Origin of the sequence: Variovorax sp. J31P207, assembly GCF_030316965.1 — a bacterium.
Classification (GTDB): Bacteria; Pseudomonadota; Gammaproteobacteria; order Burkholderiales; family Burkholderiaceae_C; genus Variovorax; species Variovorax ginsengisoli_B.
Genome location: NZ_JASZYN010000002.1, coordinates 614,156 through 669,811, shown reverse-complemented (window position 1 = coordinate 669,811; position 55,656 = coordinate 614,156). Strand labels below are relative to the sequence as shown.

Sequence of the window (55,656 nt, the reverse complement as noted above, 5' to 3'; positions counted from 1 at the left end):
ACCAGACGATGAAGAGCGGCGCCAGCGCCAGCTTGGGGACCACTTGGCTGACCACGATGTAGGGCTTCAGCAACCGTTGCAGCAGCGTCGACTCGGCCAGGACCACGCCGCTCGCGAAACCGATCAGGCAGCCGAGGGTCAGGCCGAGCAGCAACTCGAGGCCGGTCGCGCGGATGTGGGGCCACAGGTAGCCGGTGGACAGCCCCCTCCAGAGCGACTTCATCACCGCCGAGGGCGGCGGCAGGACCAGCGTCGACACGCCGGAGGCGCGCGATGCCAGTTCCCATAGGGCGAGCAGGGCCAGCAGCAGCGCCCAGGCGCCCAGCCGCGCGCGAACCGAGGCCTTCTTCATGCCGCCTCCAGGTCCATCGCATCGCGCACCTGCGCGCAATGCCGGTTGAAGGCTTCGCCGTAGCGCATGGCCGGCGCGCGTGGCCTCTCGACCTCGACCCGGATGGCGCTGACGATCCGGCCGCGGTTCATCACCGCGACCTGGTCGCCCAGGTACACCGCTTCGGCGATGTCATGCGTGACGAACAGGACGGTGGTGCGGCGCAGCCGGCACATCTGCAACAGGTCGTCCTGCAGTTCGCCACGGGTGATCGCGTCGAGCGCTGCAAAGGGCTCGTCCAGCAGCAGCAGCGACGGCTCGAGGATCAGGGCGCGGGCCAGAGCCACGCGGCTCTGCTGGCCGCCCGACAACTGGCGCGGGTAATGCTGCGCGTGGCCGGCCAGGCCCAGCAGTGCCAGCAGCTGTTGCGCCTTGTCGATCTCGTCGGCGGTTGGCTTGTGCTGCAGCGACACCGGCAGCAGCACGTTGTCGATCACGCGGTGCCATTCGAGCAGCGTGGGCGATTGGAAGACGAAGCCCAGCTGCGGGCCGGGCGCCAGCACGGGCCTGCCTTGCAGGCGGATGCTGCCGGCCTGCGGATGCAGCAGGCCCGCGGCCAGCTTGAGCAAGGTCGTCTTGCCGCAGCCGCTGCGTCCGACCAGGCAATGGAACTCCCCTTGCGCGATGCGCCAGTCGACGCTGTGCACCACCGGCGGCCAGCCGGGAAAGGTGAAGCTCACCTGGTCGATGTCGAGGAAGCTCACATCGATCCTTAATCGGCGTAGGGCGCCAGCTTGTCGGCCGCGACCTCTGCCGACTGCTCGATCTCGACCATTCGAACCAGATCCAGCAGGTTGAACCGTCCGTCGTGGTGCCAGCCCGCCTCCGGCGAACTCATGGCGCCGACGGCGCTGATGCGTGTCACGCCGGCAGCGCCCAGCAGGTCGGCCAGCCGGAACAGTTCGGCCGGCGCCGCGGCCACGCCCGCGGTCTGCAGGAAGGGCCGGTGCGCCTCGATCTGCGCGACCACCTGGTCCAGCGCATCGAGCGCGACGACCTGGATGCTGCGATTCGACGCCGTCGGTGCCAGGTCCTTCACCTCGTCGGTGTAGGCGATGCCGAAGGGCGCGCCGTCCTCGCCGAACAGCACGTCGCCGACGCCGCCGCCCGCGGCCATCGCCTGCAGCTCGATGCCCTGGCGCCAGCCGGCCACCGCGGCCGAATCCTCCAGCGAGAGGGCCCGACGCGGGAAGCGGTGCTGCAGGTTGGCGAGTTCGCTCGCCAGGTACTGCGCGAACTCGCGCGGCGACACCCGGCCGCCGCGTTCGACGTAGAAGACATGCGGGGAGTAGCAGCCTTGCTGGTCATAGCGCATCACGTCCCAGGCGGCCAAGCGCGCCGTCGCCGGGGCTTTCAGGACGTCGAGGGCCGAGGCGCTGACCAGGCCGAAGCCCAGCTTGTGGCCGTAGGCCAGGAAGCGTGTCGTGACCGGCAGCCGGCGCCGGATCTGGTCCAGCGCATCGTTGCCGCCATAGGCCAGCACCGTGTCCGCCTCGGCATACAGCGCCGTCGCCTGTTCCTCGTCGCCGCCCTTCCACCACACCACGGCCAGGCAATCGGCCAGGGGCGGGTGGACTTCGGCCAGCAGCCGCGCGAACAGGCCCGCGAACAGCGGCTCCGCGCTCGGCAGCTTGCCGATGTTTCCGGCCTTCACGAGCAGCCCGCAGACCAGGCTCCAGAGCGCAATGGCCGGCACGTTGCCGGCCCAGACGTGGACCAGCAGTTCCGGCCCGAAGGCCTTCGCCGCGCCGCCCTTGGGACGCGGCTGGAATTCGTCCAGCAGCTTGGGATTGGCGAAATCCTCGGCGACGAAGCGATGCAGCTGCGGTGCACGAAAGGTCTTGAAGAAGGCCGTGAGGCCGAGGCGGACCATCTCGGCGTCGTAGCCGGTGACGATCGGCAGCAGGTGGTCGAGCTCCCTGCGGTACGGGTCGGCCGGGTCCAGCAGCCGAGCCATCGCGCGATCGACGACGTCCACGATCCCGGACACGGTCATGGTCTTCAGATGGCGGCGGCTGGCCTGCCCGACACGCACGGCGAGGGTGCGCATCTGATCCGGACGCAGCACCGGAACGGCGACCTCGAGCCGGGTGGGGCCCGATTCGAAGCGCAGGGCCTGCCACTGCACGTCCGCCGGCGCCAGGCCCGGCAGGTAGCCGGCGGTCGCATGCAGCGTCGTCATGCGGCGGCCCGGATGAACTCCTCCACCGCCAGCGAGCAGCCCTTGGCCTGCGCGCCCTCGGCGCGACCGAGCAGCAGGAAGCCACCGTCCGCCGCCAGGCCCACGTCCTCGGTCAGGATGGTGGTCACCGAATTGAAATTGGCCAGATCGCAGTGGACCAGGATCCCGCGCTCGGCAGGCCCGACTTCACGGCCCGTGAGCGGGTCGACCAGGCGCGAGCGGATCCAGTGCGGCCCGGACTTGACCGACGGCACCGACACATTGCCCGCATCGTAGAACTGCGTGCTCAGCTCGGTCATGCCATACATGTTGATACAGTGCGATCGCTCGATGCCGAGCAGCGCGGACAGCTCCGCATAGAAGGTGTCGAGCGGCAGGTCGCGCGACTGTCCCTTGTAGCCGCCGGTGTCCAGCACCCGGCTGCCCGCCGGCAGGCGGAACGACTGGCCGCGCCGCTTGAGCTCGTCGATCAGGTGCACGAAGCTGTAGCTGGCGCCGAGCAGGGCGAAAGGCTCGCCGCGCTGCTGTGCATCCGACAGGGCCTCGCAGAGGCCCGGCAGGTCTACCCCCTGCGGGCTCATGAAGTAACGGCTCTCCGCGGTGCCGAACGCCTCCACGGCCAGCGCCAGATAGTGGGCCAGCGAGGAATTGGCCAGCACGGTCTCGGTGGGGAACAGGATGCCCATGCGCATCGGGCCGTGCTCCTGCATGAAGCGCTGCGCGAAGTTGCGGGTCATCGAGCGGTCGTAGACCGCCAGCGTCGGATGGAAGTGGCGGCCCTTGACCTCGCTGCGGGTGGTGCCGCTGGTCATGAAGACCCGGTCGGTGGCGGCCGGCGGCTCGCAGCGCAGCGGCAGTTCCTTGAAGGCGTCGATCGGTACTGCCGGGATGTCGCTCCAGCGCTTCACGCTTCGCGGGGTCGCGCCGCGCCGCTGGCAGAAGCGCTTGTAGGGCTGGTTGTTGGCGTACTGGTAGGCGAACAGGCGCAACGCCAGGCCATCGAAGGCGGCGTCGGTGCAACCGTCTTGCGCGATGAAAGCGAGGACGGCAGCGACCACTTCGCCGGCTGCCGCCGTGGACGCAGGTGGATTCGCAGAGGAGTTGTGCATGAGGCCTTCTCGGTGACCGTGAAACGGGTGCTCCGAAGGCCGCTTCGGGGTCGGCAGGATGCGCCGATGACCCAAGCAACTGCTCTTCTTCCGCCGGTGCTAACCGGTTCAAGTTCGCGGGTTTGAATCTCAGCACTGTGGCGTGCACCCCGGAGCATTGCGGATTTTAGGCGCATTCGCGCCTGCCGCGGCGGCGGCGGCGCTTCTCCATGCGAGGCCCGCTCGAACGGGAATGCACGGCCGCCGTAGCTGTGAACGGCAGCTGCCCGGCAGCTCGGCTCCCTCGATTTGCACCAAGCGAATGACAGGACTACCATGTTGCTGACCGCCCGGGGGTGTCAGCCGTTGCGCTCGGCAGGCTGTTTCACTTGACCCGGTGTGGTCTCGATGAGGGTTGAGAGCGGCCAAGCGCTGGAGAACCGTGATTGCTCAACGCAACTTTTCCGTCGGACTGCCATTGGGGTTCGCTCCGCGGTCGCTCACGCGAGTGCGGCCACGCCCAAAGGTCATCGCTTGGCTCGATCCATGCCTCAGAGCCAACGATGCGTCCGGTGCGGAGCAGTTCCATGGCGCAAGGCTCACATCATGAGTAACCGGCGCATCCTCATCGTGGCGCACCGGACCGCGGCCTCGCCCAAGCTGCTCGCTGCGGTCGCCGAGCGGGCCGCACGCGAGCCGTGCGAGTTCACGCTCTTGGTTCCTCGGCCGTATTGGGACCCGGACACCGAGGAGGCGGCCATCACGCTCGAGCTCGCGATTCCGCTGCTCGACACGGCCGCGGGCTCACATGTGCAAGGGATCGTCGGGGCCACCGACCCGTACGAGGCCGTGCGCCAGACACTCGAGCGCGAGAAATACGACGAGGTCATCATCTCGACGCTGCCAGAGCGGATCTCACGGTGGTTGCACCTCGACCTTGCCCACCGCATCGAGCGGTTCGGCGTGCCCGTGAGCGTCGTCACTGCGGACCAGGCGGAGCGCACCCTCTCGCCAGGAGCCGGGTCGAGCTGATCGGATGCCGAGGGCAAACTCAACGCGCATCGCCGTCCGCGCGAACCAGCCCCACGCCGGCCTTGCGCAATGGCTCGATCAGTTTTCTCGACGCCTGCGTCGAATGCACGATGCGTCCTGCGCGCTTGAGCGGATGAACCTGCCAGGCCGAAACAGCGCCGAGCTTTTCGGAAGAAGCCAGCACCACGGTCTCGGCTGACGCATCCATCAGCGCGCGCTTGACCTGCGCCTCCTCCATGTCGCCCGTGGTGAGCCCAGCCTCTGCCTGCACGCCGGTGACGCCCATGAAGTAGGTGTCGGCGCGAATGCGGGATATGGCCTCCATCGTGGCCGCCCCCACCGTGACGACCGAATGCTTGAACAGGCGACCGCCCAGCAGGACGACCTCGACGTCTGCGTGGGAGACCAGTTCGACCGCCACCGACGGGCTGTGGGTGACGACCGTCGCGCGCAGGTTCAGGGGCAGGTGCCGCACCAGTTGCACGGCGGTCGTGCCGCCATCGATGAAAACCACTTGCCCGCCAAGGACGAGCCCCGCCGCGGCGCGTCCTATCGCCACCTTTTCCTCCGGCACGAGCTGCATGCGCCGCGCGAAATCGCCTTCGGCCGCTGCCACGGGCAAGGCACCGCCGTGCACGCGCTTGAGCAGTCCTTGCGCCGCCAACTCGCGCAGATCGCGCCGAATCGAATCCTCCGACAAGCCCAGTTGGGCGCCGAGATCCTTCGCGACGATGCTGCCTTCGCGACGAAGCAATGAAAGGATGTGTTGCTTGCGCTGGCTTGTCAGCATTTCATGTCCTTCGATCGAGGGTTTTCGCACCGCACGGAAACTCGCTTGCACGATATTTCTTGGTTTTACACGATTCTACCCATATGATCGGCGCCATGAATCTGCGAGACCGCGTGCGGGTGCGCGAAGTCACCCTGCTCTCCGACAACTGGTACACCCTGAAGACGACGAGCTTCGACTGGCTGCGCAGTGACGGCCAGTGGCAGCGCATGAACCGGGAAACCTATGACCGCGGCAATGGCGCCACGCTGCTGCCCTATGACCTCGCGCGCCGCACGGTGCTGCTGACGCGGCAGTTCCGCTACCCGGCGTTCGTGAACGGTTGCGGCGACCTGTTGATCGAGGCGGCCGCGGGTCTGCTGGACGACGCCGAACCCGAGCAACGCATCCGGGCGGAGGTCGAGGAAGAACTGGGCTACCGGCTCGGGCCGGTGCGCAAGATCTTCGAATGCTTCATGAGCCCGGGTTCCGTCACAGAGCGCCTGCACTTCTTCGTCGCGCCCTATGACAGTTCGATGCGCATCGGCGCTGGTGGTGGACTGGCCGAGGAAGGGGAAGACATCGAGGTGCTGGAACTGAGCATCGACGATGCGTTGGCCAGGGTGGCCGATGGGCGTATTGCGGATGCCAAGACCGTCATGCTTCTGCTGCACGCCCAACTGCATGTGTTTGCGCCGAAATGCGCCACAGCAGACATATCTCGCTAACTGGTAACCCCGATGCTCCGAGCTGCGTGGAGATACCGATGACCGCAGCGTGCGGATAGGTCTCACGCACAGCCTGTACGGCACGGGCCGTCTCGTCGCCGCGCGAGCGCGGATCCGGCAGATCCAGGATGACCAGATCCACGGTGTTGTCGGACGCGAGCTCGCGCGAGTTGAGCGTTGATTGCAGGACGATCAACGATTCATTGCAGATGAAACGGGGAGGCTTGCGATATGCAATCCGACGGCAACCTGCCCCACCGACAGTAGAGACACCCAAGCAGACGCGAGTCGCAGGGTTGCTCCGTGAGAGTGCCGGTTGCGCGTCTGCCGGTGCTGTCTCTACCCATTCATCCAGACGCGTGAAGGAAATCATCATGAAGAAGTTCAATGCAACGATGGGCCTGCTGGCCGTCAGCCTCGCCCTCACGGCCACCGCGGCGTCGGCCCAGGTGTCCCGCGCTGAAGTCCAGGCGCAACTGAAGGCCGCGCAGGCCAGCGGCCAGCTCGCTGCCCTCACCGGCGAGGACAGCGGCTCGGCCTACCTCGCGGCGCACTTCCACTCCACCGAGTCCCGCGGCGAAGTGAAGGACGAAGTCAAGGAAGCCCGCGCCGAAGGCACGCTGAATGCGCTGGACGGCAGCGACAGCGGTTCGTTCTACCTTGCGAAGCATCAGGTCCTGACCACGCCGCGCGCTGAAGTCAAATCTGAACTCGCGCAAGCCGCAAAGAACGGCACGCTCGATCAGCTCTATGGCGAAGACAGCGGCTCCTTCGAGCTCGCCGCCCTGCATGCGGCCGGTTCGCGTCCGGCCGTCGCGATGAAGTGACCAGTGCGCCGTCAGGCGCATTCGGTCTACAGCACGCCCACGGGCGTGCTTTTTCATGCTCGCGGCATGGCTTTGCATTCAAGTGCATGGAAGCCGTGATTCGCCACGGCCTCCCCACTCAGCGATTGAACTCTCCTGCGACGCGTTCGGCATTGCCGGTATCCCGAAGCCATCCGCCGCCCAGCGACCGGTACAAGTCGACCAGGCTCTCCAGACGGTTCATCCGCACCAGCACCAACGCGAGCTGGGCGTTGTACAGGTCGGTCTGCGCGGAGAGCACGTTCAGATAGTCGTCCACGCCGCTCTCGTATCGCAACTGGGCAAGCCGCGTCCGCCGGTCCTGCGCGTCGGTGAATCGCAGTGCGGCAACGAGCTTGTCCTGATAGTTCGAGCGGGCGGCGAGGTTGTCCGATACCTCCCGGAATGCGACCTGGATCGCCTTCTCGTACTGCGCGATGCCGATGTCCTTTCGCACTTTGGCGACGTCGAGGTTGGCCTGGTTGGCGCCGGCATCGAAGATCGGCGCCGTCAGCGCCGGAACGAACGACCAGACACTGGCGCCGGCCCCGAACAGTCCCCCCAGCGTCGAACTCGCCGTGCCGAAGGTGCCGGTCAGCGCAATGCGCGGAAAGAAGGCCGCGCGTGCCGCGCCGATGTTCGCGTTCTCCGAGCGCAGAAGGGCTTCGGCCTGCAAGATGTCAGGGCGGCGCATGAGCAGGTCGGAAGGCAGCCCTGCGGGCACGTCGTCGCGAAGGGTCTGCTCGCTGAGCTGGACCGGCTTTGGCAGGTCCGGCGGCAACGGTTGCCCCACGAGCAGCACCAGGCCGTTCTCTGCCTGTGCCCGCAGGCGCAACTGGTCCGCTTCATTCATGCGGGCGTTCTCGACGAGTGTCTGCGCTTGGGCCACGTCCAGTTCCGAAGCCGTGCCGACGTCGAACCTGCGCTGCACGATCGCGAGTGAGCTCGTGGCCGCCTCGAACGTCTTGCGCGTGACGGCGAGCTGGTCGTCGTACGCCAGCACGGTGAAGTATTGGTCGGCGACCTGCGACACCAGCAGGATCTGAACCGACTGCCGCGCTTGCGCACTCGCCAGGTACTGTTCGAAAGCCGCGTCGCTGAGGCTCTTCACACGTCCGAAGAAATCGATCTCCCACGCCGCGGAAAGCCCCACCGTCGCCGATCGCGCGTCGAGTGGGTTGCCGGATTGGGTGAGGCTGCCGGGCGTGCGCGAACGCTCACCCTGGACCCCGACCCCGATTTGCGGGTACAAGGCCGCGCGCTGGACGCGGTACTCGGCCTGCACCTGCGTCACATTGAGCGCCGCGGCGCGCAGGTCGCGGTTGTTATGCAGCGCGATCTCGATCAGCCGCTGCAGACGCTCATCCGGCAGGAAGTCGCGCCAACCGATATCGGCAGCGGGCGGCAGATCCGCGTCGGCGCTCGCAGCTGCGCCGTAACCTTCGCCCTGCGGATAGGCAGCGGCAACCGGCGCCGTGGGCCGCTGGTAGACCGGTTGCAACGAACAGCCTGCCATCAGGATCGCCGCGGCCGTTGCGACCGCACCGCGCTGGAGGAAGTGCATGTCAGACTCCTTCGAGGGTTGAGTTGGCGACCGGCGGCGGATGCGTCGGCTCCGAAGCGTGCTTCGGCCGCGCCAGCCTGCCTGCGATCACGACATAGAACATCGGGATCAAGAAGATGGCGAGGAACGTCGCCGTGGCCATTCCGCCGATCACGCCAACGCCGATCGCGTTCTGGCTCGCCGAACCCGCGCCCTTGGCCAAGGCCAACGGGAGCACGCCGAGGCCGAAGGCCAGCGAGGTCATGACGATCGGCCGCAGTCGCATGTGCGCAGCCTCTATCGCGGCATCGAATGCACTGCGGCCCGTGGCCTGAAGTTCGCGTGCGAACTCCACGATCAAGATGGCATTCTTCGCCGACAGGCCGATCGTGGTCAGCAAGCCGACCTGGAAGTAGACGTCGTTGGTCAGGCCTGACAACGTGGTCGCACCGAGCGCGCCCAGCACGCCCAGCGGAATGACCAGGATCACGGACAACGGAATCGCCCAGCTTTCGTAGAGCGCCGCCAGGCAGAGAAACACCACCAGGATCGACAGCGCGTAGAAGTACGGCGCCTGCGAGCCGGACTGTTGCTGCTGCAGCGAAACACCGGTCCACTCGTAGCCAATGCCTTCCGGCATCTGCTTCATCAGGCGCTCCATCGCTGCGATGGCCTGACCGGTGCTGCGCCCCGGCGCGGCCTGGCCCTGGATCTCGATCGCAGGCACTCCGTTGTAGCGCTGCAGCTGCGGCGGGCCGAAGGTCCACGAACTTTTCGAGAACGAAGAGAACGGCGCCATCCCGCCCTGCGCGTTGCGAACGTAGAGCTGGTCCAGATCCTCGGGATTCATGCGAAACGGTGCATCGGCCTGCACGTACACCTTCTTGATCCGGCCGTCGGTATCGAGGAAGTTGTTGACGTATTTCGAACCCCACGCGATCGAGAAGGCCTGGTCGGCGTCCGTAATCGCCACGCCCAGAGCGCTCGCCTTTTCGCGATCCACGTCCACCCGGAAGGTCGGGTTGTCGGCGAGTCCGTTGCGCCGCACCAGCGCGAGGTCCGGGTCGTGCGATGCGAGGGCCAGCAGCTTGTCGAATGCCTGCGTGAGCTTTTCCTGACCCACGCCGCCGCGATCTTCCAGCTCGAAGTCGAAGCCGGAGGCAGTCCCCAGCCCCTGAATGGCTGGCGGCGTGATCGGGATGATGAGCGCGTCCTTGTACGAGGCGAAGTGCCGGGCCAGGCGGGCGGACAAGGCAGCCGCACCAAGGTCGCGATGCTGCCTCTGGTGCCAGTCCTTGAGCTGGACGTACACCAGTCCCTGGCTCTGTCCACGGCCCGCGAAGTTGAACCCGTTGACCACGAGGCTGCCTTCGACAGTGGCCTTTTCTTCATTGGCCAGGTAGTTCCCGATGTCCGCGAGTACGCCACCCGTGCGCTCCATCGTCGCACCCGGGGGCGTCTGCACCTGGATGTACATGAAGCCCTGGTCCTCCGTCGGCAGGAAGGAAGTCGGCAGGTGCACGAACAGCCACCCCACCGCGGCGACGAGCACCGCGTAGATCGCGAGCCAGCGGCCCGAGCGCAGGATCACATGGCGGACGCCGCTCGCGTAGCGCTCTCGCGAGCGCTCGAAGCGGCGGTTGAACCAGCCGAAGAAGCCAGTCTTCTTCTCGGCACCCTCCGGGGAGCGCTTCAGGAGCATCGCGCACAGAGCCGGTGTGAGCGTGAGCGCCACAAGCACCGACAGCAGCATCGCCGCGACGATCGTGAGCGAGAACTGCCGGTAGATCGCTCCCACCGTCCCGCCGGAAAACGCGACCGGCACGAACACTGCGCACAGCACCGTCACCACGCCGACGAGTGCGCCGGAGATCTGACCCATGGCCTTGCGGGTCGCCTCGGCGGCGGACAGGCCCTCTTCCTCCATCACGCGCTGCACGTTCTCGACCACGACGATCGCATCGTCCACCAGCAGGCCGATCGCCAGCACGAGTCCGAACATGGAAAGGGTGTTGACGGTGAACCCGAGCGCTGCCATCACGCCGAAAGTCCCAAGCAACACCACCGGCACCGCGATCGTCGGGATGATCGTCGCGCGGATGTTCTGCAGGAAGAGGAGCATGACCAGGAAGACCAGCGCGATGCCCTCGAGCAAGGTCTTCACGACTTCCTTGATCGACTCCTTGATGAAGGGCGTCGAGTCATTGGGATAGACCACCTTCAGGCCCGGCGGAAAGTATCTCGACAACTCATCGATGCGCGCCCGCACCGCATCGGCCGTTTGCAGGGCGTTCGCGCCGGTGCCCAGCTGCACCGCGATCGCCGCAGCCGGCTTGCTGTTGTACCGGGTGTCTACCGCGAAGTTCTCGGCACCCAGTTCGATGCGCGCAACGTCGCGCAGGCGCACCTGTGAGCCATCCGGCTGCACCTTGAGCAGGATCGCGCCGAAGTCCTCCGGCGTGCGAAGCAACGTGGCGGCGGTGATCGTCGCGGTCAACTGCTGGTCTCCCACGGCCGGTGCGCCCCCCAACTGGCCACCGGACACCTGGACGTTCTGGCCCGACACCGCGCTGGTCACGTCGACCGGCGTGAGGGAGTAACCGTAGAGCTTCTGAAGGTCGAGCCAGATGCGCATCGCGTACTGCGTGCCGAACACGTTCAGGTTGCCGACGCCTTCGAGACGGCTCAGCGGATCCTGGACATGGGACGCCACGTAGTTGGCGATGTCGAACTTGTTCATGCTGCCATCCGTCGATACGAAGGCCGCCACGAGCAGCGACGCGCTGCTGGACTTGGTGATCCGCACGCCGGTCTGTTGCACCTGTGCCGGCAGCAGTGGCGTGGCGAGCTGGAGCTTGTTCTGTACCTGCACCTCCGCGATGTCCGGATTGGTCCCGGGCGCAAACGTCAGGGTCGTGGTCGATTGACCGGTGTCGTCGCTGACCGAAGACAGGTACAGCAAGTGGTCGAGGCCGCTCATCGACTGTTCGATCACCTGCACCACCGTGTCCTGCACGGTCGTGGCTGACGCGCCGGGATAGCTGGTGGCGACTTGCACCGTGGGCGGCGCGATCTGCGGGTACTGCTCGACGGGCAGCGTGAAGATCGACAGCGCTCCCGCGAGCATCACGAGGATTGCGAGAACGATCGCGAAGATCGGGCGCCCGATGAAGAACCTGGCCATGGTCCGCTCCTCGCCTACTTTGCGGCCGATGCCACGACACGATCAGACTGTGCGCCCGGCAACCCGGCGGAAGCGACCGGCGGCAGCTTCTCCACCGTTCGCACCAGCGCACCGTCTTTCACCTTCTGGAGCCCGGCAACGATCACCTTCTCGCCGTCCTCGAGGCCGCCGTCGACCACCCATTGGTCTCCGGAGGTTCGCGTCGCCTGGATGGTGCGCAGCGCGACCTTGTCGTCGTCGCCGACGACGAGTACCGTGGCCTGGCCCTTCGGATCGTGCGTCACGCCCACCTGCGGCACCAGCAACGCATGCTCGTCCACGCCCTGCTCTATGCTGGCGCGCACAAACATCCCGGGCAGCAGCACATGGTCGGGATTCGGAAACACCGCACGTACCGTGACCGAGCCCGTGCCCGAGTCGACCGTGACGTCGGTGAACTCCAGCTTTCCGGCCAACGGATACTGGCTTCCGTCCTCGAGTGTCAACTGGACCTTTGCCGCGTCCGGACCGCCGACCCTGAGCGTTCCGGACACGATGTCACGGCGCCACTGCAGGCCCGCGAGGCTGGAGCGATTGAGATCGACATAGATAGGATCCAGCTGCTGCACGGTGGACAGCAGCGTCGCCACGCCTCCCTGCACGTACGCGCCCTGCGTGACCTGCGAAATCCCGACGCGACCGCTGATGGGCGACACCACGTCGGTGTAGGCCAGGTTGATGCGCGCGGTCGCCACCGCCGCTTTTCCGGAGGCGACCATTGCTTCCGCCTCCCCTTGCGCTGCCACGGCGTTGTCCAGGTCCTGCTTGCTCACCGCGTTCGCGGCGATGAGCTGCCTGTCGCGCTGCGCCAGCGCGGTCGCAGACACCAGACGGGCCTGCGCGTTCTGCAGCGAGGCCTGCGCGCTGTCCAGTGCTGCGCGATACGGGGCAGGATCGATCCTGTAGAGCAATTGGTTGGCCTTGACGTCCGAACCCTCCTCGAACTCGCGCTTGAGCACGATTCCATCGACGCGTGCGCGCACTTGCGCGACGAGATGGGCCACGGTGCGCCCTGGAAGCTCCGTGCGGACCGGCACAGCCTGGCGGTGAACGGTGACAACCTCGACTTCCGGAGCCTGTGCCACAGTCCCCTGGGGCTTCGAATCGCCACAGCCGGCCAATGACAGGCAGAGAAAGGCACCGATGACGGCGGCGACGCCGGTAGGTGAAGCCGCTCGGTGATGCGTGCAAATGCTGTCGTTCTTCATCGTGAGTCCTTGTCGTCTGGCGCCTCAGTCGCGGCATGCAAAGCGGAACGAGCGCGCCGCGTCATGCACACGTTCGAAGTCCGTTGGCATCACCTGCAGCGGTACGCGTTCTCCCAGCCACGCATTGGTCGTCACGAACCATTGCGCCAATTCGCCGTCATCCAGCGCGGCGGCGAGTTCCGCAATCAGGAGGGCCGCATCCGCAGCCACTGTGAGTCCTTCGCCCTCGAACTGAAAGCGCGGCAGCCAGTACTCGCCGCGCCATTCGAAACTGATCACCTCTCGCGCAACGATGCCTCGGGCCAGCCGCGAAATGCCTGCCCCCGGCAAGCGCCCGGCCATTTCGGCGCTGGCCGCGATGCCGCCGAACGCGCGGTAGCCTTCTGCCAGAGCAAGAAAGTCCAGGTCTCTTGCGCCCGCTTCTACAGGGCGACCCCAGTTCGGGCGCAGATAGAACAAGGCCGGCGCTGCGGCTTCGCGAATGTCGATCGTCGATACATGCATATTCCGGTCCTTGTCTGAAGGCTGTGTTGGAGGGCGAGCTAGCGGGCAATCAGCTCGGTCGAACCCGCGGTGTATCCAGGTCGATACCCACGAGTGCACGCGCGAAGAGGTAGTTGATGCGCGCACGTTCGCTCAAGGCGTCCATGTCGACGTGGCCTTCGGCATCGCAAGGAAAGGCCCAGCCCCGCCCCTGGCGGAGAAGCGACTGGAAGCGCAGTTCGTAGCTCGCGACCGGCTTCGAATAGCTTGGGTGGTTCATCGCTCGCTCCTTGACGTTTCATCTCGTGGTTCGATGGTCAAGTTGTGCGGTTGCGCACGGATTGCGGAGGCGCAGCGATTCGCGACATCTGTAGCGAGTGCAATGTCAGTTGAAACAAGACCGTCACGAGGTCAGCCTCGTTGCGAATTGCAAATGAAACGATCTCCACTTCGCCTGTAGCAGAAATGGGGGACCACGCAACGGGCGCGCAACCGCAGCGCATCACAGTCAGCACCACCCAACAACACCAGGAGCCATGAAATGATGAATCGTCGCAACTTCGCAGGTTCGCTTGCCGCCTTGTCCGTGGCCGCGCTCGGAGCCAACAAGGTCTTCGCCCAGAACACGCCCGCCGCGCGAAACGTGGTGCTGGTGCACGGCCTTTTTGCCGACGGCTCCAGTTGGGGCAAGGTCATTCCGCTGCTCCAGCAGGCCGGGCTGAACGTCATGGCTGTCCAGAATCCGCTGAGCTCGTTTGCAGACGACGTCGAGGCCACCCGGCGCGCCTTGGCGCTGCAGCAGGGGCCTACTTTGCTGGTGGCTCATTCGTATGCCGGCATGGTCATCAGCGAGGCGGGCGTGGACCCGAAGGTGACTGCCCTCGTCTACGTGGCAGCGCGCGCACCCGATGCGGGCGAGAACTACGGTGAGCTCGCAGGCCGCTTCCCCACGCCTCCGGCAAGCGCAGGCATCGTGTGGGGCACGGATGGCTACGGCCAGCTCTCCGAGGAGGCGTTTGTCCGCGACTTCGCCGGCGACCTTCCGGCCGCCGAGGCGCGCGCCTACTACGCCGTACAGGGCCGCATGTCGAAGGCCACGCCGGCCGCACGCACGACCACTGCTGCCTGGCGCCTCAAGCCCACCTACTACGCGGTGTCCACGGAGGACCGCACGATCAACCCCGACTTGCAGCGCTTCATGGCCAAGCGCATGAATGCACGCACCATCGAGCTGCCATCCAGCCACGTCTCGCTGCTGTCGCATCCGCAGGAGGTCGCGACCTTGATCCTCTCGGCGGCGGCCCGCCATTGACAGCGGGAGCCGGCTCGCCATTCGTCGGCATGTCTGTTGAAATGCGCCTCGGTTTCATCTGCAACAGGGCCGCTGGCGCGAGCGGGAACTCATGTACTCGGGCGAACTTTATTGTCTTTGTAGAGCTCTGGCCTCTAGAATGAGAATAAAGTTTGCCCCGGCACCTCCGCTAAGTACCTGTCGCTCTCGGGTTTTTTGACCCTCGCCAGTTAGGTAAAGTTGGCCCTTGTTTTTCAGGCCCTCGTTCCGCCTTCGATCAAATCACGGCTGACCTTCAGTCAGAGGGGCCGCGCCCTCTTCGGCGCAAGCACAGACACGGCATTCGCCAACAATCCAGCGGCGCTACGCGCATCACCCTTACTGCCTGCAACACGCTGCTTCCCTCTGGCGTCCTTCTTCACGTCTGCAAGAGCGCGAGCCTCGCGAGGGGACAAACTCGCGTGGGTCAAAGCCTCCCCCAGTGGCTTCAGGTACGCCTCAGCAAGAGACTTCCGGTATGCCACTTCTCGGGCGGATTCAAATGGACATGCCAAGTCGCCGAAGTCCCTGGAAGGCTCCTTCCCGGTGGCTGAATACGCAATCAGCTGTTCAACCTCCTCGCGCGTCGCAGAGAGCTTTGCTGAGTGATACGCATCGACCACCATCTCCCAAGAAACAACCTTCCACTTCCGCCGACGCGCCCGCTCATACGCCGCCAAGAGCAATTCCTGCACGTGGGCCTTTATCCCTGCAGAGAGAAACCAGAGCTCGCGAACCCGATCGATGAACTGGAAGCTATACACACCGGGCACAGCGCGTTCCAACTCTTGCAGGTAGCACTTCCAGTCCAAGGAATCCGGCAGGTCCGGGGCACAAGTACGATCGGCGACGTCAGAAATCTCCTCTTGATCTCGGATCTCCAACGACGCTTGAGACGGTCACACAAACTGAAGTCCGCCCCGTATGCACACGGCGTGCCGAGGTAGGTCATAGCAAATAGTGCTCGCATCATTTCTCCATGGACGCTGAGCTCCAATAGGTTGCCATGATCTTGCAACCCATTCGCTGCCCCCTATGCCTTTCCGCTGTTCAACCGGACGAACGAAAAGCCTCGCGGGGTGGTCAAGTCATCCCAGGACTTGATGATCGGATTCGTGTCTCAATGGCCCGGACGTCCGCAGTGGAGGCCAATCGCTTGGTGGAAGTTTCCCGAAGTGTCTTCGAGCATGTCCGTGAGGCAACATCAACCGAACGTGAACGCGTAGGCCTGGGCCCCACGGTCGAGAAATTCGATCTCGAACAAGCGATCTCTCCCGTTTTTCTGCTGGCGCACCAACTGATAGAGCTTCTGCGCCTCGATGGTCCCGTAGCCCTGTTCGTCGGTGTCCGCACCATGGTCTGCCAGCGGCGCCTTGCCGTCGACCAGCACGCGGAAGCGCACGGGCTTGCCATCGGCCGCGGGGCCGAGCACCAGGTGCAGGTCGCGCGCCTGGAAACGGTAGGCGATGCGGGAGTTCGCGCCGTTGGACACCGCGCGCTCGGCCTCGACCGTCCAGTCGCCGGCGAGCGCCCATTGGTTGGTGCGCAGGGCGGCGGGCCGCTGGTAGACATGCGCGCGGCCGCTCAGGAGGCCGCCAGGAGAGGTGAAGCCGTTCGCGCGCTCGGTGCCCACATAGGTCTCGCCCGACATGGCGAGCTCGGAGCCGGCGGCGGCCTGGGTGCCATACCCCTTCGGTGCCACCCGATCGGACGGCAGGTCGCGCTGCCCCGCTTCGCGCAGCAACTGCTGGATGATCTGCTCGGCCTTCTCATACCCGTTCTCGCCGAACTGGTGATGGCGCATCCGGCCCTGGGCATCGATGAAATAGAACGCGGGCCAGGCCTGGTTGTCGAAGCCACGCCAGATCTTGAAATCGTTGTCCAACGCCACCGGGAAGTCGATGCCCAGTTCCTTCGTCGCCTCGCGCACGTTGGCAGCGCGCTTCTCGAAGGCGAACTCGGGCGAATGCACGCCGATGACGACCAGGCCCGCTTCCTTGTACTTCTGCGCCCACGCACGCACGTAGGGCAGCGTGCGCAGGCAGTTGATGCACGAATAGGTCCAGAAGTCGACCAGCACGACCTTGCCGCGCAGCGCCTCGGGCGTCAGTGGTGGCGAATTGATCCATTCGGTCGCACCGGCCAGCGACGGCAAGTCGCCCTCCACCCCCGGCTTGCGCACCGGCGCCATCGAGGGCTCGGGCGTTGCGGCGGCCGTACGCACGAAGCCCGCGTCCTGGTCTTCCTGCCGGCCGCTCGTGTCGGCACGTCCCGGTTGCGGCTTCGGCCTCTCGATCTTCTCCAGCAACGCCTGCTCCAGTGCCGACGTGGTGCCGACCGACAGCCGGGCGAGCAGGCCCGTGTCCAGCCCCAGCGCGATAGCGCCCACGCCCACTAGCACGGCCGCACCGGCCGCGCGACGCACCCATTCGCCGGTGGGCAGCGAACGCTTCATGACCGATAACAAGCGCCCACCGAACAGCAGCGCCGCAGCCAGCGAGGTACAGGCCCCGGTCGCATAGGCCAGCAGTAGGAGCGAGGTGCCGGCACTCGCGCCGTTGATCGCCGCACCCGTCAGGATGAGCCCCAGGATTGGCCCCGCGCAGGGCGCCCACAGCAGGCCCGTTCCGACACCCAGCAGCAGCGGCGAGAACACGCCGTCGTGTCGCGACTCGGCCAGGCGAAGTCCCAGCGCCACCAGCGGCCGACTCAGTCGGCCGGCCAGGCCCGGGAACAACAGCGTCAAGCCGAAGAGGCCGAGGATCGCGATCGCCGCATGGCGCCCGTACTCGTTGAGCGTGACCACCCAGCCGCCGCCCACCGCCGCCAGCGTTGCGATGGCGACAAAAGCGAGGCCCATGCCGATCAGCATCGGCAGGCCGTGCGAAAGGAATGGCCGGTCGGCCCGTGCGAACACGAACGGCAGCACGGGGAGGATGCAAGGGCTCAGGATCGTGAGCACCCCGCCCAGGTAGGCAAAGAGGAGGATCAGCATGGTGGGGTCGCCGTGCAGAGCGGCTCAGTTCGAGGCAGCGGGTCGGGTGGGCAGGGTCAAGCGCGCCTCCAGCCCGCCTTCAGAGCGGTTTCGCAGCGCCAGTTCAGCGCCCATCGCCATCGCGAGCTGGTGCGCGATCGCCAGGCCCAGACCCGTCCCGCCGGTGCTGCGGTTGCGCGAGCTCTCGACGCGGTAGAAGGGCTTGAGGACCGCCTCCAGCTCGTCGGGCGGAATGCCGGGGCCGTTGTCGACCACGGCAATGGCCAGCCGGCCGTCGCAGGTCTGCACCCGCAGGCGCACATCGCTGCCGAATATCAGCGCGTTGTCGACCAGGTTCATGACGATCCGGCGCAGCGCGTTCGGCCGGCCGACGATGGGCGCGCCGACGCGTCCTTCGAGTCGCACCCGCTTGCCGGCGTCTTCGTAGTCGGCCACCATGCTTTCGAGCAGCGCGTCGGCATCCATGCGCAACGCCGGCTCGGTGGCGCCGTGCAGGGTGCGCGCATAGGTCACGCCCTCGCGCACCAGCGAGTTCATCTCATCGAGGTCCTGGCGGAACTTGTCGCGGTCGTGCGCATCGTCCATCAGGTCGGTGCGCAGCCGCATCCGCGTGATGGGTGTCTGCAGGTCGTGCGAAATGGCCGCCAGGATCTTCACCCGTTCCGACATGTAGCCGCCGATGCGCTGCTGCATCGCATTGAAGGCGCGTGCCGCGTGCGCGACCTCGGTGGGACCTTCTTCGGTGAGCTTCTGCACCCTGAGGTCGGGCCCCAGGTCATCGGCCGCGGCGGCCAGGTCGGCCAGCGGCCGCGTGACCAGCCGGACAGCGAACCAGGCGCAGATCGCCAGCACCAGCAGCTGGATCACCAACACCCAGATCACCCAGGGCGACATCGGCATGCCCACCCGCATCGCGTGGATCACCACGGAGGAGCCGTCGGTCAGCCGCACCTGGATCTGCAGGCCTTCGGGGGGCCGGGTCACCTGCCCAACCTTGATGATCTGGAACGGCCGTATCGCGTCGACGATGGCTGTGGCGAACTGCTGCGACAGCCGGGATGTCGGATCCACCCCTTCAGCCACGCCGCTCAGCACGAAGCGGTAGTTGCGCCGCTCGAGCCGCTCGAGCCAGCCAGCCCTTTCCGCGGCGGGCAGCCGATCGAGGAGGGCGACCGAACTCGCGATGTCGCGTTCGATGCCGATCATCATCAGCTCGCGCATGGCCATGTCCCGCTCGTAGCGGATGCTGGCGAAGGTCAGCAGCTGGGCGATCGCCAGGCCCACCACGATGATCAGCGTCACGCGGGAAAAGAGGGTGCGCGGCACCAGGCGGCGCAGACGGCCGCCGGCGCCGCTTCTGGTACTCGCGGCAGGATGAGCGGGGCTGGAGGGTGTGGCCATTGATTCGTTTATAGACCTCGGCCCTGGCGGAAGGCCCCACCCGTGTATCGCAATATGTCGAGCAGCGATGAGCGACATGGAAGATCCTTGGTTCGGCCCCGCCGGCGAGCGCTCAGACCACGTTGATCGTGACGTCGACGTTGCCGCGCGTGGCCTTGGAGTAGGGGCAGGTCTGATGCGCCGCATCCACCAGCGACCGGACGACCTCGGGCTCGAAGCCGGGCACGCTGACGTTCAGGCGGGCCTTGAGAAAATAGGCCCCTTCGGCGTTGGCCAGGTCGATCTCAGCATCGACGGCCAGGTCGACGGGCAGCTTGAGCTTGAGCTTGCCCGCGGCGAGGCCCATGGCGCCGATGAAGCACGCGGACCAGCCGGCGGCGAATAGCTGCTCGGGATTGGTGCCGTTGCCGGAGCCGCCGGGCGGCGACAGCTTGACGTCCAGACGGCCGTCGCTGCTGGTGGAGGCGCCGTCCCGGCCGCCGGTGGTGCGGGTCTTTCCGGTATAGAGGATCTTTTCGGTGGAGGTCATGCGGTGTTCCTGGGGGAGGGTTGAATGGAGAACGGCTGGATTGTTGGCCCCCTTCGACCGCGCCGGAGCATCTTGCGTATGCCCGCGTATCGACGCTTGCTGCCGGATACTTGCGAATACAAACCCGCATCCGGCGTGCAACCGGCAGGCTACATTGCGGGTACGGCGCACCTCACACACCCTCACCGTCATGACCCCCAAGACCTCCGACCACATCCTCATCGTCGACGACGACCGGGGAATTCGCGAGCTGCTCACCTCCTACCTGGTCAAGAACGGCTTGCGCGTTGTCGCCGTTCCCACCGGCCGGCACATGCGCGCGGCGCTGGAGGAATCGGGCCCCTTCGACCTGATCATTCTCGACCTGATGCTGCCGGGTGAAGACGGACTGACGCTCTGCCGCGACCTGCGTACCGGCAAGTACAAGGCGACGCCCATCTTGATGCTCACCGCGCGCAGCGAGGAAGCCGACCGCATCCTCGGCCTGGAGATGGGCGCCGACGACTACCTCGCCAAACCTTTCTCCGCGCGCGAACTGCTCGCGCGCCTGCGCGCGGTGATGCGCCGCACGCGCATGCTGCCGCCCAATATGGGCGCGGTCGAACCCAGCCAGAAGCTGGCCTTCGGTGACTGGCAGGTGGACACGGTGGCGCGCCACTTGCTGGACGACAGCGGCACGATGATGGCCCTGAGCGGCGCCGAGTACCGGCTGCTGCGCGTGTTTCTCGACCATCCGCAAAAGGTCCTGACCCGCGACCAATTGCTGAGCCTCACCCAGGGCCGAGAGGCCGAACTCTTCGAGCGCTCGATCGACCTGCTGGTGAGTCGCCTGCGCCAGCGTCTGCGCGAGGATGCGCGCGAGCCCCGGTACATCAAGACGGTCCGCAGCGAAGGCTACGTCTTCGCATCGTCGGTCGAGCCCCGGGACGACTGAGCGTCCCGCCCATTCATGGGCGCCCGCGTCTGCGCCCGCCTTCGAATTCGCGGGCGTTGATGCATTGGCAACTCACGGGGTTGCGCACTTCGTGCGCGAAGCCGCCCGCAAGAAAGAGAAGCGCGACCCAGAGCTTCTTCATCTCAGCCCCCTTTCGACGGCGACGCTGGCGATTGTTCGGCCAGCAACGCCTGGATCTTTTTCTCGGTCGCGCCGTAGCTGCCTTCGCCGAAATGTGAATAGACGATCTTTCCCCGCTTGTCGATCAGGTAAACCGCGGGCCAGTACTGGTTGTCGAAGGCCTTCCAGGTGGCGTACTGGTTGTCCTGCGCCACGGCGTGCTTGATCTGCAATCGGTTGATGGCGTCCTGCACGTTCCTGGCGGACTTCTCGTAGGCGAACTCCGGCGTGTGCACGCCCACGACGACCAGCCCCTTGTCCTTGTATTTCTCGTTCCAGTCCTTGACGTAAGGCAGATGGTTGAGGCAGTTGATGCAGGTGTAGGTCCAGAAATCGACGAGCACGACCTTGCCGCGCAGGTCTTCCAGCTTGAGAGGCTGAGAGTTGAACCAACGGTCGATACTCGTGAACTCGGGTGCGCTCAGCGCGGCGCCGTCGGCGATGTCCCCGCCGGGCGGCGGCGCCGCGAAGGTCAGGAGGCCCACCGAGGCCGCGGTGACCGCGACGGCGAGAAGCACATTGGATTTCATGGTCACGGCGAGTTCCGACGTTCAGCGCAAGGTGACGCCGTCGGCGATCCCGGCCTGACGCGTCGGAAGCACCCCGCGGATACCGTACTGGACCGGCACCCGGCTGTTCACAAAGGCCTCGACGTAGAGGTTCTGGCTCGGCGCATGAGCGACTTCTCGGGCTTCACTCTGAGCCACGGAACGGTCGCGCGGAGACGGAAGTGCCGCGGCCACTACCGAAGAGGCGCCTTCCGAATACGGATCCACGGAGTGCGCAGCAGCAACCGCCTGTGCACGAACCTCGCTGCGGCTGAGCGTCGATTGGGTCCGCAAGACGCCTTGATACTCCTCGGCTTGGGCCAGGCCTGAGACGAGAGCGACGAGGACGGAGAATGTGGTGGCACTGGCGATTCGGGAGAGCTTCATGACCATGTCCTTTGAAGAAGGTTGAAATTGGGAAGAGAGCCAACGAATTGTTCGCCGCGTTCCGCGACTTAGAGGAAATTCTGTGTGCCTGTGTGTCAGTCTCGGAGGCGCACACACTACGTTTCACAACCAGACCATCGAGTTCTCAGCGCCGATTCTCGAAAGGGCCGAAACTCACGACACGGATCGCTGATGGTTGACAGCGAGGTCCATTCCCCCACGCACCCTGCTCGCCCGTCAGACCAGTGCCTGCCGTCGGGATTCACAAGATCCTTGTATGTCACTGTATCGAATCGACTTCCGTACACATAGCCACGCAAGACAGCCTTCAAAAGACATATCGCAAGGACATTTCCCTAGTCTAATTTAGGGTCGTGAACTTACACGAGCATCGATCTTCATGAACACAAGACGCCATGCATCGAAGAGGCGTCCAGCACCCGTGTTTCCGCAAACAAAAAGCAGATGGGTACTTGTACTTTCCATCCTCCGAGCAAGCACGAAGGCTTGAATTGGCTCAGAAATTTATCCGGTTGGTCAACCCGCCTCTCCGTCAGGGCGCATTCGCCCAAGAAATGCCACTCCCGCAAGAAATACCATGAAACTCTTCGTCCTCGTGCGCTTCCTGTTCGCATGCACCCTTCTCGCGACACTTGGCGCCTGTGGCTCCCTGCCCGACCCGCGCGCAAGAGACTCGGAACAAGCCGAGGCGCCAGACGGGAAGACCACGCTTGCCAAGGTTGCACAGGCGTCAACACCGCCCGGTGAGCATTCAGGCTTCCGTCTGATGCCATTGGGGGTGTACTCCCTTGACGCACGCATTCAACTAGCGCAACGGGCTCAACGCTCGCTCGTACTCCAGTACTATCAACTCGAGAACGATGAAGTAGGTCGTCTCCTTCTGCGGACGGTGCGTGAAGCCGCCTTGCGTGGCGTACAGGTCCGAATTCTGGTAGATGACCTCTACACCGCGAACAGCCAGCAACTACTGCTGGCACTTTCCAGGACTCCCAACATTTCAGTGCGCCTCTTCAATCCGTTTTGCTGCGGGCGCGACGGATTTCTTTCGCGCTTTGCGGCGTCGCCCCTCGACGTGACTCGGCTAAACCATCGCATGCACAACAAGCTGTTCATCGCAGATGGCGTGATGGCAATCGTCGGTGGTCGCAATATTGCCAACGAGTACTTCGTGTTGAGCGACACACAGAACTTCATCGACATGGATGCGTTGATTGTCGGCAAGGTAGTGCTGCAACTCGAGACAATCTTCTACGCATACTGGAACAGTGTTCAAGTTTGGCCCATCGCCGATATCGTTAGCGCCAAGGTCGAAAATTCTCTTGTTGATGTCGACTTCGCGGCCAGAATTGAAATGGCCAAACCATTGCCGAAGCTCATGCTTCCAAAGTCGGACATTCTGGGATATGGACCAATCTCGGGAGAACTGAACGATGGTCGGCTAGGCCTCCTCTGAGGTCATGCGGTCGCCATTGCTGATCCACCGACCAAGCCCACAACGATGACCGCAGAAGAGGCGATTGCCACCAGCGTGACAATGACAGTCTGGGAGATGATGCGCGATGCCAAGCACCAGGTTGACCTCTCCTCGCCATATCTCGTTCCAGGAGATCGTGGTGTCATGGCCATCCAAGCCATGACGGATCGAAATGTGAAGGTAACGCTGCTAACAAACTCGTTGGCCGCGAATGACGAACCGCTGGTGCACACGGGCTACGCACGCTATCGTGAGAGTCTGCTCAGAAGCGGCGCCGAGTTGTATGAGCTGAGTCCGAAGCGGACCACCTCCGATATGCGCTTTGACGATTTCGGGAAGTCACTCGGCCGATTGCACGCCAAAACCCTGGCCATCGATCAAACCCGCGTCTACCTCGGGTCCATGAATCTCGACCCCCGGTCTGCAACGCAGAACACCGAGATGGGCGTTGTGGTTGAGAGCCCTGAGCTTGCGCGAGAACTTCTACGCATCTTCAACGTGAGTAGGCTTCAGAACTCGTACCGGGTGCGGTTTGCGGAAGACGGGATCACTCTAAGGTGGTCGACACGTGACGGCCAGAAGGATGTGATCTATTCATCCGAGCCGGAAGCGAGCTTGAAACAGAAACTCTACTACTTGTTGATGTCGCCGCTGATGCCCGAGTCGCTGCTGTAGTAGTTCCCGAGCGCACAGGGCGCCTTTGATGCGGCGATGGGAAGGATTGGGCGTCTGCTCAATCCATCAACACCGAACCGTGGCGGCCTCCCCGACGGCCCCCAGGTGTCCTCAAAGCGCGTCCGTTCAGCGTCTCCGATGCGCGACTGGGCCATCGGATCGCCGAGTGCCTGCGCGTGGCCCGTGGCGCGTCGCAGGACCGTTGCACCTCGAGGCCTTCGCCGCCATGGCTGCCTTGCAGACGGCGGCCTTCCCGCGGCGTCCAGGCGGGCCCTCGTTTCGTGACTGTTTGGGGGCGTTCGGGCGGAGAAACCTACACCTTCGTTTAGTAGAAAGTTGATGGGCATTTCTGTTGAATTGCATATGCATCCTCTGCTCGTGCCAGCCCTCGCCGGCGAGCATCCACCGATCAGGAACCATCATGCACGCCAACCTCGTTCTTCCGTCCAACGACCCTCCCCTCCGCTCCCCAAGCCATCCGACGTTCCGGCCCGGTGTTGCCGCACTTCTGCAAACGGTGCAGGCGCGCCAGTACTGCGAAATGGAGCAGGCCTTCTCGTCCAGGGGTGGACTTTTGGGTTCTGACGAGGTCGTCGCCTTGCTCATGATGCATACGGACCAGCCCATCTCACAGCTAGCGCGCTGGATCGTTGACCGCGAAGTGCTTAGCCTCAATTGGCGGTCGCGCACGGTGTTGCCGCTGTTTCAATTCGACCGATCGACAATGACACCTCGGTCATCTGTTACTGCTGTGATCCAAGAACTGATTCCTGCACTTGGCGATTGGGAGATGTGCCTCTGGTTCATCGCTCCAAGCGCTTGCCTGGCCGAAACTTCACCGCTCGATGCCATCTCGTTGGACGCACCTGCCGTAGTCGATGCCGCCCGTTGCGAGCGTTACTTATTGCGCGGTTGATGCCGCACAGATGAGCAACCAGAGACGCGAACGGGGACGCAGGACCTCGAAGCATCAAATCATACGAACGTATCTCCTAAACCTATGTTCAATAGCCGAGACCGCACGTTCCTGATTTCATTGCCTGCGTGCGCAAATGCGCATACGTTGGGACCATTTCCCGGGTATCTGTCAGATGCCTGTCTTTTCACACACTGAGGAATTTGAAATGAAATTGCTTCTCTCCACCTGCGCCCTCGTCGGTGCACAGATCATCGCCTTCACCGCCTGCGCTCAGACGCAGCCCATCGACAATTCAGTCACCCGCGCAGAGCGTAGAGCCGAGGGGGTAGAAGCTGCGCGCACTTTCATGCCGGGTGAGGGAGACCCGATTCCAGCGCCGAAGGCGAAAGCATCGAAGGCCGAGCGCGCGGCCGCCCGCCAAGCGCGCAAACCCGAAGCGGTCGAAGCCGCGCGTACCTTTACGCCCGGCGAGGGTGACCCGATTCCCGCGCCGACCACCAAGCTTTCTCGCGCTGAGCGATCGGCCGGCCGCAAGGCGAGTCGCTCCGAGTTGGCGAAGGCCAACAGGGCGGGACAGTTGCCCTCGTACAGCGACAACTACGGCGGCAATTGATTCGTCCCCTCCACCCAAGGGTGCCTAGGCCAGGGCGGACCTAGCATGGTTGTGTGCGATTGGCTTCTAAGGCACGCATTCCGAGACTCTGTTCGGTCCGCGTGTCCCACCGCCTTCCGAAGGTCGCGGACGCGCGAACGCTTTCTCCGCGCGGGCCGCTATCGAAGGCCCAGGGATAGTCTGCAGACAACGGTTCACCATAGCCAAACGCGGCTAGGCGCGTAAGTCGTTGCTCGCGCAACCTAGTACCTCATCTGAGCACACGCGGCAACTCCCACGGTTCGCTCCGGGACAGCTGGTTGGTCGAAACGTCGAGATGCGTCGCCGTGATCGGCGCCGTTCTGCCCACGTCAAAGCGACGATGCGTCCCAAACAAGGACCATGCCTGCCGCCGCCCGAGTCTCAATTGCGTGGCACGCACTGGCGTGATTTACGCGCGGTGATCGGACGCTGTAGGCAGCGACAGTCAGCTCGATGAGGGCTGCGTGACCCAGCCGCACCGCAAACGTTGCCCAGACGGCTGGCTCCAGCAATTGCTTCGCGAGCACGATATGACGCAGCGCGAAACTGGCAGCGCCACTCGCCGCGTATTGACGTCGAGAGCAATCGGTCTTTTCGAATTGAATCGCCGGTCCACGGGGCTGGAGCACCCGCCTTGACCTTAACGATCTCGAAGCGGAGCGTCGACTCCAGGATGGCCATGGCGAATTGTTCAAAATTGGGCGGCCCGCCATGACCATGTGGTCCAGAACCAGACGGTATTTGCGCCGCCCAGCCGTTCGGATCTCTTCGGTAGAAGTCATCGTGTGTTTCCCAGAGGGAGGTCGTGTAGAGAGCGCCTGAATTGTTGGCCTTCCCCAACCTCTCCTGAGGACAACACGTTTGCCTCTGTATCCAAACGAGCAATTCGCACACTACGTTTCACCCGCGACCGGCCCGCATCTCGGTGTATCGCCGAGGGCGGAACGAATCAAACTTTCGTGCCCACGTCCTTAGATACGTGCGAATACAAACTCGCTTGAGGAAACGATATGACGGGCTACATTCCGGCCGCGACGCGCTTCACCGATGTCTCAGCGCCACGCTGGCCAAGCAGCTTCCCAACACGCCGAGAGTGAAAGCATCGCAGACTCACTTCACACATCAAAAAGGACTGAAAAATGGCGATCTCTCATGGTGAACACACCCTCGATATTCACGGGCGCAAGCTTCGCTACAAGGTGGCGGGCAGAGGGCCCGTTCTGATGGTTCAGGCGCCGGGATGGGGCATCGGATGCGGTCTCTATGAAGATGGTCTTGCGCGGCTGGAAAGCAGGTTCACCGTGGTCCATCACGACCCCCAGGGAAGCGGCGGATCCGATTCACCGTCCGATCCGAGAGAAATGAATGTTGGCTCCTTCATCGACGACCTCGAAGTATTGCGCCGGCATCTCAAGTTGGATCGCTTTGCGTTGATGGGGCACTCCCATGGTGGCTTCATCGCGATGAACTACGTCCTGAAGTACCCGCAGCATGTGTCACATCTCATCGCGTTGGACGCGCAACTTGGCGTTGTGGAGCCCGTCCAAGACGTGCAACGAACGCTGCCGGCGCTGGCCATTGATCCGCGATTTTCGGAGGCGGCGCGGCTCTTCGCCGGCACCAGGAAACTCGACTCAGATCAGGACTTGAGCGAGTTTCTCTCCGGCGCTCTGCCGCTCTACTTCTTCGATCCCGAGAGCGAACAATGCAAGGCGGCTCAACAGTATGTGCGCAGCGTTCGGATATCAGTCGCGGCGATGAAGGCGACGTCGGAGTCGGACGTGCGTTTTCTCGTGCGCGAGAGGCTGGGCGAAATTCGCGCGCGAACGTTAGTGCTAGTGGGGCGCCACGACTTCATCTGTTCGCCCGTTCAGGCTGAAGCGATTCACGAGGGCATTGCCGACTCCCAGATGGTCGTGTTCGAAAACAGCGGTCACCTGCCTTGGGCGGAAGAGCCCGCCTCGTTTCTATCGAGCGTTACGCGCTTTCTGGAGAGTCCGACGAGCAATCAACAGGCGTAGTCGGGCAAGAACAGCGGGTCTGGGGCGACAGCGCCCACTCCTCGCAGCAGGCGCTGATGCGCTCGACGGCACCGTACGCGGCTGACTGGACCAACCAGAGAGTGCGCAAGGCAGTCCGATAGAGGAGCTCGAGCGCTCGGTCAACCGAATCAAGTCCAAGGTGCGGGCCCGCGTTGAACATGTCTTTGCCGTCGTCAAGCGGCTGTGGGGTTTCGACAAGGTGCGCTACCGTGGCTTGGCCAAGAACGCCACGCGATCCTTCGTCGCGTTGGGGCTGGCGAACATCTACCTCGCACGCGGGGTACTGTATGAGCAGGTCCGCTCATGAGGGCTGTAATGCGAGCCAATGGCTCGTCGCGCGGCCTGCAAGGGCCAGCGCGCGACGCAATTCGCTCTGAATTCGGGCTGCCGCGCTGAAATGGGCGTCAATTCAGGCGGCGCGAACGATGTGACTACTGGATGGGGGAATGCGAGGCCTCATTCAGCGTTGCCATAGCTTATCAATCGATTCATGAACGAAAACGATTGCGGATTGAATGCTCGCTTGAAAGGGCTTTTTAGTTTGCAGGCGGCAAATGTCCGAATCACCCGTGCAGTCGCCTGGAAAGTCGTGCCAAATGGGCGCCTTGACGCCGCGCGACGTCGAGTTCTTGCTCAGATGGTGAGCGCTCTCCCCGTACGCCTGCCACCGTCGTTGCGCCGAATGGGCTCGCGGCGCCCAGCCCGACTCTACGAGAAAGCTCGTAGGGTAGCCCCGCGACCACCATGCCATGCTGAAGCAACGTGGCCTGGAGCCCAAGCATGGCCACATCCTGCCCGGCACAACTGACCGCGACCGAGGCGAAGACCCCACCCAGCTTGCCTTCCAGGGCACCGTGCAGCCACATGTCAGCCGAGGCGTCGAGAAACGCCCTCATCGGCGCAGACATGCTGCCGAGGCGGGCGCGCGCGCCGAACAGGATCGCATCGAAGCAGGCAAGGTCGTTGACCTCGGCTACAGGAACATCGCGCTGCAATTTGCCACCCGCCCGACGAATGGAGCGCTCGGAAACAAGTTCGGGGACACGCTTTGTCACGATGCGCATGCCTTCCACTTCACCGGCACCCAGCGCGGCGGCTTCGGCCAAGCGGGCCACGTGACCAAAGTGGCTGTGATAGACGATCAACATGCTCGGCATGGTTTTCCGGTGCGTCCGCAGTGCGGTGAATCTGAGTGATCCATTCTACAAATGCTCGCCGCAAAGCCAATCGGAGAGCGCTCCTACGCAACAACCTCAGACATTCATTTATCATGGGACCGAGTAGGAGTGGATACCCGCCATTGACTACCCGGATCCGAGCCCAGCGTCACGCGCCATCGCGATCGCGCGGGCACGGTTGTCGGCCTCGAGCTTCGCGAAAATGTTGGTGATATGGTTGCGCACGGTGTTGTCGCTGAGATGCAAGGTGGCGGCCAATTGAGCGTTGTCCCGGCCCTGCGCCATTAGGTCAAGCAACTCGTGCTCACGCGCCGTGAGGCGGGCGACTCGGCGAATGGTCTCGTCTATGTCAGCGCTGCCGAGGAAGTGGTTGACTTCCCCCACCCACCGAATCCACGCCGGGTCGTCGGCGATCATCAGGTGATACTTGCTGTCGAGCGCAACAAATTGCGCATCTCGAATACGGGCGGCGATGAGCCGTCCTTCCGAAAACGGCACCCTCAAGTCGCCGTTCGCATGCAGCACTAAGGTCGGCGCATTGACCTGCTCCAACAAGTCCGACACGTCGATGCGATCAAACTCGCGAATCATCCGGCCGGTAGTAGCACCCGACACAGACAGCAGCGAGAGTTCATTGAACCAGCGTTGTTGCGCCACGGGCGCGTCCGGCAAAAACTGATTAGTGAAGAACTGTCGAAAAGAGCTGTCGGTTCGCTCCCAGCCCAACTCGGCAAACCGAGCAAAGGTTTCGGACTCTTCGTCCACGCAGGTTCCGCCGCCCCTTCGACGCCGACCGCGCGAATATCCGCCATGAAGAACCAGCCTGCTAACCCGTTCTGGATGGCGCGCGGCATAGGCGATCGCGATCGGAACGCCTTGCGAGATCCCGAGAATTGGGGCGCAGCCGACGCCGGCCGCATTGACCACGGTTTCGAGGTCATCCACCCATGACTCGAAGTCGATCGTATCGACATTGCGGTCGGAGAGGCCAGTGCCCCGTTGGTCGTACCGGAGCACCGTGTGCCGTGCGGACAGCATCTCTAAAAGATGCCCCCATACGGGGCTTGAAAAGTCGTATTCGAGATGCGAAAGCCAGTTGCCAACCTTGATGAGTGGCGGCCCACGACCTGTAGTCGCGAAGGCGAGGCGCACGCCGTCTTTGGCCTTGCAGAAGCGAATTTGTTGTCGTCTTTCCATCGTATCAATGGGCAGGCAACGACCCTTGCACACCTTCCACGAACCAGTTTACCGTTCGGAGTTCTGAATCCGGCATCACTCCGCTTTGTTGACGCACGCGCCCCGACTGATCGACTAAACGACCGAAGAAGGGCCCGTCGCGACCAGCGACCAGCTCGGCCTCGCGCCGCGCGAGTTCGCGCACGAGATCTGGCCCAACTTTAGGATCTACGGCGGCTAGCCGGACCATTCCGTCCTTCATGCCGCCTACGTCTGCGCGTGGTAGCCAGGTGCCGTCGATGACTGACTTCGCGACTTGCAGGTAATAGTTCGACCAGTCGGCTGTAACTGCTGCCAACTGTGCGCGCGGTGCGAAAGCACTCATGTCGCTCTGATATGCAACCGCCCGAACCCCCTTTTCTTCGGCTAGCTGTAGCACAGCGGTCGAGCCAGAATGATGCGTGAGGACGTCGGCGCCCCCATTGACAAGGGTCAATGCAGCATCACGCTCTAGCGCGGGGTCGAACCATGAATTGAGCCATATCACCCGCACGGTCGCGCGCGGGTTCGCTGCGCGCATACCGAGGGTGAAGGCATTGATGCCTTGGATCACTTCGGGTACTGGGTAGCCTGCAACGTACCCCGCTTGGCCGCTTCTGCTCACCCGACCGCTCAAATATCCGGCGAGCCAACGGGCTTCGTAAAGGCGCACGTCGTATGTGCCCAGGTTAGGGGCCGTCCGGTAGCCCCCTGCATGTTCGAACCGAACGGTCGGCTCGCTGGCCGCCACGCGAGTTACCGCTACCTCATAGCCAAAGCTGGTCGCGAACACGAGCTGGTTGCCCTGCTGCGCGAGGTCGCGCATGACTCGCTCGGCGTCTGCTCCCTCGTGCACCGCTTCGACGAAGCTTGTCCTCACCTTTTTGCCTAGAGCGGCATCGAGATACCGACGGGCCCTTTCGTGCTCGAAGGTCCACCCGGCTTGTCCAATGGGGCTGACATAGACGAAAGCAACTCTTAGAGGCTCGGTTGGGCTTTGCGCCTGAGTCGGCGCCCGACCAAGCACCAACACGAATACCAAGGCCATTCGCGCGAGAAAGAGGAGATTCATGCAAGTCGGCATTTTAAACACATCATTTGGCGAGGGTGGACGCTGTCTCCGTGCCACTCCCAGAGGTCCCAGCACCCAGAAGGAGCTGAGCTGGTGCCTCTGGGAGCGCCCTCCCCGTGATTCGGCATGGCCGACGTTTCACAATTACATCTAGTCTTCAGCCGAAGGTGGCACCCTCATGAATTTCCTCAACAAGCACGCTTTGGACTTACATCCGACCCGCGCTGATCATTCAACGCGGCCGAGCGATTGTGCAATCGATGAAGACGCTTCGCTGCGCAAAGCGCTTGACTCACTCAGTTGTGCCACAGGCTGTCAGGCGACCGCCGCGCCGTCCGCGGAGGCGTTTTTCGCGCAACTGCAGGTCCGGCAACTGCAAGCTGCCCACCCAGCCGTCTTCGAGCAGGAGGCCTGGACGACGCTGGCAGCGAGCCGTCTGCAGGCGCTCGACGCGCAGGCAGTACTGCGCATCTCTAACGCGCTTGCGATGGTCGACACCCTGCTGCGCACCGCGCTCGAGAGTGCCGGCGCCGAACGCGGCACGTTGGCGCTGCTGCGTCACGGCGTTTGGCAGGTGCGCGCGCAGGCACGCGTGCTCGATGGGGCCATCCCGGTCACGCAGGCATCGTCTACGTTTGACAGCGAGGTTCTTCCGGTATCGATCGTCCAGGCCGTCGCCCGCACTCAGCAGCGCCTTGTGGTGGGCGACGCGCGCGAGGAACCATCCCTGGCACAAGATCACTACGTTCGCGGCCGGCGCCCGCGCTCGATCTTGTGCGTACCGTTGATGCGCCAAGCGACCCTCGTCGGCGTGCTGTACCTCGAGAACAACCTCGCGGCCCATGTCTTCACGAGCGCCAAGGCGGAACTGTTGGAGGTGATTGCCTCGCAGGCTGCCTTTGCCCTGGAAAATGCCCGCCTGTACGACGAACTGTTTGATCAGATTCGGCAGCGTGCCGCCGCCGAGGAGAAGTTGCGCGTTGCGCTCGCCGAACTCGAGCGCGCCAGCCGCCTCAAGGCCATGGGCGAACTCGTCGCCTCCATCGTCCACGAGATCGGCCAGCCGATCGCAGCGGTCGACACTTCCGCCAGTGCCGCGCTGCGCTGGCTCGATCGCAGCACGCCCGACATCGACGAAGCGCGCCAGATGCTGGCGCACATCAGCAAGAGTGCACTGCGGGCGCGCACCATCATCCAGAGCCTCCGATCCAAGGCCCGCAACGCCGAGCCGCAGTTCGCCCCCTTCGACCTCGGCGAAGCGCTGCGTGAAGCGGCGACGCTGGTCGCCGGTCCGCTCGAATCCCTGGGTGTCGCGCTTGAACTCCAAGGCCTGGACGCACCGGTGCAGGTGCGCGGCGACCGCGTCCAGCTGCAGCAGGTCGCGGTCAATCTCCTGATGAACGGCGCCGAGGCGATGGCGGCGCTCGAGCACGGCCCGCGGCTGCTGCGGTTCGCATGTGCGACCGACGACGAAGGCCGCGCCCAGGTCACAGTGGACGACGTCGGCAGCGGCATCGGGGCCGAGACCGCCGACAAGCTGCTCCAGCCCCTGTTCACCACCAAGGCCAACGGCATGGGCATGGGTCTGGCGATCTGCAAATCTATTCTCGATGCGCACGGCGGAACGCTCGCGCTGCTGCGGCGCGAGACGACGGGCACGCGCGCCGTGTTCTCGCTGCCGCGCCTAGACCCGGGCGCTGCGACGACCGCTGCGGCCTTGAACGTCTGAGCCCTTCCGCCAGCCACCGAACCATGCACCCCGCCCCCGCCTTCCCGACCTCCCCTCGCCTCGCCTACGAGCCACGTGTCGCCTACATCGTCGATGACGACGAGCTCGTGCGCGGCGCGCTAGGCAGCCTGTTGCGCTCCATCGGCCTGGAGGTCCGCACTTTCGATTCGACCGAAGCATTCCTCACCGCCGCGCGCGCCGACGGGCCGTCCTGCCTCGTGCTGGACGTGCGCTTGCGTGGCCAAAGCGGCCTGGCATTGCAGCAGAGCCTGCTCCAGCTCGCCCGCCCGCCGATTCCCATCGTCTTCATGACCGGGCACGGCGACATCGCAATGACCGTGAAGGCGATGAAAGCGGGTGCCGTGGACTTCCTGAGCAAGCCCTTTCGCGACCAGGACATGATCGATGCGGTCACCGCCGCGCTGGACGGCGACGCCAAGCGGCTTGAGGAAGGGCGCAGGCTGCTGGCCGTTAGAAACGGCTGGAATGCCCTGACGCCGCGCGAGCGCGAGGTGATGCAGCACGTAGCCGGAGGTCTTATGAACAAGCAGATCGCCGCCGAGATGGGGATCGCAGAGATCACCGCCAAGATTCATCGCGGCCAGGCCATGCGCAAGATGAATTCCCGCTCGGTCGCGGAACTGGTGCGCAAGATGGAATCGCTCGGTGTGGTCAAAGGCACGCGATGACCGTCGCTTCGGGCCCGTGGCCGTCTGCGCGCCCGCATGGCGAGGGCAAACCTTCGTAGGGGTCGGGCGAACGCGGGTGCAATGGCGCGACTGGCACTGCGCGTGATGTCATCTCCCCATGCCGCCCATTGCGCCGGAAACAGGAGAACGATGATGACGAACAGCCCCGAACCGCACGCCGGCACCACCCACGCCGCGTCCGTGACCCGGATCGCAATGATCGCAGGTCGCGCGCTTGCCATCGCCACGCTCGGCACGACCTCGCATGCCGCGACGCCGCCGTCCGCAGCCTGCACGGTCGAGACCAGCCTGTGGGGGATGCTGTGCCTGACGCTGCTGGTCGGTCTTGCGCTCCTCAGCGCCCTCTTCGGCTTCACCGTCCACGCCCACCGCGCCGGCGCGATACGAATTGCCAGTGAACTGAATCGGGAGAGCAAAGACGCCCGCCTGCCCGCGATCGCGGCAGGTGGTCCGATGGCCATTGCGCAGCTCGCTCGCTCCATCAACGCGTTCCGCCGCCGCCAGGCGGAACGCGAGGCGGAGCATCTGGATGTCCAGGCCTCCTATGCGCACGACCTGCGCACGCCGCTCACTCGCATGGGGCTGCGTTGCGAGATGCTGGAAGATGCCGTGGCACGCGAAGCCATGGAGCGGGATCTCGCGGAGATGCGCGAACTGGTGGAGGCCAGTGTCGCGAGCGCGTGGATGCAGCGCATCGTTGCCGAGCCGCTCCCGCGTGTCGATGCCGACGGCCTGATCGGCAACTTGGTGCGCGACTACCGCGACACGGGCCGGGTGATCACGCTGGACGGACATATCGGCCGGCCGGTGGCCGCGTGCCCGCTGGCGCTGCGCCGCGTGCTTGCCAACCTGATCGACAACGCGCTGCGGTATGGCACCAACGTGCGGATCAGCGCCCGCGTCGATACCCGCAACCTGGTGCTGGCCGTGGTCGATTCGGGACCGGGCATCTGCCCGGCGCAATTGGATGCAGTCCTGTCCCCTTGGGTGCGGGTACAGCAGGGACAGGAGCACAAGCCGGGATCGGGCCTGGGCCTGGCGATTGCCCGGCGTCTGGCGCGGTCCATGCAGGGCGAGCTCCTGTTGCAGAACCGCCGTGGCGGCGGACTCGAGGCACGACTGACGCTGCCGCTAGCAATGGCATGACGTCGCTCGAGCGGAACCTCCAGGCGGGCGAACGTCCAACGCCCATACCTCCATATGATGGCGCCGCCTGCTGGCGGCGGTATTCTGGGATGCCGGGCAATGATGGGATGGTCCCAGCCGCTTACCCAGGTAAAGAGCCGGAATCTCCCTTGCCTCCCCATCGCATCACACTAGTGTCCATCGTCGACGACGATTCCTTTGTGCGCGCCGCGACGAGCAGCCTCGTGCGCTCGCTCGGCTGGGAGGCGCGCGAGTTCGCATCGGCCTCGGCCTTCATTGCCTCCGGTGTGGCGGCGCGCACGCGCTGCCTGGTGTGCGATGTGCAAATGCCGGCGATGGACGGGATCGAGTTGCTGGACCGACTCCGAGGGCAGGGCATCCATGTCCGGACACTGTTCATCACCGCCTTCGCATCGACGCGCGTACGCGAGCGCGTGGCGGCCAGCACGGCGCTGTGCCTGATCGAGAAGCCGATCGACGCTGGCGAGCTGAAGACCTGGATAGAGCTAGCGCTCGCGCACGACTAAAGACGTGGCGGCGGGTCGTTGCTCGGGCGCGGCGGCGCTCGAAGGGTTTCGTACACCGGCGTCATGCTGACGTATGCCTCGCCCCCCTACGAACAGCCGATGGGAGTTGCGGCCGTCGATCGCTAGAGTGGCAGTCCTTGCAACACCGACATGAGGAATATTCCGAATGAGCAAATCGCCCCAAGCTTCGAAAGACACCCCGCTGACCACCGCCTTCGGCGCCCCCGTGGTCGACAACCAGAACAGCCTCACCGCCGGCCCCCGCGGCCCGCTGCTGATGCAGGACGTCTGGCTGGTCGAGAAGCTGGCCAACCTGAACCGCGAGATCATTCCTGAGCGTCGCATGCACGCCAAGGGCTCCGGCGCGTTCGGCACCTTCACCGTCACGCACGACATCACCAGGTTCACCCGCGCCAAGCTCTTCAGCGCCGTGGGCAAGAAGACCGAGATGTTCGCCCGCTTCACCACCGTGGCCGGCGAGCGCGGCGCCGCGGATGCCGAGCGCGACATCCGCGGCTTTGCCCTCAAGTTCTATACGGAGGAAGGCAACTGGGACCTGGTGGGCAACAACACGCCCGTCTTCTTCCTGCGCGATCCACGCAAGTTTCCGGACCTCAACAAGGCCGTGAAGCGCGACCCCAGGACCAACATGCGCAGTGCCACCAACAACTGGGACTTCTGGACGCTGCTGCCCGAAGCGCTGCACCAGGTCACCATCGTGATGAGTGACCGCGGCATCCCGGCGAGCTACCGCCACATGCACGGCTTCGGCTCGCACACCTACAGCTTCGTCAACGCGGGCAACGAGCGCTTCTGGGTCAAGTTCCATTTCAGGACGCAGCAGGGCATCAAGAATCTCACGGATGCGCAGGCCGCCGCCATCGTGGGCGCGGACCGCGAGAGCCATCAGCGCGACCTATACGACGCCATCGAGGGCGGCGACTTCCCCAAGTGGACACTGTACGTGCAGGTGATGCCCGAAGCCAATGCGCAGGAAGTGCCCTACCACCCCTTCGACCTGACCAAGATCTGGCCCAAGAAGGACTACCCGCTGATCGAGGTGGGCGTGATGGAACTCGACCGCAACCCCGGCAACTTCTTTGCGGACGTTGAGCAGAGCGCGTTCGCACCCAACAACCTGGTGCCTGGCATCAGTGTGTCGCCGGACAAGATGCTGCAGGCGCGCCTGTTCGCCTATTCGGACGCACAGCGCTACCGCTTGGGCGTGAACCATCACCAGATCCCGGTGAACGCCGCGCGCTGCCCAGTGCACAGCAACCACCGCGACGGCGCAATGCGCGTGGACGGCAACTATGGCGGCACGCCGCACTACGAACCCAACAGCTTCGGCCAGTGGCAGGAGCAGCCCGAGCATCGCGAGCCGCCGCTCGCGTTGCGCGGCGATGCGGATTTCTGGAACTTCCGCGAGGACGATGCCGACTACTACAAGCAGCCCGGCGACCTGTTCCGCTTGATGGCGCCCGCACAGCAGCAGGCGTTGTTCGACAACACGGCACGCGCCATGGGGGATGCGCCGGAGTTCATCAAGCGCCGCCACATCGACAACTGCGCCAAGGCCGATCCGGCCTACGGGGCGGGCGTGGCCCGGGCCCTCGGTCTCTAGGCGGACCCTTGGTGCCCGATGGCGCCGCGCCGACGCAAGCGCCCCCGTTCGGGACGGGGCGCTTTGCTCGTCAGCGCGCCAGCCGCGTGAACACGTAGTCGTGGTTCTTCACCAGCGCCTGGTGGCAGGCGAAACAGGTCTGGTGCTGTGCCAGGTCGACGGGCTTTCCGTTCACGAACCGGCCGAAGCCCCAGCCACCCGTGGCGGCGTATTTCTTCGCGTCCTTCACCATCACTTGAACGGTCGTGGCCGTGCCCGGAACGGTGGCGGGGGGGGACTCCGATGACTGCACCTGCTTCCATGCCAGCTTGACGAGGAAGTGCCATCCGGGAACGGCAGGCTGCCCTGGTCGTAGGCCTCAACGGCCTTGGCGTTCCCGAGCACCGCCCGAAGCTCGTTCAACGGCTCCGCCTCAATGGCCGGTGCGATGAGTTGCCACTGTCTGTAGCCCTCGGGAATCGTGACGCCGTACAGGGGCGAGGCAGCCGAAGTCTTCCCGTCCGCAGCGGCGCTCGAGGCCACCGAGAAGACGGCCGCCGCCACCGCTAGGGCAAGGACGCCAAGGCCCGTGATCGCCGCCAACACCGTCCGGTCTGGAGACGGTGATTCGTTGAGACTTTCAGCGATCGAGGCGGAAGCCTGCTGCGTGTTGAGTCGTTTCATGAGACAGACCCTTGAGTGTTGAGAAATCGGCTGGAGGTGAATCCCCAGAGCGCGTCGAATTTTTGGCGACCTTGCCTCTTGCGGATCAGCCTTCGTATACCCGTGTATCTCCACTGCAGAAAGCCACACTACGTTTCACCGGCGAGCGCCGCAGGGTCGACCGCGCGATAGCCGTTCCCCAGCCGCAAGCGGCGCGGGGGGCAATCGCCGTGATGCGTTCGCGTAATTCTTCTTGTCAGCCGGTTCGGCAGACACAGTGCCATACAAAGATCGGCGGTACGCGTGGCTGCGCTCCTATAACCGTATCCGTGCTTTGCCCGCGCCGCGCGCTTCTTGCGTTCCGAAGGGCGATCACTCCTCTTTGCTCTCTACTTCAAGGACAGGAAATTCGAATGAAACAACTCAGCCGCCGCCTCGCTCGCACTGTCGCCACCGGAGGCCTGATGGCACTGGCGGGCGTCTTCGTCACGCTCACCGCTTCAGCCCAAACCGCCAGCACGGCGCAGCACGCCAAGCCCACCGTCGTGCTCGTGCATGGCGCCTTCGCCGAATCATCGAGCTGGGACGGCGTGATCCGCCAGCTGGAGGCACAGCACTATCCGGTCATCGCCGCGGCCGATCCATTGCGCGGCGTCAAATCCGACGCGGCCTCCATCGCGAGCATCGTCGATTCAGTCCAGGGACCGGTGGTGCTGGTGGGCCACTCGTATGGCGGCTCCGTGATCTCCACGGCCGCCGCAGGCAAGAGCAACGTGAAGGCGCTGGTCTTCGTGGCCGCGTTCGCGCCCGATGCCGGGGAGTCGGCCGCCGACCTCGCCGGCAAGTTCCCCGGCAGCACGCTCGGGCCCGCGCTGGCACCGCCGGTCGCACTCGCAGATGGTGGCAAGGACCTGTACATCCTGAAGAACAGGTTCCGCGACCAGTTCGCCGCCGACGTGCCGGCCGCCGCTGCGCGTCTGATGGCCGCGACGCAACGCCCCATCGCCGAGGCGGCGCTCGGCGAGCCGGCCGGAGCACCGGCATGGAAGACGGTCCCCTCGTGGTTCGTCTACGGGGACGGCGACAAGAACATCCCGCCGGCGGCACAGGCCTTCATGGCCGAGCGCGCCAAGTCCATGAAGACGGTCGTCGTCAAAGGCGCTTCGCACGTCGTGATGACGTCGAAGCCCGATGTCGTCGCCAAGCTGATCGTAGAAGCCGCAAACCGATAGACGGATTGCCGCAGGGCCCTTCGCCACTCAACTCGGCAGGAAAGGTTGGGCGGTTAGGGGCAACTTGCACTCTCCGACGAACCTGGAGCCACTGTCAACCCGAAGCGCTCTCCATCGCCATTTCCAACCAAGATTCGGCCATGAATTTCGATCGAGTGGAAATCTCCTCGCCGAGCCCGCGGCCCATCCTAGCCGCCTCGGCTTCCGCAATTGCCTTCAGTCCGGCCGCACGGCTCCCGCTCCGGCCCCCGCCTGGGCGAAGCCGCCCTACGCCGACGCCGACTCCATCGATCCCGCTGCCGAATCAGCCGATACCGAGATCGTCGAGCCGACACTTCGGAAAGGCGCGACTATTTGGCGCCCCAATGAAGGTTGATGACCGGTTCTACCCAAAGCCTCTTGCCCGGGCCATTTCCTCAGCTTGGCACGGCCACAGCAAGTAGGCTACGACTGGTCAACCAGGCAAGGTGAATCCTCCACTCCAGTTCAGGCCACTCATCAGCGGAGTGACCGCCGCGAATCCATGGCCGACCCGTGACCGAGACAGCGGCGCACGACTGTCTTGTCTCTCCCGAGCCCCGTGGCTCACAGGGAACCCATTCGGATCGTGCGTGCCGGGGTTGTGCTGATTGGACGGCCTGCGCGAGGCGGGTTCGCATCCGTCCTCACAAGACATAGAAGGGCCTCGTCCTACGCTCGTCTCCACCTCAACGAGTTCGGCGTGGTGGCATTTCAACGGCTTGGATGCATGCGAGAAGTCGACGCGTTTGAACGTCGCGTTGGCTTCCAATCTCTGCGGGGATTGAGACGTGCCGAAAGGCGTGTCATGAGTCTCGCATCGACGAATCGACGGGCATCGAAATTTATTGTTGAAAAACCAGCAGCAGATACAGAGCGATACGCAGTGTCGGCGGATTCGTGATGCTGCAGGCAGCATTGGATCCACCCATTCAACGCGCTCTTCCTTAGGAGTTCTAACATGACACTGTCATTCCGACTGCCCCGCCGCTCCTTCCTCACCGCGACGGCGCTTGGCGCTGCTGCTACACAGCTCGCTGCGGTGACGCCGGCCTTCGCCCAGCCTACTCGCGCACTCAAGCGCCTCGAGCCGCTCAAGAGCATCGATGCCGGCACGCTCAACATCGGCTACTACGAAGCGGGCCCGGCCAACGGCGCGCCGGTGATCCTGTTGCACGGATGGCCGTACGACATTCACATGTTCGTCGACGTGGCGCCGGCGCTTGCCGCCGCGGGCTTGCGCGTCATCGTGCCGCACCTGCGCGGCTACGGAACCACGCGCTTCCTGTCGGCCGACACGCCACGCAACGGACAGCAGTCCGTGGTTGCCGTGGACATCATCGCGCTGATGGATGCGCTCAAGATCCAGCGCGCGACCGTGGCCGGCTGCGATTGGGGCGCACGCACGGCCTGCATCATGGCCGCGCTCTGGCCGGAGCGGGTCGAGGCGCTGGTCTCGGTCAGCGGCTACCTGATCGGCAGCCAGGCGGCCGGCAAAGTGCCTCTGCCACCTCAGGCCGAACTGCAGTGGTGGTACCAGTACTACTTCGCAACGGAGCGCGGCCGGGCGGGCTACGAGAAGAACCGCCACGACTTCGCCAAGCTCATCTGGCAACTGGCATCGCCGAAGTGGAACTTCGATGCGGCGACCTTCGACCGCAGCGCAGCGTCACTCGAGAACCCGGACCACGTGGCCATCACGATCCACAACTACCGCTGGCGCCTCGGCCTGGCCGACGGCGAGGAGAAGTACCAGCCGCTCGAGGACCGGCTGGCCAAGGCGCCCGTGATCGGCGTGCCGACCATCACGCTCGAAGGCGATGCCAACGGCGCGCCGCATCCGGAGCCCAGCACCTACGCGAAGAAGTTCTCGGGACGCTATGAGCATCGGCTGGTGAGCGGTGGCATCGGCCACAACCTGCCGCAGGAAGCCCCCGAGGCCTTCGCGAAGGCGGTGCTCGACCTGGCACGCGGGTAAGAGGTCGTTCGGTCGGCGAACAAGCACCTCCATCGCATCAGGAGAGCGAACCATGTGGAACCTCGATCAGGCCTACATCGACGGCGCCTTCGTGCCTGTCCAGGGCAGCGAACGGCTCGAGATCGTCAACCCAGCGACCGAGCAGGCCATCGGGACTGTGGTGCTGGCCAACCGCGACGATGCCCGACGGGCCATCGCCGCGGCGAACCGGGCCCAGCCGGGTCTGACGAACAGCACCAAGGCGCAGCGCATCGAGATGCTCAGGCGCCTCGAGGCCGCAGTGCTGGCCCGAAGCGACCAGATCCGCGATGCCACGATCGAGGAGTACGGCGGCCCGGTGGCCCGTTCACAGTGGGTCAGCAACTACGCCTCGCAGTGCTTTGCCACGACGGCGCGAATGCTGGCTGACTATGACTTCGAACGCCGCCTGGGCGAGGCCACCGTGGTGATGGAACCCATCGGGGTCGCCGGCCTCATCGCGCCCTGGAACAGCACGGCTGGCAGCATCTGCAGCAAGTTGGCCTCGGCCCTCGCTGCGGGCTGCGCCTCGGTCGTCAAGCCCAGCGAACTCGGTCCGCTGCAGGCGCATGTCGTGACCGAGGCGCTGCATGACGCCGGCTTGCCGGCCGGCGTCGTCAACGTACTGCTCGGGCGCGGCGGCGATGTGGGCGACGAAATTTCCACCAGCCCGGGAATCGCGAAGATCTCCTTCACCGGTTCCACGCAGACCGGAAAGCTCATTGCCCGCGCGGGCCTGGAGTCCATGAAGCGGGTGAGTCTCGCGCTCTCGGGCAAGTCGGCCACCGTGGTCCTGGACGACGCCCACCTGGCCACCGTGTTGCCCATGGCGCTGAACGCTGCCTTCATGAATAACGGACAGGCCTGCGTGGCCGGGACGCGCCTGCTGATCCCGAACGCGCTCATGGCAGAGGCCATTGAACGACTGCAGGATCTAGTTGCAGCGATTCAGGTGGGCGATCCGCGCGACGCCGCCACGGCGGTCGGGCCGCTCGCGAGCAAGGCGCAGTTCGAGCGCGTGCAGCAATTCATCCGCCGCGGTCTGGCGCAGGGCGCGACGCTCTTGGCCGGCGGCGAAGGCCGCCCGGACGGCCTCGACAAGGGCTGGTTCGTGCGGCCCACCATATTTGTCGATGTCCGCAACGACATGGACATTGCACAAAAGGAGATCTTCGGACCCGTGCTTTCGGTGATCGGCTACGACGACGATGACGAAGCGGTCGAGATCGCGAACGATTCCATTTACGGCTTGCAGGCCTACGTCTTCTCGTCGCAGCTGCAGCGCGCACGCCGCGTAGCCTTCCGACTACACGCCGGCACGGTGCTGATAAATCGCATCGCCCCCGAGTTGATCGCGCCTTTCGGCGGTGTCAGGCAGTCGGGTATCGGTAGGGAGTTCGGTGTCTTCGGGATGGAAGCATTCCTGGAACCGAAGACCATTTCCGTTGCGAACAGTACAGCTGGCCTATTGGGCAGCTGAAGACATTTTGAGATCCACCTAAACAGATCAAGGAACAGAAATGAAAGCAGTTGTGATGAACGAGATCGGCGATGTCGGCGTGTTGGCGTGCGTGGAGCGGCCAGACCCCGTGCCCGACAGCGGGATGGTGCTTGTGCAAGTCTGCGTCGCCGGCGTCAACTTCATGGACATCGGCGTGCGCCAAGGCATGGCGTGGAACGAGATGCCTAACCCGAAGGTCCTTGGCGTCGAGGGCGCGGGCCGTGTCCTCGCAGTGGGCGAGGGTGTCGACGGATTCGAAATCGGCCAACGTGTGGCCTGGGTCTACGCGCCCGGCAGCTATGCGGAGAAGGTCGCTGTTCCCGCCACCTCGTTGGTATCCATTCCCGACGGTATCGACGACAAGACCGCGGCAGCGGTGATGATGCAGGGCCTGACCGCCAGCCATTTCGCCACAGATTTCTATGCGACCCAACCGGGCGATGTTGCCTTTGTGCATGCGGCGGCCGGAGGGCTCGGTCTGCTACTGACCCAGATCATCAAGCTTCGCGGAGGCCAAGTCATCGGTCGCGTGTCGTCGGCAGACAAGGTGGCCGTGGCCACGGCGGCCGGCGCGGACCATGTGATCGTCGATACCGACGGCAACTTCGTCGACAAGGCGCTTGCGCTGTCCGGCGGCGAGGGCGTGCACGTGGTGTTCGACGGCTCCGGCCCCGGCACGTTCCAGGGTTCGATGGACGTCCTGCGCCGCTCGGGGACCTTTTGCTGGTACGGCCCGGTACTGGGCGGCCCCGGCCCCCTCGACATCATGAGTCTGCCCAGAAGCATCAAGTTGGGCTATGCGGTCTTCTCAGATCACATTCATACGCCGGAGCTGCTACGCGCTCGCTCAGCCCGGCTGTTCGACTGGATTGCCGAAGGCAAGCTGAAAGTCCACGTCGGCGGGCTCTATCCGCTGGCCGAGGCGGCCAAGGCCCACGCCGACATGGCCAGCCGCGCGACCACCGGCAAGCTCCTGCTAGTTCCCTGATGCCGAGCCTGCTCTGGCGAGGTGCCGAGGTTCGATCGAGGAGCAAGCGAACCTCGACCACGACGACGACCCTCGCCCACAGGCAGGGCCGATCCTTCCGATCTAGGAATTCACCATGTCGAGTTTGAGCCCTCTCGTAGCAACCAGCATCGCGATTCTTGGCGTTTTGCTCTTTGGACTCGGGCTCGCTGTGACGGCTGTTCGGGGCAAAGCCAAGGTCTTCACTGGACTCGCTGCTGATCCCGACCATATGCTCAATCGACTCATACGGGCTCACGGCAACACGGCTGAGTACGCCCCGTTCCTAGCGGTGCTCTTCTTGGTCATCGGCGCTCACCAGCCTGGCCATCTGGCTCTAGGGCTGATCGCAGTTGCCACGGCTGCGCGCGTACTGCTCGCTTTCGGCCTCATTACTTGTCCCTCGATGTCTCGTCCGAATGTCATGCGGGCTGTCGGCGCAACGCTGACCTACGTCACCGGCATCTGGCTATCGATCCTCTTCCTCTTGGCCTGAAGGCCGCAAGCCACTCACTTATCAATGGAGATTAATCCCATGCACAGCTGTAGAAGTAACCGGCAGCAAAGACCGAAAGTTCGACTCACCTCCACCATCTGCGCGACCGCCCTCATGATTGCCTCGGGTCTCTCGTTTGCTGGCCAAGACAGCGCGAGCGATTCGACGGCCTATCGAACCGAGCGACAAACAGTGTCATCGTCTGTGGCAATTCGTCCGTTCAAGGTCGACGTCTCGGACAAGGCCTTGAAGGAACTAAGAGTCCGGCTTCAAGCGACGCGCTGGCCGGACAGGGAGACGGTGGACGATTCATCCCAGGGTGTTCAGCTTGCGAAGCTCCAACGGTTGATGAAGCACTGGGGAACCGATTACGACTGGCGCAAGGTTGAGGCAAGGCTCAACTCGCTACCACAGTTCGTCACGAAGATCGACGGGGTGGACATTCAGTTCATTCACGTCCGGTCTCGTCATCCGAACGCCCTGCCCCTGATCTTGACTCACGGTTGGCCAGGGTCTCCTCTGGAGTTCATCGACGCGATTGGGCCTCTCACCGATCCGACCGCGTTTGGCGGGCGACCGGAAGATGCCTTCGACGTAGTGATACCGGCCATCCCGGGGCATGGCTTTTCCAGCAGACCTAGCGAACTTGGTTGGGGGCCAGACCGCGTGGCTCGTGCCTGGAACGTGTTGATGCATCGCCTGCAATACGATCGATATGTGGCCCAAGGTGGGGATCACGGCTCCGTGATCTCCGACGCTCTGGCCCGACAAAAGCCCGAAGGCCTGCTTGGCATTCATCTGAACATGCCGGCCACGGTACCGCCCGAGCTCGTCAAGGGTATCCACGCCGGTGACGAGCCCCCAGCGGGACTGCCCGATTCCGAACGAACGGCGTATCAGACGTTGAGCAAGTTCTTCGCGCGCAACGCGGCCTATGGCGCCATGATGGTCACTCGACCGCAGACTATTGGATACAGCCTCAACGATTCTCCGGCCGGCCTGGCGGCCTTCATGTACGAGAAGATCACTGAGTGGACCTATCCATCGGGGAATGCCGAGGCCGTGCTCGGCAGGGAACGCATTCTCGATGACATCTCGCTCTACTGGCTCACGAACACCGCCAGTTCCTCATCGAGGTTTTACTGGGAGAACAACAACAACAACTTCAGCTCCGCCGCCCAGCGAACGACCGAGATCTCCGTCCCGGTTGCAATCACAGTCTTTCCGGGCGAAATATATCGGGCACCGAAGTCGTGGGCGCAACGCGCCTACCCGACGCTCTACTACTTCAAGGAGGTGGATCGAGGCGGTCACTTCGCGGCCTGGGAACAACCGCAGCTGTTTGCGGAGGAGATGAGGTCGGCTTTCGGGCCGCTGCGCAAATAGGCCCGCTCGCATCTCCAGCGTTCGTGAGTGCTGACCTGCTTCGGATGGCCGGCAACGACCGCTCGATCCAGCTCTGGCGCGTCAAGGCGTGAAAACAGAGAACCGGCCCTGGATCTCCGCCAGCAGCCTGCTCGCTGCGATGGCCAGCGGCCGGCCATGGCGCACGATCAGCCGGACCTGCGCCGTCCTGCAGAGAGGATCGGCGAGATTCAGTGCGACCAGCTCCCCGGATGCGATCTCCGCCGATGCCGCCATGCCGGCGCCGACGAAGGTCACGCCGTTGGTCGACTGCACGAATCTCTTGAGGCTGGTGACGGAGTTGCTCCGGAACGAGGGGTGCAGCTTCAGGTGCTCCGCGTACTCGAGCAACTCGACGACGCGCTCGACGCCATAGCCGGGCGGCATGAGTGCGATCGGGAAGCCGACCAGCTGCTTCAGGCGCAGGGCTCCGGTGAGCCGGGTCAGCGGGTGGCCCGCCCGGACCAGCACCTGGGTCGGCGCGGCCGCGCTGGCGACGAACTGCAGCAGCGGATCGGGCTGGGGGTTGTAGGCGAGCCCGATGTGGGCCGAGTCATCCGCCAGCGCGCCGATCAGTTCGTTCACGGGCAAGGCGTCCAGCTCGACCGTGAGTTTCGGATAGGCCTCGCAGAACGGGGCGACGATCTGCGTGACCAGGCCCTCGACGAAACCTTCGCTGGCGACGATGCGAACCGTGCCCGTTTCCATCGAATCGATCGCCTGGAGCCGCTCGACCAGCTGCTCCTGATGCGCCTGACAGCCTCGCCAGTACTCGAGCAGGTGGTAGGCGTTGTCGGTCGGCACGACGCCGCGGGCCTGGCGCTCGAACAGAGCGAAGCCCAGCTCCTCTTCCAGCAGGGCGACCTGGCGCGTGATCACCGACGGTGCGGTATTGAGCGCATCGGCGGCACCGCGCATGGACCCCCGCACCAGCACTTCCTGGAAGTACCTCAGTCGCTTCTGGTTGATCTCCCGCACGGTACAGGCCTCCTGTTGCTGTTGCTCATTGAGCAACGATCAAGCCACAAAATTGCTATTGCTCGAACGAATGCTACATCAAACAATCGACTCACCCCCCACCCACCGCCTCGCGGCGCTCAACGAAAGAGGATGAAATGCAACGCAGAACCTTCAACGCCTTCAGCCGCCTGATCGCCATGAATGCCGCCCTGCTGGGCATCGCGACGGCCGCGGGCGCCGCCGCTGCGGCGGATGCCTTTCCCTCGAAGCCGGTCACCATGCTCGTTGCCTTCCCTCCGGGCGGACCAGCGGATGTCCTGGCGCGCGCGATGCAGCCCGAGATGGCCAAGGCCCTCGGGCAGCCTTTCATCATCGAGAACCTCCCGGGCGCCGGCGGTGCGCTGGCGGCACAGCGGCTGCTGAGCCGTCCGGCCGATGGCTACACGCTGATCATGGGTTCGCCCAACGAGGCGATCCTGGCGCCGCTGTCCAACGCATCCGCGAAGTACAAGCCCGAGGAGTTCGCGGTGCTGGCACCGATCTCGACCCACCCGCTGGTGGTCATGGCGCGCAACGACCTTCCCTATTCATCGCTCGAGCAGGTGATCGCCGCCGGCAGGAAGAGCGGCAGCCAGAGCCTCACCTTCGGCAGCCCCGGCCACGGCTCGATGTACCACATCGTCTCGGAGTACATCGCGCAGACGACCGGCGCCAAGCTACTCCATGTGCCGTACAAGGGCGCCACGCCCATGATGCAGGACCTCGTCGGCCAGCAGATCGACATCACGATCCTGCCGAATCTGGGGGCATCGACGCAACTGCTCGAGAGCCACAAGATCAAGGCAATCGACGTGCTGGACACGCAGCGCATGCCGACCCTGCCCGAGGTGCCCGCCATCACCGAGGGCAAGCTCGCGCAGAGGAAGGAACTGGTCTATGCCGTATGGTTGGCCGTCATGGCCAAGGGCGGCATGCCGGCCGACCGCGCAGACGTGCTGCTTGCGGCCTCGCAGAAAGCCATCGCATCGCCCGAGATGACGAAGGCGCTGGCGCTGTCTGGCGTCGAGGCGATGAAGCCGCAATCGCTTGCCGACTCGGCGAAGTTCTACGCCAACGAGACGGACAAGTTCAGAAAGATGGCGCGCTCCATCCAGCTGACGCCCCAGTGAGCCGGCCACGCAGCCTTCCCCACGACCCCGTCTTCCGAAAGAACCCATGAACATCCTCGTCGCCGGTTTCCAGCATGAGACCAACACCTTCGCCCCCACCGTGGCCAACTACGACAGCTTCGTCCGGGGAGAGGACTTCCCGGGCCTCGTGCGCGGCGAAGCGATGTTCGGACTGCTCGACGTGAACCTGCCCGCCAGCGGCTTCATCAACTTCGTGCGGGCGCAGGGGCACAGCGTCACGCCGGTCATCTGGGCCGGTGCGGGGGCCTCGGCTCATGTGACCACCCACGCATACGAACTCATCGCTTCCGAGATCGTCGAGGCTGCCAGGAGCGCGTCCTTCGATGCCATCTACCTGGATCTGCATGGCGCGATGGTTGCGCAGCACCTGGACGACGGCGAGGGCGAACTGCTGTCGCGTATCCGCGCCGTCACACGGCCCGGCATCAAGATCGTGGTCTCCGTCGATTCGCATGCCAACGTCACACGTCAGATGCTCGGTCTGGCGGATGGCGTGGTCGCCTATCGCACCTATCCGCACATCGACATGGCAGACACGGGCCGGCGCGCCGGCGAACTGCTGCTGGCCTTGATGCGTGCCGAACACCCCGCTCACCTCGCGATCCGGCGCGTACCCTTCCTGATCCCCGTGAACAGTATGTCGACCATGATGCAGCCCGCGCGCGGTGTCTACGACCTGCTCGAAGAGCTCGAGCCCACGGTGCTGTCCCTGTCTTTCGCGCCTGGCTTTCCGGCCGCGGACTTTCCGGAATGCGGCCCGGTGATCTGGGGCTACGGCTTCGACGCAGCAGAAGCCGAGCGCGCTCTCGACACTCTCTTCGATCGCGTCTGCAAGCCGGAGGACCAGTGGGCCGTCGAGTTCGAGGAGCCCGACGCCGCGGTGCAGCACGCAATGCAGGTGGCGGCCACCGCGCACCGGCCAGTGATCATCGCCGACACGCAGGACAACCCGGGAGTCGGCGGGGATTCGAACACCACCGGCATGCTGCGCGCCTTGCTGCGCCACGGTGCACAGGACGCCGCGATCGGCTTGATCTGCGATCCGCTGGCCGCGGCGGCGGCGCACGAGGCAGGCGTGGGCGCGACGATCAGCATCGGACTGGGCGGCTGTCCGCAGATCGAAGGCGATCCGCCGCTCCAGGCGAAGTTCCAGGTGGAGGCACTGTCCGACGGGAAGTTCGTCTACGCCGGCCCGATGATGAACGCCAAGGCCAGCGACCTCGGCCCGATGGCTCGCCTGCGCATCGGCGGTGTCCGCATCGCGGTGAGTTCGGCGAAGGCGCAGCTGCTCGACCGGAACATGTACCGGGCGGTCGGCATCGAACCCGAGCGCATGAAGATCCTCGTCAACAAGAGCTCGGTGCATTTTCGAGCCGATTTCGCGCCCATCGCCGAAGAGATCTTGGTTGTGCGCGCTCCGGGGCCCTTCATTGCCGACCCCGCGGAACTGCCGTGGACGAAGCTGAGTCCCGGCATGCGCACGAGGCCCAACGGCCCAGCCTTCGCCGGCGCCGGCGATGTCTATTCCAGACTCGCCCTGCTTGGAATCGAGCTGCCTCGAGCGGCTGCACCCGCCGCCTCCTATGCCCCCTTCCGGCGAAGCGGCGACCTGGTGCATCTGTCCGGCCACCTGTCGCGCCACCAGGGGCAAGTGCGCACCGGCCGGCTCGGCAGGGATCTGACGACCGAGCAGGGAAAGGCGGCAGCACGCGCGGTCGCCGTCGATCTGCTGGCAACGCTGCATGCCGCCATCGGGAACCTCAACGAGGTGACCCGGATCGTCAAGCTGAGCTGCATGGTGAACTCCACCGAGAGCTTCACCGAACAGCACCTGGTTGCGAATGGCGCCAGCGAACTGCTGACCGAGATCTTCGGTCCGGCGACGGGAATCCATGCGCGTTCCGCCTTCGGGGTCGCCCAACTGCCCCTGGGCGCGTCCGTGGAGATCGAACTCGTCGTCGAAGCTCGAGGGACTTGAGTTCCGCATGGGCACTGGAAAGTTGGTGCTGGCGACGTGAATCCAAGCGAACATTTAGCCCTCGAAAGGCGGGTGTCGAATCCTCGGCCCTTTTGGCACCGAGGATTCACCCCGCCAGAAAGTTGGATCAGTCGCAGGGTGCTGGACCATCCGCATTTCAGAGGCAATCCTGTTCCGGCAACAATCGCGCAGATACCCTGGTCGGGAGGTCAGCCGAAGCGCTGGAGTTGATCGACCACACCTTGGCATCCGTGCATGCGAACGGCGATTTGTGCTACCTCCCCGAGTTGCTCCGAGTCAAGGCGCGCGCCCTGGGTCGCACGCTCGGGCGCCCCGTGCAGGAAGCCGAGGAATGCCTGATGCAATCCCTGGATCGGAGTCGTCTTCAAGGGGCGCGGGGGTGGGAACTGAGGACGGCGATGGACCTTGCACGACTATGCAGCAAGACTAGCCGTGCCCAGAAGGGAAAGGCGTTGCTGATGACGTGATCGCCAACTACGAGGAAGGCCCTGAAACCGCGGACCTCCGGGAGGCGCGCGAGATTCTGGCGCGGATCGACGACATGTCTCCGTCGCCCGTGCCGATCGGCCAGCAGAACGTGGGACACCCTTTGCACTACTCATCCCCGGGCGAGTCGCGCTCAGACATCACTCTCTTGCGCTAGGGTTGTCGAAATGAAAATTCATCTCTGGCTCGCCTTCATTCCGTTTCTGTTGTTCCTGTGCGGCTCATTGTTCGCCGCGAGAGTTCAGCCCTTCGTGTTCGGACTGCCGCTCTTCGTCGCATGGACCATCGGGTGGCCGAGAGCAGCGCCGAGTCGGCGATCTGCACGATCTGGTCGTCATCGCCGTGCAGGATCAGCGTCGGCAGTCGAACTTATTCAGGTCCTCGGTGAGGTCGGTTTCCGAGAAGGCCTTGACGCAGAAGTACGAGGCCGGCATGCCGGCGGCCATGCCCTGCAGCCAGAACGACTCGCGCACGCCTTCGGACAAGCTCGTGAAGGGTGCCTCCCCTCAGTTAGCGGGCGACTGGAAGTTTGTTATTGACAGATTGGTCCATAATAGGTAGAGTTCACATCCATGGTCAGACCCCGCGAATTCGACAAAGAGGAAGTGTTGCAAAAGGCCACCCGAGTGTTCTGGGAGCATGGGTTCTCTGCGTCATCCACCGACCTTCTCCTGAAGGAGATGAGTATCGGCCGGCAGACCCTGTACAACACCTTTGGCGACAAGCGCCAGCTCTACCTCGAAGTGCTGAGGTCGTATCAAGAGCAGGCCTTGAGTGGTCACCTCGAACGCCTGAACACCCCGGAATCCCCGCTGCAAGGCATCCGTCAGCTGCTGCTTGGACTGGCGCCTGCTGACGACAGCATTAGAGCGCTGGGCTGCTTCGGCGTTGGGTCGGTGGGGGAATTTGGGACCAGTGACCCGGTCCTGATGGCGGCGCGGGCCTCGATACAGGCAGTGCTCCAGCGCCGAATCGAGTCGCGCGTGCGCGAAGGCCAGAACCTGGGCGAACTGGATGCTTCATTGAGCGCCAAGGAGGTGGCCGCGTTCATCCAGACTGCGATGGTGGGATTGCAGATTTCTGCCCGAGCAGGCGCGGACGTCAGAGGCATGCATGCCATTGCCAACTTCACGGCAGACCGCCTCAAAGCGGTTTGACGCTCACCGTCCTGCGGAGATGCAGGACATTTTTTTGCTCTGTTATTGACTGACTAGTCAAAAAAGGAATTGAAATGAACCAAACAACGCAAGGTAGTCGCAAGGCGGCGCTCGTCTTCGGGGGCTCGCGTGGCATCGGTGCTGCAGCGGTGACCCGGCTGCTGGCCGACGGATATGCGGTGGCATTCACCTATGTGTCCCGCCCTGACAAGGCCCAGGACATCGTGGACGCCGCGGCCAAGGAGGGGCTGCAGGCCCTCGCTATCGAAGCCGACAGCGCGGACCCTGCGGCGATTCGCCGCGCCGTCACCAAGGCGGTCGAGCGGTTCGGTCCGTTGAGCGTCGTGGTGGTCAACGCAGGCATTCTTCGGCTGGGAACTATCGACTCCGTCGATCTGGATGTCTTGGACCAGATGCTCAACGTCAATGTGCGCGGCGTCTACTTGTCCATTCAGGCGACCGTGCCGCATCTGGTCGACGACGCGCGCATCATCACCATAGGAAGCAACGTCGCCATCCGCACCGGCTTCGCGGGTTCGAGCGTCTACCAGATGACCAAGGCGGCCGTGGCAGGCATGGTCAAGGGTATCGCACTGGACCTCGCGCCGCGGCACATCACGGTGAACAACGTTCAGCCGGGCCCCACCGACACCGACATGAACGCGGGCCACATCGACATGCTCAAAGGCATGAGCCCGCTCAAGCGGGTTGGCACGCCACAGGAGGTGGCGGGCCTCATCTCGTACCTCGCGAGCGACGAAGCTCGCTACGTGACGGGGGCCAGCTTCACCATCGACGGGGGGCTCACGCTCTAAACGGAATGGTCGGCGATGCACGCCGAACACGTTCGCGCGGGCGAGGACAAGTGCCGCTGTGCGGGCCGGCTTGCAAGGGCCGCGCAGCCGACCTCGAGTTCATTGCGCGGTGGGGGGCTTCGTGGCTCTCGCTAAAACTGTGGCTCTCGCTGAGAACCTAGTCCTTGAGCCGCAGGTGCAGGTGCAGGTGCTGACCTAGCATGGAGTGCTGACGGCAGTCGGCCAACCTCGATGCGAGTCAGCGCGAGCAGGTCGCGCTTCGCCTCCGCCATGCTCCGATGTGTTCACGTTCCCCGTCACCTCCACAACGCCGAGGCACTTACAGGGGCAAGCCTCGGGTGGCGCGATCTGCCGAACCTGCAAGGCGGCAGGGTCGTGCCACGTCGCGCACGCGGCGAGCAGAAGGAGGGACGCCAGCAGGGCAACGGCTTTCATGAGCGTGGGGGCCTTGGCCCGACTGATGGTTGGTGGCGCGATTTGGCGTCCGGCCACAGCATTTCGGCATCTCGATAGCGAACGTCCGGTCGTGACCCGCGTGCTGCCGGATACCCACCCTGCACACTGGCGCTCAGCCCTTCATTTCTTCCAGGGCCTTCCCGCCAGCGAGCGCCTCCTTGAGCCAGCGCGGCTGCGGACCGCGACCAGTCCACGAGTTACCAACGCCATCCTGATGCAGCACGGTCCAGGGCCGACGCTTTGACTTGGCAGTGGGCTCAGAGCGTCAATCAGGAAAGCAATAGCCGAATGGTTTGCGAGGCCCGGTCGTCCGATCAAATTCACCCCTGAACGCGCGGTCGCGGCAGTCGGAACAATCACGGCCAAAACTCAAAGCCTGAATCGGCGAGACCCTCAACCTCGCGATACCATGTTCGAATCGACCAGTCATTTTCGCCTGCGCGTCCTGCTATGGACAACAAATGAACTCAGCCAGCAGGATGGCATGGCGACCCCAAACCGGCTCCTGAGCTTGGCTCGGGTGGCCGTTGGTCGCTGGAGCGCTTTTGGGCTGCTGGGCTCTGGCCATGTCCAGGTCGCTCCCGGGGTCTGGATAAGAAGCTAAACTTCGTAGTTATCCTGTCCAACAGAGCGCAATGCCCGCCCAACTCGCCGATCCCGACACCGACACCCCCCATGCGTTGGCGGTGGACCTGCGCATGCTGGCCTCGCAACTGCGCCGCCGGCTGCGTCAGGAAGCGTCCGTCGCCGACTGGACCGAATCCCAGCGCGCGGTCCTGTTGAGGCTGGAGCGGCAGGAGGCCGCCACCGTGACCGAACTGGCGCTGGCCGAAGGCGTGCGTTCCCAGTCCATGGGCGCCACCGTGGCCTCGCTGATCGAGGCCGGCTATGTCAGGGGCGCGCCGGACCCGGCGGACGGGCGCCGCACGCTGCTGTCGCTCACCCCGCAGGCGCGCAAGGTGTTCCGCCAGGTCCGGGCCGCGCGCGAAGACTGGCTGCAGCGCACGATCTCGGCGCGCTACTCGCCGGCCGAGCAGCGGCAGCTGGCCAGCGCGGTGCGGCTGCTGCAGCGCCTGCTGGAGGTCTGATGAGCAACACCTTCCGTTCACTGCGCAACCGCAACTACCGGTTGTGGGCGGCCGGCGCGCTGGTGTCCAACGTCGGCACCTGGATGCAGCGCACCGCGCAGGACTGGCTGGTGCTGACGCACCTGACGAACCACAACGCCACCGCGGTCGGCACCGTGATGGCGCTGCAGTTCGGCCCGCAGCTGGTGCTGTTGCCTTTCACCGGCCTGGCGGCCGATCGGTTGAACCGGCGCAAGCTGCTGATGGCGACCCAGGCCGCCATGGGCCTGCTGGCGCTCGGGCTGGGCCTGCTGACGGTGAGCGGCATGGCGCAGCTGTGGCATGTCTACGTGTTCGCGCTGCTGCTGGGCTGCGTGGCGGCCTTCGATGCGCCGGCCCGGCAGACCTTCGTGGCCGAGCTGGTGTCGGAGACCGAGCTGTCCAACGCGGTGGCCCTCAACTCCACCTCCTTCAATGCCGCGCGCATGGTGGGGCCGGCGGTGGCCGGGCTGGTGATCGCGGCCACCGGGCCGGGCGAGGCCTTCCTGCTCAACGCGCTGTCCTTCGTGGCGGTGCTGACCTCGCTGGCCTGCCTGCGCCAGGGCGAGCTCTATCCGCGCCACGGCGCGGCGGGGCGCAGCAAGGGCAGCTTGATGGAGGGCTTCCGCTATGTCTGGCGCCGGCCCGACCTGCGCGCCCTGCTGGCCATGCTGTTCCTCGTGGCCACCTTCGGCCTGAACTTCCCCATCTTCATTTCCACCATGTCGGTCGGCGCCTTCCACGGCGGCCCCGGCCAGTACGGCCTGCTCTCTTCGACGATGGCCATCGGCTCGGTCACCGGCGCGCTGCTGGCGGCGCGCCGCGCCCAGCCGCGTTTCGGCCTGCTGCTGGTGGGCTCGGCGGTGTTCGGCTTCGCCTGTCTGGCGGCGGCGCTGATGCCCAACGTGGTCGGCTTCGGCATCGCCCTGGTCGTGACCGGCGCGGCAGCGCAGACGCTCACCACCTCCACCAACGGCATGGTGCAGATGTCCACCGACCCGGCCCTGCGCGGCCGCGTCATCGCCATCCTGCTGGCGATCCTGCTGGGCAGCACGCCCATCGGGGCGCCGGTGGTGGGCTGGGTGGCCGACACCTTCGGCCCGCGCTGGGCCATGGGCGTGGCGGCCGCCGCGGGCTTCGGCTCCCTGGCGATCGGCCTGCGCTACCTGTTCAGGCACCACGGCCTGCGATTGCGACTCGAAGGGCGCCGGCTGCGCTACAGCATCGTGCCGCCCCCGCCCTGAGGTCCGCGGCCGCCGGCGCCGCGTCTCGACGGACAATATGCGCTGTCGAGACAACCGCCACACGCGCCACCATGGACCTCAGCAAATTCCCCAAGGACCTGATGCACGCCATCGGATTCACAGAAGTACTTCGCGTCGACCACGAAGCCGGCATCGCCCGCGTTCGCTACACCGCGCGTCCCGAGTTCGCCCACACCCAGGGCACCGTGGTGCAGGGCGGCCTGATCACGGCCTGGCTCGACAGCGCGATGGCCTTCGCCGTCATCGCGCGCGATCCCGATGCCAGCCTGGCGAGCCTGGAGCTCAAGGTGTCGTTCCTCGAGCGGGTCGGGGTCGCCGCCTACGAGGTCGAGGCGCGGGTGCTGCGCTGGGGCCGCAGCGTCGTCTTCCTCGAGGCCGATCTCTTCTCCGAAAGCGGCGCCCTGCTGGTGCGCGCCTCCTCGACCGGCAAGCTGCTGCGGCCGGCCCGCGCATGAGCCTGCTGCAAAGCGTCGAGTTCGGCAACGCCGGCGACCTGGACACCCATGGCACCGGCTGGATCGTCGGCTTCGGCGAATGGACCCACGGCCCGGCGACGGCCCTGCGGCATGTGGCCGACGGCACGACGTCGAGCGGACCTTGCATCAAGTACTTCCGGCATCCGGCGGGCCATCCGAACGGCGACCCCAAGCCGCTCAGCGAAGGCCGGACCCTGTCGATGCTGGTCGATGCGCAAGGCGAGTTCCGCATCGAGTTCTCGACCCGCGCCGACTTCGCGCCCGCGGACAGCCTCGCGCACACCCTGCGCCGCCACGGTGACTTCGTGATCTGGGGCCCCGGCATCCATCACCGCGCCTTCGGCATCCAGGCCGCGTGCATCCTGACGGTGCGTTGGGCATAGCCCCTCGATATGGACACTTCGTTTCGCATCCGCCCCGTCTCGGAGCCCGACTTCGCAGCCTGGCAGCCTCTCTGGGACGGCTACAACGCCTTCTATGGCCGCAGCGGTCCGACCGCGCTGCCGGCCGAGATCACGGCCACCACGTGGTCGCGCTTCCTCGACCCCGCGGAGCCGGTGCACGCGCTGGTCGCGGAGGGTGCCCATGGCCTGCTCGGCCTGACGCATTTCCTCTACCACCGCAGCACCACCCAGATCCGCATGAGCTGCTACCTGCAGGACCTGTTCACGGTCGAGGCGGCCAGGGGC

General features: G+C 64.7%; 52 protein-coding genes, 4 pseudogenes and 1 riboswitch (2 of these 57 only partly in view). Of the genes and pseudogenes, 32 read left to right on the top strand and 24 right to left on the bottom strand.

Annotated features, from left to right (window positions below):
- The 4 genes in view from QTI68_RS08765 to QTI68_RS08750 are tightly spaced (at most 8 nt apart) and all read right to left on the bottom strand, a layout consistent with a single transcriptional unit that may run on beyond the window.
- Positions 1–352: the 5' end (the start) of an ABC transporter permease gene (locus tag QTI68_RS08765; protein ID WP_286520998.1), read on the bottom strand. The gene continues 416 nt to the left of window position 1, outside the view; only the first 352 of its 768 coding nucleotides appear in the window; it begins with the start codon at positions 350–352; the stop codon falls past the left edge of the window.
- Entirely contained in the window at positions 349–1,095 is a 747-nt protein-coding gene (locus tag QTI68_RS08760; protein WP_286520997.1) for an ABC transporter ATP-binding protein, read from the bottom strand. The genes QTI68_RS08765 and QTI68_RS08760 overlap by 4 nt, the downstream gene beginning before the upstream one ends.
- An 8-nt stretch (positions 1,096–1,103) precedes the next feature.
- On the bottom strand, positions 1,104–2,573 hold the full coding sequence (locus QTI68_RS08755; protein WP_286520996.1) for an acyl-CoA reductase: 1,470 nt from the start codon (positions 2,571–2,573) through the stop codon (positions 1,104–1,106).
- The gene (locus tag QTI68_RS08750) at positions 2,570–3,682 is read right to left on the bottom strand and encodes a LuxE/PaaK family acyltransferase (RefSeq protein WP_286520994.1); all 1,113 of its coding nucleotides are present in this window, start codon (positions 3,680–3,682) and stop codon (positions 2,570–2,572) included. Before QTI68_RS08750 ends, QTI68_RS08755 begins: the two co-directional genes overlap by 4 nt.
- Before the next feature lie 68 nt (positions 3,683–3,750).
- A riboswitch (TPP riboswitch) is annotated at positions 3,751–3,844 on the bottom strand.
- A 423-nt stretch (positions 3,845–4,267) separates the two neighbouring features.
- On the opposite strand from QTI68_RS08750, the gene QTI68_RS08745 reads away from it, so the two are divergent.
- The gene (locus tag QTI68_RS08745; protein ID WP_286520993.1) at positions 4,268–4,693 is read left to right on the top strand and encodes a hypothetical protein; all 426 of its coding nucleotides are present in this window, start codon (positions 4,268–4,270) and stop codon (positions 4,691–4,693) included.
- Between the two features lie 19 nt (positions 4,694–4,712).
- On the opposite strand, the gene QTI68_RS08740 is transcribed toward QTI68_RS08745, so the two are convergent.
- Positions 4,713–5,483 carry a DeoR/GlpR family DNA-binding transcription regulator gene (locus tag QTI68_RS08740; RefSeq protein WP_286520992.1) on the bottom strand — a complete coding sequence of 257 codons (771 nt, stop codon included), beginning with the start codon at positions 5,481–5,483 and terminating at the stop codon, positions 4,713–4,715.
- 95 nt (positions 5,484–5,578) lie between these two features.
- Between QTI68_RS08740 and QTI68_RS08735 the strand changes: the two genes are divergently transcribed.
- Both QTI68_RS08735 and QTI68_RS08730 read left to right on the top strand, forming a co-directional pair.
- Positions 5,579–6,190 (top strand): NUDIX hydrolase, encoded by a 612-nt coding sequence (locus tag QTI68_RS08735; protein ID WP_286521553.1) that lies wholly within the window; start codon positions 5,579–5,581, stop codon positions 6,188–6,190.
- Positions 6,191–6,564: 374 nt separating this feature from the next.
- Entirely contained in the window at positions 6,565–7,017 is a 453-nt protein-coding gene (locus QTI68_RS08730; RefSeq protein WP_286520991.1) for a hypothetical protein, read from the top strand.
- Between the two features lie 118 nt (positions 7,018–7,135).
- Here QTI68_RS08730 and QTI68_RS08725 read toward each other — a convergent pair whose 3' ends face one another.
- Genes QTI68_RS08725 through QTI68_RS08705 form a run of 5 tightly spaced genes read right to left on the bottom strand, consistent with a single transcriptional unit; the run spans position 7,136 to position 13,772 of the window.
- Positions 7,136–8,599 carry an efflux transporter outer membrane subunit gene (locus QTI68_RS08725; protein ID WP_286520989.1) on the bottom strand — a complete coding sequence of 488 codons (1,464 nt, stop codon included), beginning with the start codon at positions 8,597–8,599 and terminating at the stop codon, positions 7,136–7,138.
- Position 8,600: 1 nt separating this feature from the next.
- Positions 8,601–11,762, bottom strand: a complete 3,162-nt coding sequence (locus QTI68_RS08720) for an efflux RND transporter permease subunit (protein ID WP_286520988.1) — start codon at positions 11,760–11,762, stop codon at positions 8,601–8,603.
- Positions 11,763–11,776: 14 nt separating this feature from the next.
- Positions 11,777–13,009 carry an efflux RND transporter periplasmic adaptor subunit gene (locus QTI68_RS08715; protein WP_286520987.1) on the bottom strand — a complete coding sequence of 411 codons (1,233 nt, stop codon included), beginning with the start codon at positions 13,007–13,009 and terminating at the stop codon, positions 11,777–11,779.
- A 24-nt stretch (positions 13,010–13,033) separates the two neighbouring features.
- Positions 13,034–13,513, bottom strand: a complete 480-nt coding sequence (locus tag QTI68_RS08710) for a hypothetical protein (protein WP_286520985.1) — start codon at positions 13,511–13,513, stop codon at positions 13,034–13,036.
- Positions 13,514–13,562: 49 nt separating this feature from the next.
- Positions 13,563–13,772 carry a hypothetical protein gene (locus tag QTI68_RS08705; protein ID WP_286520983.1) on the bottom strand — a complete coding sequence of 70 codons (210 nt, stop codon included), beginning with the start codon at positions 13,770–13,772 and terminating at the stop codon, positions 13,563–13,565.
- Between the two features lie 264 nt (positions 13,773–14,036).
- On the opposite strand from QTI68_RS08705, the gene QTI68_RS08700 reads away from it, so the two are divergent.
- Entirely contained in the window at positions 14,037–14,804 is a 768-nt protein-coding gene (locus tag QTI68_RS08700) for an alpha/beta fold hydrolase (protein ID WP_286521551.1), read from the top strand.
- 278 nt (positions 14,805–15,082) lie between these two features.
- Here the strand turns inward: QTI68_RS08700 and QTI68_RS08695 are convergent, their stop codons facing one another.
- The 4 genes from QTI68_RS08695 to QTI68_RS08680 all read right to left on the bottom strand — a co-directional run bounded on the left by QTI68_RS08695 (position 15,083) and on the right by QTI68_RS08680 (position 19,747).
- Complete coding sequence (locus QTI68_RS08695) at positions 15,083–15,706, bottom strand: hypothetical protein (RefSeq protein ID WP_286520982.1); 624 nt, start codon at positions 15,704–15,706, stop codon at positions 15,083–15,085.
- Positions 15,707–16,026: 320 nt separating this feature from the next.
- Entirely contained in the window at positions 16,027–17,817 is a 1,791-nt protein-coding gene (locus tag QTI68_RS08690; protein WP_286520981.1) for a cytochrome c biogenesis protein DipZ, read from the bottom strand.
- A 24-nt stretch (positions 17,818–17,841) separates the two neighbouring features.
- A complete protein-coding gene (locus QTI68_RS08685) occupies positions 17,842–19,218 on the bottom strand; it encodes an ATP-binding protein (RefSeq protein ID WP_286520979.1) in 1,377 nt (458 codons plus the stop codon).
- A 112-nt stretch (positions 19,219–19,330) separates the two neighbouring features.
- A complete protein-coding gene (locus tag QTI68_RS08680; RefSeq protein ID WP_286520977.1) occupies positions 19,331–19,747 on the bottom strand; it encodes an organic hydroperoxide resistance protein in 417 nt (138 codons plus the stop codon).
- A 190-nt stretch (positions 19,748–19,937) separates the two neighbouring features.
- Here QTI68_RS08680 and QTI68_RS08675 point away from each other — a divergent pair, with 190 nt between their 5' ends.
- Positions 19,938–20,681: a response regulator gene (locus QTI68_RS08675; protein ID WP_286521550.1), complete on the top strand. Its 744-nt coding sequence runs from the start codon at positions 19,938–19,940 to the stop codon at positions 20,679–20,681.
- A 13-nt stretch (positions 20,682–20,694) separates the two neighbouring features.
- On the opposite strand, the gene QTI68_RS08670 is transcribed toward QTI68_RS08675, so the two are convergent.
- The 3 genes from QTI68_RS08670 to QTI68_RS08660 are packed head-to-tail and all read right to left on the bottom strand — an operon-like array spanning position 20,695 to position 21,796.
- The gene (locus QTI68_RS08670) at positions 20,695–20,823 is read right to left on the bottom strand and encodes a hypothetical protein (protein WP_286520976.1); all 129 of its coding nucleotides are present in this window, start codon (positions 20,821–20,823) and stop codon (positions 20,695–20,697) included.
- Position 20,824: 1 nt separating this feature from the next.
- Positions 20,825–21,391, bottom strand: coding sequence for a thioredoxin family protein (locus tag QTI68_RS08665; protein ID WP_503011649.1), 567 nt, complete (start codon positions 21,389–21,391; stop codon positions 20,825–20,827).
- 21 nt (positions 21,392–21,412) lie between these two features.
- On the bottom strand, positions 21,413–21,796 hold the full coding sequence (locus QTI68_RS08660; protein ID WP_286520973.1) for a hypothetical protein: 384 nt from the start codon (positions 21,794–21,796) through the stop codon (positions 21,413–21,415).
- A 598-nt stretch (positions 21,797–22,394) separates the two neighbouring features.
- On the opposite strand from QTI68_RS08660, the gene QTI68_RS08655 reads away from it, so the two are divergent.
- The 6 genes and pseudogenes from QTI68_RS08655 to QTI68_RS08630 all read left to right on the top strand — a co-directional run.
- Positions 22,395–23,270, top strand: a complete 876-nt coding sequence (locus tag QTI68_RS08655) for a phospholipase D-like domain-containing protein (RefSeq protein WP_286520971.1) — start codon at positions 22,395–22,397, stop codon at positions 23,268–23,270.
- Between the two features lie 45 nt (positions 23,271–23,315).
- On the top strand, positions 23,316–23,966 hold the full coding sequence (locus QTI68_RS08650; RefSeq protein WP_286520970.1) for a phospholipase D-like domain-containing protein: 651 nt from the start codon (positions 23,316–23,318) through the stop codon (positions 23,964–23,966).
- A gap of 421 nt (positions 23,967–24,387) precedes the next feature.
- Positions 24,388–24,882 (top strand): hypothetical protein, encoded by a 495-nt coding sequence (locus tag QTI68_RS08645; protein ID WP_286520969.1) that lies wholly within the window; start codon positions 24,388–24,390, stop codon positions 24,880–24,882.
- Between the two features lie 208 nt (positions 24,883–25,090).
- Complete coding sequence (locus tag QTI68_RS08640) at positions 25,091–25,498, top strand: hypothetical protein (protein WP_286520968.1); 408 nt, start codon at positions 25,091–25,093, stop codon at positions 25,496–25,498.
- 1,160 nt (positions 25,499–26,658) lie between these two features.
- Positions 26,659–27,540 carry an alpha/beta fold hydrolase gene (locus QTI68_RS08635; protein ID WP_286520967.1) on the top strand — a complete coding sequence of 294 codons (882 nt, stop codon included), beginning with the start codon at positions 26,659–26,661 and terminating at the stop codon, positions 27,538–27,540.
- Positions 27,541–27,682: 142 nt separating this feature from the next.
- Positions 27,683–27,868, top strand: a pseudogene (locus tag QTI68_RS08630) (transposase); the annotation flags it as partial.
- A gap of 256 nt (positions 27,869–28,124) precedes the next feature.
- On the opposite strand, the gene wrbA reads toward QTI68_RS08630, so the two are convergent.
- The 3 genes from wrbA to QTI68_RS08615 form a co-directional block, all read right to left on the bottom strand.
- On the bottom strand, positions 28,125–28,709 hold the full coding sequence (gene wrbA, locus QTI68_RS08625; protein ID WP_286520966.1) for an NAD(P)H:quinone oxidoreductase: 585 nt from the start codon (positions 28,707–28,709) through the stop codon (positions 28,125–28,127).
- Between the two features lie 156 nt (positions 28,710–28,865).
- On the bottom strand, positions 28,866–29,936 hold the full coding sequence (locus tag QTI68_RS08620) for an alpha/beta fold hydrolase (RefSeq protein WP_286520965.1): 1,071 nt from the start codon (positions 29,934–29,936) through the stop codon (positions 28,866–28,868).
- Between the two features lie 4 nt (positions 29,937–29,940).
- The gene (locus tag QTI68_RS08615) at positions 29,941–31,026 is read right to left on the bottom strand and encodes a BMP family ABC transporter substrate-binding protein (RefSeq protein ID WP_286520964.1); all 1,086 of its coding nucleotides are present in this window, start codon (positions 31,024–31,026) and stop codon (positions 29,941–29,943) included.
- Between the two features lie 352 nt (positions 31,027–31,378).
- Here QTI68_RS08615 and QTI68_RS08610 point away from each other — a divergent pair.
- The 5 genes and pseudogenes from QTI68_RS08610 to QTI68_RS08590 all read left to right on the top strand — a co-directional run.
- Positions 31,379–32,755, top strand: a pseudogene (locus QTI68_RS08610) (sensor histidine kinase); the annotation flags it as partial.
- A 23-nt stretch (positions 32,756–32,778) separates the two neighbouring features.
- Positions 32,779–33,444: a response regulator transcription factor gene (locus QTI68_RS08605; protein ID WP_286520963.1), complete on the top strand. Its 666-nt coding sequence runs from the start codon at positions 32,779–32,781 to the stop codon at positions 33,442–33,444.
- Between the two features lie 153 nt (positions 33,445–33,597).
- On the top strand, positions 33,598–34,611 hold the full coding sequence (locus tag QTI68_RS08600) for a sensor histidine kinase (RefSeq protein WP_286520962.1): 1,014 nt from the start codon (positions 33,598–33,600) through the stop codon (positions 34,609–34,611).
- A gap of 107 nt (positions 34,612–34,718) precedes the next feature.
- The gene (locus QTI68_RS08595) at positions 34,719–35,138 is read left to right on the top strand and encodes a response regulator transcription factor (RefSeq protein ID WP_503011648.1); all 420 of its coding nucleotides are present in this window, start codon (positions 34,719–34,721) and stop codon (positions 35,136–35,138) included.
- Positions 35,139–35,304: 166 nt separating this feature from the next.
- Positions 35,305–36,762: a catalase gene (locus tag QTI68_RS08590; protein ID WP_286520960.1), complete on the top strand. Its 1,458-nt coding sequence runs from the start codon at positions 35,305–35,307 to the stop codon at positions 36,760–36,762.
- Between the two features lie 70 nt (positions 36,763–36,832).
- Here QTI68_RS08590 and QTI68_RS08585 read toward each other — a convergent pair.
- Positions 36,833–37,335 (bottom strand): annotated as a pseudogene (locus QTI68_RS08585) (cytochrome P460 family protein).
- A 482-nt stretch (positions 37,336–37,817) separates the two neighbouring features.
- On the opposite strand from QTI68_RS08585, the gene QTI68_RS08580 reads away from it, so the two are divergent.
- The 6 genes from QTI68_RS08580 (at position 37,818) to QTI68_RS08555 (ending at position 45,039) form a co-directional block, all read left to right on the top strand.
- On the top strand, positions 37,818–38,636 hold the full coding sequence (locus tag QTI68_RS08580) for an alpha/beta fold hydrolase (RefSeq protein WP_286520959.1): 819 nt from the start codon (positions 37,818–37,820) through the stop codon (positions 38,634–38,636).
- Between the two features lie 979 nt (positions 38,637–39,615).
- Positions 39,616–40,632 carry an alpha/beta fold hydrolase gene (locus QTI68_RS08575; RefSeq protein WP_286520957.1) on the top strand — a complete coding sequence of 339 codons (1,017 nt, stop codon included), beginning with the start codon at positions 39,616–39,618 and terminating at the stop codon, positions 40,630–40,632.
- Positions 40,633–40,684: 52 nt separating this feature from the next.
- On the top strand, positions 40,685–42,130 hold the full coding sequence (locus QTI68_RS08570) for an aldehyde dehydrogenase family protein (RefSeq protein ID WP_286520956.1): 1,446 nt from the start codon (positions 40,685–40,687) through the stop codon (positions 42,128–42,130).
- 40 nt (positions 42,131–42,170) lie between these two features.
- Entirely contained in the window at positions 42,171–43,139 is a 969-nt protein-coding gene (locus QTI68_RS08565) for a quinone oxidoreductase family protein (protein ID WP_286520955.1), read from the top strand.
- 115 nt (positions 43,140–43,254) lie between these two features.
- Positions 43,255–43,653, top strand: a complete 399-nt coding sequence (locus QTI68_RS08560; RefSeq protein ID WP_286520954.1) for an MAPEG family protein — start codon at positions 43,255–43,257, stop codon at positions 43,651–43,653.
- A 114-nt stretch (positions 43,654–43,767) separates the two neighbouring features.
- Positions 43,768–45,039 (top strand): epoxide hydrolase family protein, encoded by a 1,272-nt coding sequence (locus QTI68_RS08555; RefSeq protein WP_503011647.1) that lies wholly within the window; start codon positions 43,768–43,770, stop codon positions 45,037–45,039.
- A gap of 81 nt (positions 45,040–45,120) precedes the next feature.
- Here QTI68_RS08555 and QTI68_RS08550 read toward each other — a convergent pair whose 3' ends face one another.
- The gene (locus QTI68_RS08550) at positions 45,121–46,035 is read right to left on the bottom strand and encodes a LysR family transcriptional regulator (protein ID WP_286520950.1); all 915 of its coding nucleotides are present in this window, start codon (positions 46,033–46,035) and stop codon (positions 45,121–45,123) included.
- A 137-nt stretch (positions 46,036–46,172) separates the two neighbouring features.
- On the opposite strand from QTI68_RS08550, the gene QTI68_RS08545 reads away from it, so the two are divergent.
- From QTI68_RS08545 to QTI68_RS08535, 3 genes are all read left to right on the top strand, one after another.
- Positions 46,173–47,186, top strand: coding sequence for a tripartite tricarboxylate transporter substrate binding protein (locus tag QTI68_RS08545; protein WP_286520949.1), 1,014 nt, complete (start codon positions 46,173–46,175; stop codon positions 47,184–47,186).
- A gap of 46 nt (positions 47,187–47,232) precedes the next feature.
- A complete protein-coding gene (locus QTI68_RS08540; RefSeq protein ID WP_286520948.1) occupies positions 47,233–49,185 on the top strand; it encodes an Atu1372/SO_1960 family protein in 1,953 nt (650 codons plus the stop codon).
- Positions 49,186–49,669: 484 nt separating this feature from the next.
- Positions 49,670–49,849, top strand: a complete 180-nt coding sequence (locus QTI68_RS08535) for a hypothetical protein (protein ID WP_286520947.1) — start codon at positions 49,670–49,672, stop codon at positions 49,847–49,849.
- A gap of 134 nt (positions 49,850–49,983) precedes the next feature.
- On the opposite strand, the pseudogene QTI68_RS08530 reads toward QTI68_RS08535, so the two are convergent.
- Positions 49,984–50,177: pseudogene (locus tag QTI68_RS08530) on the bottom strand (alpha/beta fold hydrolase); the annotation flags it as partial.
- Between the two features lie 87 nt (positions 50,178–50,264).
- Between QTI68_RS08530 and QTI68_RS08525 the strand changes: the two are divergent.
- Together QTI68_RS08525 and QTI68_RS08520 are read left to right on the top strand one after the other, a co-directional pair.
- On the top strand, positions 50,265–50,849 hold the full coding sequence (locus QTI68_RS08525) for a TetR/AcrR family transcriptional regulator (RefSeq protein ID WP_286520946.1): 585 nt from the start codon (positions 50,265–50,267) through the stop codon (positions 50,847–50,849).
- Between the two features lie 74 nt (positions 50,850–50,923).
- A complete protein-coding gene (locus QTI68_RS08520; protein WP_286520945.1) occupies positions 50,924–51,664 on the top strand; it encodes an SDR family oxidoreductase in 741 nt (246 codons plus the stop codon).
- Between the two features lie 568 nt (positions 51,665–52,232).
- Here the strand turns inward: QTI68_RS08520 and QTI68_RS40130 are convergent.
- Positions 52,233–52,343: an H-NS family nucleoid-associated regulatory protein gene (locus QTI68_RS40130; RefSeq protein ID WP_503011637.1), complete on the bottom strand. Its 111-nt coding sequence runs from the start codon at positions 52,341–52,343 to the stop codon at positions 52,233–52,235.
- A 412-nt stretch (positions 52,344–52,755) separates the two neighbouring features.
- On the opposite strand from QTI68_RS40130, the gene QTI68_RS08515 reads away from it, so the two are divergent.
- The 5 genes from QTI68_RS08515 to QTI68_RS08495 all read left to right on the top strand — a co-directional run.
- Complete coding sequence (locus QTI68_RS08515; RefSeq protein ID WP_286520944.1) at positions 52,756–53,208, top strand: MarR family winged helix-turn-helix transcriptional regulator; 453 nt, start codon at positions 52,756–52,758, stop codon at positions 53,206–53,208.
- On the top strand, positions 53,208–54,470 hold the full coding sequence (locus QTI68_RS08510) for an MFS transporter (protein ID WP_286520943.1): 1,263 nt from the start codon (positions 53,208–53,210) through the stop codon (positions 54,468–54,470). The genes QTI68_RS08515 and QTI68_RS08510 overlap by 1 nt, the downstream gene beginning before the upstream one ends.
- Positions 54,471–54,541: 71 nt before the next feature.
- Positions 54,542–54,946: a PaaI family thioesterase gene (locus QTI68_RS08505; protein ID WP_286520942.1), complete on the top strand. Its 405-nt coding sequence runs from the start codon at positions 54,542–54,544 to the stop codon at positions 54,944–54,946.
- On the top strand, positions 54,943–55,350 hold the full coding sequence (locus QTI68_RS08500; protein ID WP_286520941.1) for a hypothetical protein: 408 nt from the start codon (positions 54,943–54,945) through the stop codon (positions 55,348–55,350). The genes QTI68_RS08505 and QTI68_RS08500 overlap by 4 nt, the downstream gene beginning before the upstream one ends.
- A gap of 9 nt (positions 55,351–55,359) precedes the next feature.
- Positions 55,360–55,656 carry the 5' portion of a GNAT family N-acetyltransferase gene (locus QTI68_RS08495; RefSeq protein WP_286520940.1) on the top strand. Its footprint extends 165 nt past the window's final position, so the window shows 297 of its 462 coding nt (coding positions 1–297); the start codon lies at positions 55,360–55,362; the stop codon falls past the right edge of the window.

What these genes read in the sequence shown, in the direction of transcription:
- QTI68_RS08755 (WP_286520996.1), bottom strand. Translation starts at nt 2,573, where the DNA reads ATGACGACGCTGCATGCGACCGCCGGCTACCTGCCGGGCCTGGCGCCG.
- QTI68_RS08750 (WP_286520994.1), bottom strand. Translation starts at nt 3,682, where the DNA reads ATGCACAACTCCTCTGCGAATCCACCTGCGTCCACGGCGGCAGCCGGC.
- QTI68_RS08745 (WP_286520993.1), top strand. Translation starts at nt 4,268, where the DNA reads ATGAGTAACCGGCGCATCCTCATCGTGGCGCACCGGACCGCGGCCTCG.
- QTI68_RS08740 (WP_286520992.1), bottom strand. Translation starts at nt 5,483, where the DNA reads ATGCTGACAAGCCAGCGCAAGCAACACATCCTTTCATTGCTTCGTCGC.
- QTI68_RS08735 (WP_286521553.1), top strand. Translation starts at nt 5,579, where the DNA reads ATGAATCTGCGAGACCGCGTGCGGGTGCGCGAAGTCACCCTGCTCTCC.
- QTI68_RS08730 (WP_286520991.1), top strand. Translation starts at nt 6,565, where the DNA reads ATGAAGAAGTTCAATGCAACGATGGGCCTGCTGGCCGTCAGCCTCGCC.
- QTI68_RS08725 (WP_286520989.1), bottom strand. Translation starts at nt 8,599, where the DNA reads ATGCACTTCCTCCAGCGCGGTGCGGTCGCAACGGCCGCGGCGATCCTG.
- QTI68_RS08720 (WP_286520988.1), bottom strand. Translation starts at nt 11,762, where the DNA reads ATGGCCAGGTTCTTCATCGGGCGCCCGATCTTCGCGATCGTTCTCGCA.
- QTI68_RS08715 (WP_286520987.1), bottom strand. Translation starts at nt 13,009, where the DNA reads ATGAAGAACGACAGCATTTGCACGCATCACCGAGCGGCTTCACCTACC.
- QTI68_RS08710 (WP_286520985.1), bottom strand. Translation starts at nt 13,513, where the DNA reads ATGCATGTATCGACGATCGACATTCGCGAAGCCGCAGCGCCGGCCTTG.
- QTI68_RS08705 (WP_286520983.1), bottom strand. Translation starts at nt 13,772, where the DNA reads ATGAACCACCCAAGCTATTCGAAGCCGGTCGCGAGCTACGAACTGCGC.
- QTI68_RS08700 (WP_286521551.1), top strand. Translation starts at nt 14,037, where the DNA reads ATGAATCGTCGCAACTTCGCAGGTTCGCTTGCCGCCTTGTCCGTGGCC.
- QTI68_RS08690 (WP_286520981.1), bottom strand. Translation starts at nt 17,817, where the DNA reads ATGCTGATCCTCCTCTTTGCCTACCTGGGCGGGGTGCTCACGATCCTG.
- QTI68_RS08685 (WP_286520979.1), bottom strand. Translation starts at nt 19,218, where the DNA reads ATGGCCACACCCTCCAGCCCCGCTCATCCTGCCGCGAGTACCAGAAGC.
- QTI68_RS08680 (WP_286520977.1), bottom strand. Translation starts at nt 19,747, where the DNA reads ATGACCTCCACCGAAAAGATCCTCTATACCGGAAAGACCCGCACCACC.
- QTI68_RS08675 (WP_286521550.1), top strand. Translation starts at nt 19,938, where the DNA reads ATGACCCCCAAGACCTCCGACCACATCCTCATCGTCGACGACGACCGG.
- QTI68_RS08670 (WP_286520976.1), bottom strand. Translation starts at nt 20,823, where the DNA reads ATGAAGAAGCTCTGGGTCGCGCTTCTCTTTCTTGCGGGCGGCTTCGCG.
- QTI68_RS08665 (WP_503011649.1), bottom strand. Translation starts at nt 21,391, where the DNA reads ATGAAATCCAATGTGCTTCTCGCCGTCGCGGTCACCGCGGCCTCGGTG.
- QTI68_RS08660 (WP_286520973.1), bottom strand. Translation starts at nt 21,796, where the DNA reads ATGAAGCTCTCCCGAATCGCCAGTGCCACCACATTCTCCGTCCTCGTC.
- QTI68_RS08655 (WP_286520971.1), top strand. Translation starts at nt 22,395, where the DNA reads ATGAAACTCTTCGTCCTCGTGCGCTTCCTGTTCGCATGCACCCTTCTC.
- QTI68_RS08650 (WP_286520970.1), top strand. Translation starts at nt 23,316, where the DNA reads ATGACCGCAGAAGAGGCGATTGCCACCAGCGTGACAATGACAGTCTGG.
- QTI68_RS08645 (WP_286520969.1), top strand. Translation starts at nt 24,388, where the DNA reads ATGCACGCCAACCTCGTTCTTCCGTCCAACGACCCTCCCCTCCGCTCC.
- QTI68_RS08640 (WP_286520968.1), top strand. Translation starts at nt 25,091, where the DNA reads ATGAAATTGCTTCTCTCCACCTGCGCCCTCGTCGGTGCACAGATCATC.
- QTI68_RS08635 (WP_286520967.1), top strand. Translation starts at nt 26,659, where the DNA reads ATGGCGATCTCTCATGGTGAACACACCCTCGATATTCACGGGCGCAAG.
- wrbA (WP_286520966.1), bottom strand. Translation starts at nt 28,709, where the DNA reads ATGTTGATCGTCTATCACAGCCACTTTGGTCACGTGGCCCGCTTGGCC.
- QTI68_RS08620 (WP_286520965.1), bottom strand. Translation starts at nt 29,936, where the DNA reads ATGGAAAGACGACAACAAATTCGCTTCTGCAAGGCCAAAGACGGCGTG.
- QTI68_RS08615 (WP_286520964.1), bottom strand. Translation starts at nt 31,026, where the DNA reads ATGAATCTCCTCTTTCTCGCGCGAATGGCCTTGGTATTCGTGTTGGTG.
- QTI68_RS08605 (WP_286520963.1), top strand. Translation starts at nt 32,779, where the DNA reads ATGCACCCCGCCCCCGCCTTCCCGACCTCCCCTCGCCTCGCCTACGAG.
- QTI68_RS08600 (WP_286520962.1), top strand. Translation starts at nt 33,598, where the DNA reads ATGACGAACAGCCCCGAACCGCACGCCGGCACCACCCACGCCGCGTCC.
- QTI68_RS08595 (WP_503011648.1), top strand. Translation starts at nt 34,719, where the DNA reads ATGGTCCCAGCCGCTTACCCAGGTAAAGAGCCGGAATCTCCCTTGCCT.
- QTI68_RS08590 (WP_286520960.1), top strand. Translation starts at nt 35,305, where the DNA reads ATGAGCAAATCGCCCCAAGCTTCGAAAGACACCCCGCTGACCACCGCC.
- QTI68_RS08580 (WP_286520959.1), top strand. Translation starts at nt 37,818, where the DNA reads ATGAAACAACTCAGCCGCCGCCTCGCTCGCACTGTCGCCACCGGAGGC.
- QTI68_RS08575 (WP_286520957.1), top strand. Translation starts at nt 39,616, where the DNA reads ATGACACTGTCATTCCGACTGCCCCGCCGCTCCTTCCTCACCGCGACG.
- QTI68_RS08570 (WP_286520956.1), top strand. Translation starts at nt 40,685, where the DNA reads ATGTGGAACCTCGATCAGGCCTACATCGACGGCGCCTTCGTGCCTGTC.
- QTI68_RS08565 (WP_286520955.1), top strand. Translation starts at nt 42,171, where the DNA reads ATGAAAGCAGTTGTGATGAACGAGATCGGCGATGTCGGCGTGTTGGCG.
- QTI68_RS08560 (WP_286520954.1), top strand. Translation starts at nt 43,255, where the DNA reads ATGTCGAGTTTGAGCCCTCTCGTAGCAACCAGCATCGCGATTCTTGGC.
- QTI68_RS08555 (WP_503011647.1), top strand. Translation starts at nt 43,768, where the DNA reads ATGATTGCCTCGGGTCTCTCGTTTGCTGGCCAAGACAGCGCGAGCGAT.
- QTI68_RS08545 (WP_286520949.1), top strand. Translation starts at nt 46,173, where the DNA reads ATGCAACGCAGAACCTTCAACGCCTTCAGCCGCCTGATCGCCATGAAT.
- QTI68_RS08540 (WP_286520948.1), top strand. Translation starts at nt 47,233, where the DNA reads ATGAACATCCTCGTCGCCGGTTTCCAGCATGAGACCAACACCTTCGCC.
- QTI68_RS08525 (WP_286520946.1), top strand. Translation starts at nt 50,265, where the DNA reads ATGGTCAGACCCCGCGAATTCGACAAAGAGGAAGTGTTGCAAAAGGCC.
- QTI68_RS08520 (WP_286520945.1), top strand. Translation starts at nt 50,924, where the DNA reads ATGAACCAAACAACGCAAGGTAGTCGCAAGGCGGCGCTCGTCTTCGGG.
- QTI68_RS08515 (WP_286520944.1), top strand. Translation starts at nt 52,756, where the DNA reads ATGCCCGCCCAACTCGCCGATCCCGACACCGACACCCCCCATGCGTTG.
- QTI68_RS08510 (WP_286520943.1), top strand. Translation starts at nt 53,208, where the DNA reads ATGAGCAACACCTTCCGTTCACTGCGCAACCGCAACTACCGGTTGTGG.
- QTI68_RS08505 (WP_286520942.1), top strand. Translation starts at nt 54,542, where the DNA reads ATGGACCTCAGCAAATTCCCCAAGGACCTGATGCACGCCATCGGATTC.
- QTI68_RS08500 (WP_286520941.1), top strand. Translation starts at nt 54,943, where the DNA reads ATGAGCCTGCTGCAAAGCGTCGAGTTCGGCAACGCCGGCGACCTGGAC.